Raw genomic sequence first — 56,543 nt, 5'->3', positions numbered from 1 at the left:
GACTCTATCAGATTCCGTTGGGCTGTTCTGCCCGGTGAAATCCGATGGCCTTTGGATTGGCCTTTTGCCTTTCGGCTGATCCGACTTTATCAGAATTCTCTGAGCCGGATTCCCCCTGTTGGGAGGGCCCCGGGCACATAAGTTACCGGGCTTCCCGCTGAGGTGGAGACGTAAACGTACTGGAGCGGGGCGCCCCGATGCAAATCGAGACGCCCCGCTCCTGACTGCACGTCAGATCGGTCAGACCTCGACCACGACGGGAAGGATCATCGGACGCCGGCGGTAGGTGTCGGAGACCCACTTGCCGACGACACGGCGCACCAACTGCTGGAGCTGGTGCGGCTCCGCGACGCCGTCAGAGGCCGATCGCGCGATGGCCTCGTCCACCTTCGGCAGGACGGCCGCGAAGGCCGAATCGTCGATGCCGGAGCCGCGGGCCTGGAAGTGCGGGCCGCCGACGACCTTGCCGGTGGTGGAATCGACCACCACGAACACCGAGATGATGCCTTCGTCGCCGAGGATGCGGCGGTCCTTGAGAGACGTCTCCGTGACATCGCCGACCGAGAGGCCGTCGACGTACACGTAACCCGCCTGGACCTTGCCGACGATTCTCGCCTTGCCGTCCACGAGGTCGACCACTACGCCGTCCTCCGCGATGACGATGTGGTCCTTCGGAACACCCGTCAGCGCGCCCAGCTCGGCGTTGGCGCGCAGGTGGCGCCATTCGCCGTGGACCGGCATCAGGTTCTTCGGCTTGCAGATGTTGTAGAAGTACAACAGCTCGCCGGCCGACGCGTGGCCCGAGACATGGACCTTCGCGTTCCCCTTGTGCACGACGTTCGCGCCCCACCTCGTCAGGCCGTTGATCACGCGGTAGACCGCGTTCTCGTTGCCCGGGATGAGGGAGGAGGCCAGGATCACGGTGTCGCCCTGGACGATCCGGATCTGGTGGTCCCGGTTGGCCATGCGGGAGAGCGCGGCCATCGGTTCGCCCTGGGAACCGGTGCAGACGAGCACGACCTGTTCGCCGGGGAGATCGTCCAGCGTCTTCACGTCGACGACCAGTCCGGCCGGCACCTTCAGGTAGCCCAGGTCCCGGGCGATGCCCATGTTGCGGACCATCGAACGGCCGACGAAAGCGACCCTGCGGCCGTGTTCGTGCGCCGCGTCCAGGATCTGCTGGATGCGGTGGACGTGGCTGGCGAAGCTCGCCACGATGACGCGCTTCTGCGCACTGCTGAAGACCTGCCGCAGGACATTGGCGATGTCCCGCTCCGGCGGGACGAAGCCCGGGACCTCCGCGTTCGTGGAGTCCGCGAGCAGCAGGTCGATGCCCTCCTCGCCGAGCCTGGCGAAGGTCGGCAGGTCGGTCAGCCTGCGGTCCAGCGGGAGCTGGTCCATCTTGAAGTCGCCCGTGTGCACCGCCATACCGGCGGGCGTGCGGATGGCGACCGCGAGAGCGTCGGGGATCGAGTGGTTCACCGCGACGAATTCGCAGTCGAACGGGCCGATCCGCTCGCGGTGCCCCTCGGTGACCTCAAGGGTGTACGGGCGGATGCGGTGCTCCTGGAGCTTCGCCTCGATTAGCGCGAGGGTCAGCTTGGAGCCGATCAGCGGGATGTCCGCCTTCAGCCGGAGCAGGAAGGGGACACCACCGATGTGGTCCTCGTGGCCGTGCGTGAGCACGATGCCGTCGATGTCGTCGAGGCGGTCCCGGATCGTGGTGAAGTCCGGCAGGATCAGGTCGATCCCGGGCTGCTCCTCTTCGGGGAAGAGGACACCGCAGTCGACGATGAGCAGACGGCCGTTGAATTCGAACACCGTCATATTGCGGCCGATTTCGCCGAGCCCGCCGAGCGGGGTGACGCGAAGGCCGTTCTTGGGAAGCTTCGGCGGCGCGCCGAGTTCGGGATGCGGATGACTCAAAAGACTCTCCTCACCACGCGCGCCACGTACCGCTCAGGCACGTGGCGCGCATGACATTCGTGCACTTGCAGTTGTCAGTTCTGACCGTCTGTGTTGACCGATTTCTCGGCGTGCTGCTGTCGTCGCGTATTCAGTTGTGAAGTCTGTGGCTAGAGCTGTACCCCGCCGGCGGCGAGATCGATCTTGAGCTGGGCCGTTTCCTGGGCCGACAGCTCCACCAGCGGAAGGCGCAGCGGACCGGCCGGCAGGTTCTGCAGGGTGAGCGCCGCCTTGGTGGTGATGACGCCCTGGGTCCTGAACATGCCGGTGAAGACCGGGAGCAGCTTCTGGTGGATCTCGGTGGCCTTCTGGACGTCACCGGCGAGGTGTGCGTCGAGGAGGGCCCGCAGCTCCGGGGTGACGACATGGCCGACGACCGAGACGAAGCCCACCGCGCCGACCGCGAGCAGCGGCAGATTGAGCATGTCGTCGCCCGAGTACCAGGCGAGGTCGCACTGTGCGATGGCCCAGCTGGCGCGTCCGAGGTCGCCCTTGGCGTCCTTGTTCGCGACGATGCGGGGGTGCTGGGCGAGACGGATGATCGTCTCGGTGTCGATCGGGACACCGCTGCGGCCCGGGATGTCGTACAGCATCACCGGGAGGCCGGTGGAGTCGGCGATCGCCGAGAAGTGCCGGAACAGGCCCTCTTGTGGCGGCTTGTTGTAGTACGGCGTGACCGCGAGCAGGCCGTGCGCGCCGGCGCGTTCGGCGTCGCGCGCCAGTTCCACGCTGTGGCGCGTGTCGTTGGTGCCGACCCCGGCCACGATGTGGGCACGGTCGCCCACGGCTTCCAGCACAGCCCGTACGAGCTGCTCTTTCTCCGCGTCACTGGTGGTCGGCGACTCGCCGGTGGTCCCGTTGAGGATCAGGCCGTCGTTGCCTGCGTCCACCAGGTGAGCGGCGAGCCGCTGAGCACCGTCGAGGTCGAGTGCGCCGTCAGCCGTGAAGGGCGTGACCATGGCGGTGAGGACCCGCCCGAAGGGGGTCTGCGGAGTGGAGATCGGAGCCATGGGTAACACGCTACTCGCTGCTCAGGTCAGGATGCCCCCTCGGGGACGGGACAAGAGGAGCCCGGCACTGCCTGCTCGGGGGTTCAAGCAGTGCCGGGTCCGTTTGATCAGCCTAGATGAACTTATCCAAAGGCCGCAATACGGACACTTCTCCTCGCTGCCCGTACATCTGTACTTGAGCAGGCAACGCGTCCGTTGCCACCTGGGGCAATCAGGGGGCGACACGGCCGTTGCTGTTGAAGGCCGCATGGGTGAGCGGCATCAGCTCCGCCCAGTGCGCTTCCATCTGCTCGGCGACCATCTCGATCTCCCGCTGCGGGAAGGACGGGGCCTTCGCCAGCTCGTGGCGCGTACGCAGGCCGAGGAAGTGCATCAGCGAGCGCGCGTTGCACGTGGCGTACATGGAGGAGAAGAGGCCGACGGGCAGGACGGAACGGGCCACCTCGCGGGCGACGCCGGCCGCCAGCATTTCCTGGTACGCCTCGTACGCCTGAAGGTAGGAACTCTCCATCGCCCGTCCGGTCAGCTCCTGCTGCTCCGGGGTGCCGTCGACGAACACGTACTTGCCGGGACGGCCCTCCTGGACGAGCTTGCGGTCCTCGCCCGGTACGTAGAACACCGGCTGAAGCTCGCGGTAGCGGCCCGATTCCTCGTTGTACGAGTTGTGCACGACGATGCCGTTGGCCAGGAAGTTGTGCCACGGGCCCTCGACGGAGAGGTCGTACGTCATCTCCTCGCCGTCGTCGGCGATCGAGACGATCTCGTCCGGCCCGGCGACGGCCGCGGTGCCTTCGCGCGCCGCGAGCGCCTGCCGCTCCGCGCTCCCGCGCACCTGGCACTCCTCGCACGCGGGGGCGAGATTGGCCTCGTCCAGCGCGCGCGTGAGGTCGTCGGCGACCGGGACCACATGGTCGAGCGCGAGCCGGTCACGCGGGAACTCGCCGCCGCACAGGTGGCAGGAGTCGGTGTCCTTGATCAGGCGCTCGCGGCGAGCGGACGTCCACACCCCGATACCGCGGCTCAGGCTCGGTGGAACGGTCACCTCCGGCGACGAAGGCGCGGGCGCGGCCGTCATGACCGCGTCCCCCACCGACAGCTCGCCGGCCTTGCGCCAGCCGTCCGGAGTCAGCACGGCGTGGTCGACCGTGGACCTGAGGGTCCTGCCGCCGGCCGTGGTGATCCTGATGAGCGGCTTCACACCGGACTCGATGACATCGACGACACGGGCGCGCCCGGCGGTCAGCGTGTCCTCGTCGTAGCAGCGGACGTGACTGGCGCGAACGCACTCCAGCTTCGGCAGGCGGGCGCCGGGACGCGGCTCCCGGAACTCCACGACCGCGGAATCCGCGGCTTCCCTGCTGTCGAACAGACCCAGATAGTGGTCCTGCCCGCCGTCGTGGACCTGGGCCCGCCACTTGCCGGCCTGGCCCTGCCAGCTGACACCGCCGGCCGAATGCGGCAGCCGGTCGTCCGCGTCGAGGTGCCAGAGCCGGTGGAGATCGGCGATGGTCCTGCCGCGTACCCGGCCCGCCTCGCTCTCCATCGTGATCTCCGTGTCCCCCGCGACGCACCAGCCCACCCGGTGGCGCATGAACTCGCGGAAGACGAAGATCGGGGCGCTGATGAAGAAGGTCATCGAGTTGTGCTCGAACGGGCTGCCGTGCCGGTCCCTCATCAGGTAGTTGATGAGCCCCCGGGAGCGCTCCGGGTCCTTCGAGAGCTCTTCCAGCGACTGCTCGCCCGCCGTGGAGACGCGCGCGGCCCACAGTACGTCGGAGTCGCCCGCGCTGTGTTTCACCAGCTCGACGGTGACATCACTGCGGAAGCTCGGCTTGGTCTCGGCGGGGGTGTCGCTCACCGACAGGGTCCTTCCATCTGCGTCGTTCTGGCGGCGCCCACTCTACGGGCAGGCTCCGACAGTCCCCCGGGAATGAGGGCACCGATCAGCCCCGTTGTTCGTCTCACGGGTGGCAACCGACCTGTACGCGGGGCCCGTCACGAGATCCCCGCCGTCCCGATTCCGCAAGGAGAGTCCTCCCATGTTCCGCCGGCGTGAGGCCGTCCCGTTCGCATTCGTCGCCGAGGCCGACCGCTTCCGCAGTAACGTCACACCACCGCCCAGGCAGCGCGCCGACCGGTCCCAGCTCATGGGCCGTACGTTGATCGGGCTCACGCTCGTGGCCGGTTTCGCCGGGTCGCTGCTGTTCGGGCTGCCGTCGCTGGAGACGGATCAGTCGCCCGCGCACACGCAGTCGTCCGAGGCCGCGCGGAGTCACTGACCCGACCGGACCCCCTCAAGTGGTCCGCACACGTGCGCGATCGGTAGCCTCACCGAGCACAGCAATCGAGCGTGCTTGTGAGTGAGGATCAGTCGTGCCCCTGCCCTTCCTGACGGCCGACCGGGTTGACGCGACCACCGATGATGTCGCGCTGCCGTTCGACGATCACGACCAATGGCGGCGTCCGTACCGCCCAGGACCCTGGCGCGTGGCGGGCGCCGCGCTTCTTCTGCTGCTCGCCTCGTTCATCCTGCTCGCCGCGATGATCATCGCGTTCGCCGCCACCGTGGCGGGCGCCGGCGTCTGCATGGCTCTGGCACTGGTGCTCGTCGCCGTCGCACTGCGGCTGCTCCGGGTCGGTGCCTGGGTCAGCCGCCACGGCGTACGGCGGGTGAGCCTGCACAAGACGTCCACCGTGGCGTGGGACCAGATCACCGCGGTCCGTACGGTCCAGCAGCCGGTGCGGTGGCTCGGGCTGCCGCGCACGGTGCAGGGTCAGGCCCTCGTCGCCGTGCGGCGGCGGGGAGAATCGGTTCCGCTGCTCACCGATCACAACGCGGACTTCCTGTCGCGTCGTGAGGCGTTCGACCGGGCGGCCGACACCGTCGAGGCCTGGGGCGACGAGTACCGCCGCCCCTGACAGCGCCGTAACAGCGACAGAGCCGGGTTTCTCCCCTGTGGGGAGGGACCCGGCTCTGTCGTGCGAGAAGGCGTACGGCGGCCCGCGAAGGCCGTTAGCGTGGCGTACCGGTACCGGGTCAGGCGCCCACCGGCCGGCCGTCGTGGCCGTCACGGCCGGCGTGGAGCGAGATCGCCCGCTGCATCGCCTTGCGGGCCCGCGGGGTGTCCCTGGCGTCCCGGTAGGCGACCGCGAGCCGGAACCAGCAGCGCCAGTCGTCGGGCGAGTCCTCCGTCTGGGCGCGGCGCTCCGCGAAGACGGCGTCCGCGGAGTCGCGGTCGATGCGGCCGCCCGCCGTACGGACCAACTCGTCGACGGGCAGGCCCCCTTCGGCGTCCAGCTCGGCCGCGAGCCGGTTGGCCCTGCTGACGAACTGGGTGTTCTTCCAGAGGAACCAGAAGCCGATGAGAGGCAGGATCAGCACCGCGACGCCGAAGGTGACGGTGAGCGGCGTGCCTGCCTTGATCAGCAGCACGCCCCGGCTGCCGACCAGGACGAAGTAGAGGACCAGGACGGCGGCCGTGACGATATAAGTGATCTTTGCGCGCATGGGTGTCAGTGTCAGCTCAGGTCGAGGAAGTGTTCCAGGCCGAAGGTGAGGCCGGGGGTGGAGACCACACGGCGGACGCCGAGCAGGATGCCGGGCATGAAACTGCTGTGGTGCAGGGAGTCGTGGCGGACCGTGAGGGTCTCGCCCTCGCCGCCGAGGATGACCTCCTGGTGGGCGAGCAGGCCCCGCAGGCGTACGGAGTGCACCCGTACGCCGTCGACGTCGGCGCCGCGCGCGCCGTCCAGCTCCGTGACCGTGGCGTCGGGCTGCGGGGCGCTGCCCGCCTCCGCGCGGGCGGCCGCGATCAGCTGGGCGGTGCGGGTGGCGGTGCCGGACGGCGCGTCCGCCTTGTCCGGGTGGTGCAGTTCGACGACCTCGACCGACTCGAAGTAGCGCGCGGCGGTCTCGGAGAACTTCATGGTGAGGACCGCGCCGATGGAGAAGTTCGGCGCGATCAGGACGCCGGTCTCCGGGGAGGCGGCCAGCGAGGTGTGCAGCTGCGCGAGCCGGTCCTCGGTCCAGCCCGTGGTGCCGACTACGGCGTGGATGCCGTGGCGTACGCAGAAGTCGAGGTTGCCCATCACCGAGGCGGGCGTGGTCAGTTCGACCGCGACCTGTGCGCCGGTCTCCACCAGCGTCTCCAGCTTGTCGCCCCGGCCGAGGGCCGCGACCAGCTCCAGGTCGTCCGCGGCCTCGACGGCCCGTACGGCCTCGGAGCCGATACGGCCCTTGGCACCGAGAACGGCCACGCGCAGCTTGCTCATTGCTCTGTTTCCTTCAGCGTCGGGTGCGATGGGGAAGGGACTCAGCGGGCGACAGCTTCGTCGAGGCGGTCCGCCTGCTTGTCCCTGAGCGGTCCGATGACCGCCAGCGAGGGACGCTGTCCCAGGACGTCGCGGGCGACCGCGCGTACCTCGTCGGGAGTGACCGCCGCTATCCGCGCCAGCATGTCGTCGGTGGACATCTGCTCGCCCCAGCACAGTTCACTCTTGCCGATGCGGTTCATCAGCGCGCCGGTGTCCTCCAGGCCGAGGACGGTGGAGCCGGAGAGCTGGCCGACGGCGCGGCCGACCTCGTCGTCGGTGAGGCCCTCGGAGGAGGCGCGGTCGAGTTCGTCGCGGCAGATCCTCAGGACGTCGTGGACCTGGTTCGGGCGGCATCCGGCGTAGACCCCGAAGAGTCCGCAGTCGGCGAAGCCCGAGGTGTACGAGTAGACGCTGTAGGCGAGGCCGCGCTTCTCCCGCACCTCCTGGAAGAGCCGGGAGCTCATTCCGCCGCCGAGTGCGGTGTTCAGGACGCCGAGGGCCCAGCGGCGGTCGTCGGTGCGGGCGAGGCCCGGCATGCCGAGGACGACGTGGGCCTGTTCGGTCTTGCGGTTCAGCAGGTCGACGCGGCCGGCCGTACGCAGGGCGCGGCTGCCTTCGCGGGGTGCGAGGGGCGTGGCGTCGGTGCGGGACAGCGCGCCGGCCTTGTCGAAGGCCTTGCGGACCTGGCGTACGACCGTGGCGTGGTCGACGTTGCCCGCGGCCGCGACGACGAGGTGCGTCGGGTCGTAGTGCTTCTTGTAGAAGCGGGTGATGCGCTCGCGGTCCAGGGCGTTGACGGTGTCGACGGTGCCGAGGACCGGGCGGCCGAGGGGGGTGTCGCCGAACATGGTCTGCGCGAACAGGTCGTGCACGACGTCGCCCGGATCGTCCTCGGTCATGGCGATCTCTTCGAGGATCACCCCGCGCTCGGCGTCGACGTCGGCCTGCTCGATGAGCGAACCGGTGAGCATGTCGCAGACCACGTCTATGGCCAGCGGCAGGTCGGTGTCGAGGACGCGCGCGTAGTAGCAGGTGTACTCCTTCGCCGTGAAGGCGTTCATCTCGCCGCCGACCGCGTCGATGGCGGAGGAGATGTCGAGGGCGCTGCGCTTCTTCGTGCCCTTGAAGAGGAGGTGTTCCAGATAGTGGGTGGCACCGTTGAGCGCGGGCGTCTCATCGCGGGAGCCTGCCTGGACCCAGATGCCGAAGGTCGCGGAACGCACCGACGGCAGGGTTTCCGTGACGACGCGCAGGCCGCCCGGCAGGGTGGTACGGCGGACCGTACCGATGCCGTTCTCGCCCTTGAGCAGTGTCTGTGTACGGGCAACGGCCCGCGCCTCCGAGGAGGTGCGGGCCGTTGTCCTGGAACGGGTGGTCACTTGGCCGCTTCGTCCTTCGCGTCCTCGGACTCCGCGCCCTCTTCGCCGTCGATCACGGGGATGAGGGAGAGCTTGCCGCGCTGGTCGATCTCGGCGATCTCGACCTGGACCTTCTGGCCCACACCGAGCACGTCCTCGACGTTCTCCACGCGCTTGCCGCCCGCGAGCTTGCGGATCTGCGAGATGTGCAGCAGTCCGTCCTTGCCCGGGGTCAGCGAGACGAACGCACCGAAGGTGGTGGTCTTGACGACCGTACCCAGGTAGCGCTCGCCGACCTCCGGCATCGTCGGGTTGGCGATGCCGTTGATCGTGGCGCGGGCCGCCTCGGCGGCCGATCCGACAGCGGCACCGATGTAGATGGTGCCGTCGTCCTCGATCGTGATGTCGGCGCCGGTGTCCTCCTGGATCTGGTTGATCATCTTGCCCTTGGGGCCGATGACCTCACCGATCTTGTCCACGGGGATCTTGACGGTGATGATCCGCGGGGCGTTCGGGGACATCTCGTCCGGGACGTCGATGGCCTCGTTCATCACATCGAGGATGTGGAGGCGTGCGTCGCGGGCCTGCTTCAGCGCGGCGGCCAGGACCGAGGCGGGGATGCCGTCGAGCTTGGTGTCGAGCTGGAGCGCGGTGACGAAGGTCTTCGTACCGGCGACCTTGAAGTCCATGTCACCGAAGGCGTCCTCCGCACCGAGGATGTCGGTGAGGGTGACGTAGTGGGTCTCGCCGTCGATCTCCTGGGAGATCAGGCCCATGGCGATACCGGCGACGGGGGCCTTGAGCGGCACACCGGCGTTCAGCAGCGACATCGTGGAGGCGCAGACCGAGCCCATGGACGTCGAGCCGTTGGAGCCCAGCGCCTCGGAGACCTGGCGGATGGCGTACGGGAACTCCTCGCGCGTCGGCAGCACCGGCACGAGCGCGCGCTCGGCCAGGGCGCCGTGGCCGATCTCGCGGCGCTTCGGCGAACCGACGCGGCCGGTCTCACCGGTGGAGTACGGCGGGAAGTTGTAGTTGTGCATGTAGCGCTTGCGGGTCACCGGGGAGAGGGTGTCCAGCTGCTGCTCCATGCGGAGCATGTTGAGGGTGGTGACGCCCAGGATCTGGGTCTCGCCACGCTCGAACAGCGCGGAGCCGTGCACGCGCGGGATGGCCTCGACCTCGGCGGCGAGCGTACGGATGTCCGTGATGCCGCGGCCGTCGATACGGACCTTGTCCTTGATGACGCGCTCGCGGACCAGGGACTTCGTCAGCGAGCGGTACGCGGCGGAGATCTCCTTCTCGCGTCCCTCGAACTGCGGGAGCAGCTTCTCGCCCGCGAGGACCTTGACGCGGTCCAGCTCGGCCTCGCGCTCCTGCTTGCCGGCGATGGTGAGCGCCTGGGCCAGCTCGCCCTTGACCGCGGCGGTCAGGGACTCCAGCACGTCGTCCTCGTAGTCGAGGAAGATCGGGAACTCGCCGGTCGGCTTGGCGGCCTTGGCGGCGAGGTCCGACTGGGCCTTGCAGAGCGCCTTGATGAACGGCTTCGCGGCCTCGAGGCCGGCGGCGACGATCTCCTCGGTGGGAGCCTCGGCGCCGTCCTGGACGAGCTGGATCGTCTTCTCGGTGGCCTCGGCCTCGACCATCATGATCGCGACGTCGCCGTCCTCCAGGACGCGACCGGCGACGACCATGTCGAAGACGGCGTCCTCGAGCTCGGTGTGCGTCGGGAAGGCGACCCACTGGCCCTTGATCAGGGCGACGCGGGTGCCGCCGATGGGGCCGGAGAAGGGCAGGCCCGCCAGGATCGTGGAGCAGGAGGCGGCGTTGATCGCGACCACGTCGTACAGGTGGTCGGGGTTGAGCGCCATGATCGTCTCGACGACCTGGATCTCGTTGCGCAGGCCCTTCTTGAAGGAGGGGCGCAGCGGGCGGTCGATCAGGCGGCAGGTGAGGATCGCGTCCTCGGAGGGCCGGCCCTCGCGACGGAAGAAGGAGCCGGGGATCTTGCCGGCCGCGTACTGGCGCTCCTCGACGTCCACCGTGAGGGGGAAGAAGTCGAGCTGGTCCTTGGGCTTCTTGGAAGCGGTGGTGGCCGACATCACCATGGTGTCGTCGTCCAGGTAGGCCACGGCGGAGCCGCCGGCCTGACGGGCCAGCCGGCCCGTCTCGAAGCGGATGGTGCGGGTGCCGAAGGTTCCGTTGTCGATAACGGCCTCGGCGTAGTGGGTCTCGTTCTCCACTAGCGTTCTCTCCTCGTCTTCGTCCCGTGCCCGTGTGGCAGGGGACGTGGGCGGAGAAGCGCTCCTTGGTGCGGGCCGGTCTTCGATCGAAGCACCCGGGGCGGCGGCATGGGCCGCGCCTTTCCGGGCGCCACTACCGAGGACCGGCGGCGGCGGAAGGCGCTCCTCCTCGTCAGTTCTGCTCTTCGGTTGGGCTCTTCAGTCGTGCTCTTCGGTACTGCTGTTCAGTTGTGGTCTTCGGTTGTCCCCGTGTGACCAGATTACTGAGCTTCGTCTCAGGATGACATTCCGGCCTGCGTGACGTCCGCGCGTACACCAAAGGGAGCGGTCCCCCCTGAAAGGTGGGACCGCTCCCCTCACGGCGTCTGCGTCTTTACTTGGCACCGCCGGCCGCACCGCGGCGGATGCCCAGGCGGTCGACCAGCGCACGGAAGCGCTGGATGTCCTTCTTGGCCAGGTACTGCAGCAGGCGGCGACGCTGACCGACCAGGATCAGCAGACCACGACGGGAGTGGTGGTCGTGCTTGTGGAGCTTGAGGTGCTCGGTCAGGTCCGAGATCCGGCGCGAAAGCATGGCGACCTGGACCTCGGGGGAGCCGGTGTCGCCCTCCTTCTGGCCGAACTCCGTCATGATCTGCTTCTTCGTAGCGCTGTCGAGCGGCACGCGTACTCCTCGTGGGTCTTCGTGGCCACCGAGTGCCCCAGGTCGAATACTCTGGGGAGCTTCTGTTACTCGGGAGGCGGGGGATCCGTCGTATCGCCGACCGCGGGGCCACAGGCTCCGGGATTCACGTACACAAACGGCCGTCACACAGCGTACCAGTCCGCTCAGGACCTCAGGACGTCAGTGCCCGGATCGAGTGGTACACGTCGAAGACCGCGAGGCACAGCGGGACGAGCGTGAGCAGCACACAGGTTTCCGCGATCTCCAGGAAGCGGCCCCAGAACGGGGTGAGGCCCTTGCGCGGCACGATAAGGCCGACGGCGGTGATCACCGCGGCGACGGCGGCGACCGCCGTGGTGAGCCAGACGGTACGGATGTCGAGCGCCCGGCCGTCGCCGCCCAGGGCCTCGCGCATCAGGCCGGCGGGCGGGTTGAGGCAGAGGCCGAGTACGAGCAGCACAAGGGCGCCGAGGCCCGCGGCCAGGGCGCAGCCGACCTGGGCCGTGTAGCGGAAGAGGTGGGCACGCATGAGCATGGCGATGCCGGTGGTGAGCGCGAGCAGCTGTCCCCATACGTCGTCGGAGAAGCCGAGCACTCCGGCGGCGCCCACGGCCAGCAGCGCGCAGCCCCCGACCAGGCCGACCAGCAGCTCGTGGCCGCGGCGGGCCTGGGCGGCGATCCGTTCGGCGTCGACCGGGCCCTGGGGGGCGGTTTCGGCGGGCGTCCCGTAGGTGCTGACGGCCGAGCGCGGGGGTTCGAAGCCGATCGGGAGGCGGGCGAAGCGGGTGGAGAGGCCGGGCAGGAAGGCGAGGGCTCCCACGGAGAGCGGGGCGCACACGGCGGCGGTCTCGGCGGGTTCGAGGTCGGTCATGATCGCGGCGAAGATCACCAGCATGCCGACGGTGGCGGCGAAGACGAACGCGACGAAGGGGCCGTCCCCACCCGGGGAGACGATCACCAGGATCACCGAGGCGATCAGCACGGCTGCGCAGGCGAGCAGGAACTGGAGCCGGCCGATGCCCTGCCCGTCCGCCGGCGCCAGCAGCCCGGAGCCGGCCACGGCGGCATTGGCGAGCGCGCCGGTGCCCAGCGCGACGGACGAGGCCCGGTCGTCGTACACCCGGGCGCGTACGCAGGCGAGCGCGAGCAGCAGGACGCCGGTGACGGCGGCCAGGATGCCGGGCAGGCCGTGCATGTCGTGGCGGGGGTCGGCGGTCCACAGGACGAACGCGACGAGCGTGAGCAGGACGGAGCCGCCGAAGAGACCGGCGCCGCGCATGAGGCCGTCGGTCCACAGGGTGCGGTCGCGGGCGACCGCGGAGGCGACGGCGTCGGACACGTCGTCGAAGACGGCGGGGGGCAGCGACTCGGCGAAGGGGCGCAGCGACAGCAGCTCGCCGTCGAGGATGCGCTGGGCGGCCAGCGAGAGCGAGCCGTCGAGTACGGTGCCGTCGCGGCGGACCAGGTGGTAGCCGACGGGGGCACCCTCCGCCGGGCTCTGTCCCGAGAGCCGGAGGATTTCCGGATAGAGGTCGGCGACCGGGATGTCCTCGGGCAGTGCCACGTCGACGCGGCTGTCCGGCGCGACGACCGTGACCCGGCAGAAGCCGGTCCCGCCGCCGGACGGAGCCGTGCCATGACCGGGGTGACCGGTCCTGGTGGCCGCCGCTGAGCCCGTCGCTGAGGCCGTCATACTCACCTGCTGCTCCCCCTTGGTGGTTCTCGGTCTCCGTGGTGACCGGGCTCGCGGACCGGGTGGTGCCGCGCGCGGGCGGTGTCGCGGAGACGGCGATGGTGCGCATGCCGCGATGGTGCGGGTCCCGCGAGGCCGAGGTGCCCGCGACGGTGCGCCAACGCCCCTTTTTCCCGGGCTGATTCACCACTTCGCATACGCGTCGGGTCACCCTACCGTCAGTTGGCGGGCCGTCACGCAAGTAGGATCCGTCCCCGCGGACGGAGACCGTCGCCACGGGGGCGCCGATGGAAAACCTTCTGTCCGGCGAGGGAGTTGCGGACCTGTGAGTCAGATCGTCGTCAAGCGCCCACCGCGGGCTCTTCCGTCCGAAGTGCCTGACGAGCAGGTGCAGTTGCAATCTCCGCCCGAGCTGCCGAGAGGACAGCAGGAGGGCGCGCTGATGCAGCTGCTGCCGATGCTCGGGATGGGCGGCTCCGTCGTCTTCTTCTTCATGACCCCGAATCCGGTCATGCGGATCATGGGCATGGTGATGATCGCGTCGACGGTCTCGATGGCCATCGCGATGCTGGTCCGCTACCGGCGGGGCACGCAGGGCCAGTTGGCGGACATGCGGCGCGATTATCTGAAGTACCTGACGCAGACCAGGCGTTCCGTACTGCGGACCGCGCATCTTCAGCGGGACGCCCAGTTCTACCTCCACCCGTCTCCCGAACAGCTGTGGGCGCTGGTGGCCGAGGGCAGCCGGGTGTGGGAACGCCGCTTCGGCGACCCCGACTTCGGGCAGGTGCGGATCGGGCTCGGCAGCCAGCAGCTCGCCACCCCGCTCATCGCGCCCGAGACCGCGCCGGTGGAGGAGCTGGAGCCGCTGACGGCGGGCGCGATGCAGCAGTTCCTGACGGCGCACAGCACACTGGACGGTCTGCCCATGGCCGTCTCGCTGCGCGCCTTCTACCACGTGACGGTCAGCGGTGAGGCGGAGTCGGTCCGCGCCGCGACCCGTGCGATCGTCGGCTCGCTCGCCGCGCTGCACTCCCCCGAGGACCTGGTCGTCGCCGTCGCCGCCGGGCGCGAGGAGGCTCCGTCGTGGGAGTGGGCGAAGTGGCTGCCGCACGTCCAGGCGCCGGGCGCCACCGACGGCGCGGGCAGCCGCCGGCTCATCACCACCGACGCGCGGGAGCTGGAGGAGATGCTCGCGGAGCGCCTCGAAGGGCGTCCCCGTTTCCAGCCGGGCGGGCAGCCGTTCCTGGAGCAGCCGCATGTCGTCGTCGTACTCGACGGTCAGTCGGTCCCTCCCCTGTCGCCGCTCGCGACGCCCGAGGGTCTGCAGGGCGTGACGGTCATCGAGGTCGTACCGGGCGAGGTCACCGGCGCGCGCGGCGGTCTGTCGGTCGTCGTACGTCCCGAGGCGCTGCGGCTGGAGTCGGGGGACGGTCTGGTCTACGACGGAACGCCCGACCGGCTGAGCGGTGAGGCCGCCGAGGCGCTGGCCCGTCAACTCGCCCCGCTCGGCGTGGCGTCGGGCGGGGACGACGACGAACCACTGCTCGCCAACCTGGACTTCACGGACCTGCTGAATCTGGGCGACGCCGCCTCGGTCGATGTCGGCCGCACCTGGCGGCCGCGTGCGCAGGCGGAGCGGCTGCGCGTCCCCATCGGCGTCGGCGAGGACGGCGCTCCGGTGATGCTCGACCTGAAGGAGGCCGCGCAGGAGGGCATGGGGCCGCACGGACTGTGTGTGGGTGCGACCGGTTCCGGCAAGTCCGAGCTGCTGCGCACGCTCGTCCTTGGCCTCGCCGTCACCCATTCGTCGGAGACGCTGAACTTCGTCCTCGCGGACTTCAAGGGTGGCGCCACCTTCGCCGGGATGTCGCAGATGCCGCATGTCGCCGCGGTGATCACCAACTTGGCGGACGATCTGACGCTGGTGGACCGCATGGGCGACTCCATCCGGGGTGAGCTGAACCGCCGCCAGGAGATGCTGCGCGACGCGGGGAACTACGCCAACATCAACGACTACGAGAAGGCGCGCGCCGCGGGCGCCCCGCTCCAGCCCATTCCCTCGCTCGTCCTGGTCATCGACGAGTTCAGCGAACTCCTCACCGCCATGCCGGACTTCATCGAGATGTTCGTGCAGATCGGCCGGATCGGGCGCTCGCTCGGTGTTCATCTGCTGCTGGCGTCACAGCGGTTGGAGGAAGGGCGGCTGCGCGGCCTGGAGACGTACCTGTCGTACCGCGTCGGTCTGCGGACGTTCTCCGCGGCCGAGTCGCGTGCGGCGCTGGGCGTACCCGACGCGTACCAACTGCCCAACGTCCCGGGCTCCGGGTATCTGAAGTTCGGTACCGACGAGATGGTGCGGTTCAAGGCTGCCTACGTCTCCGGGGTGTACCGCACGAGCCCTCAGAGGTCGGCGGTGCCGGGCGGTCCGCTGCCGGTGGACCGCAGGCCCGTTCCGTTCACGGCGGCGCACGTACCGGTTCACTACGTCGAGGCGAAGGAACAGCCGCGCGTGCCGGAGGGGCGTGCGCCGGAGGACGACGCGCTCGCCGACTCCGTCCTGGATGTGATCGTGCGGCGGCTGGAGGGCCGGGGCGCGGAGGCCCACCAGGTGTGGCTGCCGCCGCTGGACAACCCGCCGGCGCTGGACGAACTGCTTCCCGGGCTCGCGGGGGTGCCGGGCCGCGGGCTGACGCAGCCGGGCTTCGAGGGCGCGGGGCGGCTTGTCGTACCGCTGGGCGTGGTGGACAAGCCGTTCGAGCAGCGCCGTGACACCCTCTACCGGGACTTCTCCGGCGCGGCCGGTCACATGCAGATCGTCGGTGGTCCCCAGTCGGGCAAGTCGACCTTGCTGCGTACGCTCGTCGCGGCCTTCGCGCTGACGCACACGCCGCAGGAAGTGCAGTTCTACGGGCTCGACTTCGGTGGCGGCGGCCTGTCGTCCATCGCCGGCCTGCCGCACGTCGGCGGGGTGGCTTCCCGCCTCGATCCCGAGCGGGTGCGGCGTACGGTCGCCGAGGTGTACGGGATCATGTCGCGCCGCGAGGAGTATTTCCGTACCGCCGGGATCGACTCCATCGCCACCTTCCGCAGGATGCGGGCGCGCGGGGACATCTCGCCGGCGGAGCAGCCGTGGGGCGACGTGTTCCTGGTCATCGACGGCTGGGGCGGTTTCCGCGCGGACTACGAGGGCCTGGAACAGGCGGTCCTGGACGTCGCGGCGCGCGGCCTGGGCTACGGCATCCACGTCATCCTCACCGCCTCGCGTTCGATGGAGGTGCGCGCCATTCTCAAGGACCAGCTGATGAACCGGCTGGAGCTGCGGCTCGGCGACACCATGGACTCCGAGCTGGACCGCAAGTCGGCCGTCAATGTGCCCGCGGGGGTGCCGGGACGCGGACTGACGCCGGAGAAGCTGCACTTCATGGGCGCGGTGCCGAGGATCGACAGCATCAACTCCGACAGCGATCTGTCGGAGGCGACGGCCGCCATGACCCAGGAGGTCGCACGGCACTGGACGGCGCCCGCCGCCCCGCAGGTACGGCTGCTGCCGCGCGAACTGCCCGCCGGCAGCCTTCCCGCGGGCTACGCGCAGCCGGAGCGCGGGGTCGCCTTCGGCATTGACGAGAACAACCTGGAACCGGTCTACCTCGACTTCGAACACGAGCCGTTCTTCCTGGTGTTCGGCGAGGGCGAGTCCGGCAAGTCCAACCTGCTGCGGCTGCTCATCAAGCAGCTGACCGAGCGGTACGACGGCGATTCCTGCAAGATCTTCGTGATCGACAACCGGCGCGGCCTGCTGGACGCCACCCCGCCCACCCACCTGGCGGAGTACGTCCCCATGTCCAACAACATGGACCACCACGTGGACGCGCTGGCGGATCTGATGGAGCGCCGTACCCCGTCGGCCGATGTCACGGCGGAGCAGTTGCGGCAGCGCAGTTGGTGGCGCGGTCCCACGGTGTTCGTGGTCATCGACGACTACGACCTGGTGTCGACGTCGAGCGGCAACCCGCTGGCCAAGCTCACCGAGCAGCTGCCCTTCGCCCGCGACGTGGGTGTCCGCTTCATCATCGCCCGCAACACGGCGGGCGCGAGCAGGGCGGCGTACGAGCCGTTCATGCAGCGTATGCAGGAGCTGGGGGCGCAGGCCCTGCTGCTCTCCGGCGACCCGAGCGAGGGCGACATCCTGCCGGGCGCCCGGCCCCGGCCGATGCCGGCGGGCCGGGGGGTGTTCCTCACGCGGCGCCGCGGGAACCCCTTGGTGCAGACGGGACTGATGCCGGAGGAACACCACGCGTAAGAGTTGAGTCGGTGCGGAAATCGCCCATTCCATGCCCGCGCAGGGGAAAGATGCGGGCATGGGATGGGACGAGTGGGAACAGCTGAAGGCCGAGGCCGCCGAGAAGCGGTCGACGCGGATGGAGTTGAACCAGGCCCCGGATCCGGGCGGCTACGCGGGGGAGTACGAGGGCGACCTGAAGGTCAACCAGTCCGATCTGGCAGCCGTGGGCAACGCCGCGTTCGAACTGCACGGAAAACTCAGCCGGTTGGGCGGCCACGCCCACGCGTCCTCCGTGTCGGCGGGCAGCGGGCTCAGGAACGAGAGTTTCGCCATCGGCGGGGCTCTCGAGCATGTGGCCGAGCGGTGGGACGAGCAGGTGCAGTCGTTGCTGGACGCGTGCGGACACATCTCCAACCACCTCGACTACACGAAGAACGCACATACCGGTGACGAGGTTTTCATCGGCGGGACCTTCAGCAGCATCTCCCAGCTCGACCGCGGCTTTGACGAGAGTGCCGGCGACGGCGTCAACGACGGGGCGGCGAAATAGTGGACCTCGACTCGCTGCGTTTCGGGAATTTCAGCCGTCTCAGCGGCGCGATCACTGACTGGGAAGAGTTGGCCGAACACCTGCGGACTCTGCGGAGTGATGCCGAGCACAACCTCAAGGCCAAAGCGGACAAGGCCAGTTGGGCAGGCGTGAACGCAACGGTCACGCGCGGGTTCATCGACAGGACGGCAGGTGAGTTCGGCGATGCCCATACCCAGGCGACGACGATCTCGAAGATCCTCGGCGACACACGCGACGAACTCACCGGCTACCGCGATCAGCTCAACGAGGCCATCGCGCGCGGTCTGAAGAAGAATCTCACGGTGACGGACACCGGCAAGGGCTCCTTCACCGTCACCATGAACGTCCACCCCGACCGGGCCGCCCCGGGCACGACGGGGCCCGAACACAGTCAGCGGGATGTCGACGGCCTCCGCGACGAAGTGCAGGGCATTCTCAGCAGGGCCACGGAGAGTGACAGCAGCGCGGCTGAGGTCCTCAGGCTCATTGTGGACCAGGCGGACAAGGGATTCTCGGACGCCGATTACAAGGACCGGGACACGGCGGTCGAGAGTGTCAAGGCCGCCGAGGCGATGGCCAGGATCATGAAGAAGGATCCTCATGACCTCACCGACACGGAGCTGGACGAGTTCAGCAAGACGGTCGCCTTGTACGGCAAGGACCCGCTCTTCGCCGAGAAGCTGGCCACGTCGGTCGGTCCGAAGAAGACGCTGGAGTTCTACGCCGGTATCGCCGACCCGTATCAGGGCTACGGCTACGACGCGAAGCGCGGCGAGCTGGCCAAACAGATCCAGAAGAACCTGGGCATCGCCCTCGGCACCGCCACCCGCTCCGACAGCTCCGCGATGCAGGGGTGGGAGAAGCGGATGGTGGACCTCGGCCCGGACCTGCTCGGGACCGACGACGCCAACAACCCGCGCGGTTTCGCGGTCATGAGCAACCTCATGCGCTTCGGGGACTACGACGACCAGTTCCTCAACGAGTACGGCGACAAGCTCATCGCCTTCGACAAGGAACACAGCGTCGAGAACATGAGCCCGTGGATCAACAACTGGAACCAGGGTGACCTCAACTTCTGGGGCAAGAACGACCGCGGCCGCGACCCGATGAACGGATTCCTGGAGGCCCTGGGCCACAACCCGGGCGCCGCCACGGAGTTCTTCGCCCAGCCGGAGCACACGGGAGGCCGGGTCGACAAGGACTCCGAACTCAACGACCACCTCACGTACCTCACCAAGGACCGCGTCTGGCTGCCGGACGCGACACTGAACGGCGACCACAGGACCATCGCCGGACACGACGCGCTGGGCCACGCGATGGAGGCGGCGACCACGGGCTACGCGTACGACGCGACGGCAGCGCCCGACAAGGGTGCTCTGGGCGACCACCGCACCGCGGCGACGGCAGGGGTCATGGAGCAGGTGGTGTATCTCTACGGCGGCAAGGACGGCCCCAAGATGCTGCACGACCAGCCTCAACTGGCGGACAGCCTGGGCAAGATGGGGGCCGCGTACATCGACGACATCGATTACCACCTCTCGGGCCTCGGTGACCACGCGAAGGACGCGGGCGACTTCCCGGCCCGATACCCGGGGCGCGCGGACTTCGGGAACCAGGGCGCCATCGACTTCCTCAGCGTGCTGGGCCAGAACGAGACGTCACACGGCATCGTGACGGCCGGCCAGCACATGTACACACTGAGCCTGCTCGACGCGCATCCGCCGACCAGCGACGCCAATTACGACCACGGGGTCGATGCTCTGATGACAGAGGCCGAGGCCCGCGGAATCCTGGACCATTCGCATGTGCAGCAGGCTGAGAGCGACTTCAAAGCGGGATCCGAAGAGGCGAACAAGTCCAACGCGAGAGCTGCGGAATGGGGCAAGTTCGCGGCGGGGACGATTGTCGGCGTCGGAGTGGCCGCGATCCCGCTGCCGGGCACGACAGTCGCCGGTATCGCCATCGCGCCTATCGCGGCGGACGTGGCTGGTGAGGCTCTGAACAATTTCATCGGCCAAGAGACCGACCGAGCTTTGAACAAGGCCGAGAAGGATCACATTGAGGATACCCAATTGCAAAGTCGCGATCTCTACGACAAGGGTGTCGACGACCTGGGAAAGAGTTATCAACACTACTTCGACAAATACACGAAGGCTGGCGGAAAAGCCGACTTCGACAATGTCGCCCACAACCTCAAAACTGCGTACATTTCAACCGGTTCCGACGAGGACGACCTTCGCGGGAATCCGGCATACAAGGAATGATTCCGATGCATTACCGAATTCGAAGCAGCAGGCAGAAGGCTTTTATGGTCCTACGCTGGGCCGCCCTCGGCATGACGGTCGCGACTGGCGCCTCCGGATGCTCACAGAACACCGCGGAAGAATACGGGCCTAGAATCTCGGCAAGTAAAATCTGCGACCGGACCCTCGATGAAAACGGAATCTCGGCATTACGACGGCTCGGCGGCACCGATGATTTCAACGAATCAACAGGAATCACCGATACGGGAGAGTCGAAAAAATTCTCCATGCCCAGAGCAATGGCCCATCTTCACGACGACAATGCTCAGCTGAGCACGTGCACCGTTTACACAGCCGATAACAAAAGCGGGGCACCGCTGGTGCAACTTGATTTCTCGGCCTCTGAGAGCTACCCGAGCCGAAGTGTGGCCGAAGATGAGGACCCACGAGGGCTCCTCATCTTCTACCCAATCGGCGTGTACGCGAGCACCAAAGCGGACAACTCCACTTCCCTGTACTTCCGTTGCACAACAAAGGGCGCGAAGGGAAGCACCGCTTACATCAGAGCCGGCGTGTTCAGCGTCGGAAATCAGCTCAAAGGAAACTCCACGAGCAAGGACCGGATGACCATCCTCAACTCCGTTTCGCGGCGGCTCGCGGCGGAGGCCGGATGCGCGGACGAGGCGCGGCTCCCGGCCAAGGTTCCGGCACCCGAGGTGCCTGGGGCGCGGTAACGATGAAAGAGGCAGGGTGGGCGCCTCCCGCGCGTGCCCACCCTGCCTCGTGACGTTGTGACGTTGGTCCTGCGCCGCCTACTGGAAGTTCGCGGCGGCCCTCTTGTCCCCGCTCTGGTACGCGGGAGCCGCGCTCTCCACCGCTCGGGCGATCTGGTCGAGAGCCTGGTGGATCCCCGCGGCCTCCTTGTTCCACTTGGCCTGAGCGGTGTTGTACGCCTCGCGTGCGTCACCGGCCCAGACGTCGGACACGGAGGCGATCTTCGCCTGGATGTCGCTCAGGCTCGTTTCAAGAGCTTTTGCCTGGGCCCTGATGTCACGGGCCGCGCCCTCGAGCGATGAGTATGTAACGACCATCGTGCCGTCGTCATATGCCACGGAATATCCTCCTACTGTTCTCTGGGGTGGGGTGAAAGCCGACTGCGGAGTGCGGCCACGTGGTGTCAGTAACTGCTGAGGTTGGACGTCGCTGCCGACGCGCCGGAGTCACCACCACTGCTCACGTCGATGCCCTTCATGGCCGCCTCGATCTCGTCCTCGGTGTTGCCGGAAATGGTGCGGGCGGCCTGGATCGCATCCTGGTACTTGACCAGCAGATTGCCGATGTTGACCATGTGGTCGTTGATCTCGGTCTGCTTCTTGTTGAACGCGCCGGCGCCGATACCCTTCCAGTGACCCTCAAGGCCGTCGATCGTGCCTTGGAGAGAGCGCAACTGGGCTTTGACACTGTCGAAGTTGCGGCCCAGCTCGTCCTGCAACTTCGCCAGGGAATGGCCATTGACCTTCTGGACTGCCATGCGATGGTTTTCCTCTCGTGGGATTCCCGGTGAGTCCGAGCCTCACCGAAGTACGTACGCGCGGCGCGCGTTCAGAGGTTTCAGTAGCTGGTACGACGCCGACGGAATACGGCAAAAGCGCCACCGGCGAGAACCACGACGACAGCCACTCCACCGAGGATCCAACCGAGCCGACCTCCGCCACTCGACTCCTCAGCTGATGCTGCCGCCACGGGCTCGGCACCGGGCTTGCCCTGCGGGGCTGATGCCGAAGCCGGTGCGGAAGGAGTGGAACTGCCGCGGAGCGCGGGCGTCTTTTCGCCGGTGAGGGGGTTCATCTCCGGGTCCCCCGGCTTTCCCTCACCGTGGAGAATGTTGGCTCCGGGACGGATCAGACCGTGGCCGAGATAGGTGCTGCGATCGTCGTCTTTCCAATCCCGGCTGGCCGTGTCGAAGAGCACACGCAGCACCTGGTTCGCTGTCCAGTCGGGGTGCATGGACCATACGAGGGCGGCGGAGGCGGAGGCGATGGCTGTGGCTGCGCTGGTTCCGCCGTCGCCGTCGCAGTAGCTCTTGAAGTTCTCGTTGCACCAGAACGGAATATCGCTTCCCGGAGAAGCGATATCTACGTCCTTTCCGTGCTGGGAGTAATCGGACACTGTGCCCTTGCGATCGGCTGAGGCTACGCCGATCACTTGCGGGTAGCCGGCAGGGTACTTCTTCTTATTGTCTGATTCGGCGTTGTTTCCGACACCAGCGAAGAAAAGCTTTCCCTTACTTTCGGCGTACTCGACCGCTGCACGCTCATCACTGTAGGAATAGTCGCTGCCGAACGACATGCTGATGATCCGTGCGTCGCTATCCGCCGCCGCCCGGATGGCGTCCGCAGAGTCCTGCCCATTCACCATTTTATGGTTCTGATATTCCGTATCCGAGATCCGCATGGGGATGATCTTTACGCCGGGCGCGAGACCTTGAAGCCCGCCTCCTCTCCCCGTGCCAGCGATCAGTTCGGCCATGGTTGTCCCGTGACCGGTATAATCGTCCGTCTCATCACCTTTGGTCTCGGTGGCGTCAAGCCCCTTCAGGACCTGCCCCTTCAAAGACGGCGTAGACGGATTGACCCCGGTGTCGATGACAGCGACCGTGATGCCTTCGCCGGTGGTGACCTTCCACATCTCGTCCGCGCGCATCGCGTCCAGGTACCACTGCTTGGACTGCACATCCGCGGCAACGGCGGCCGGAGCCATCCCTGCGACGCCCACAGCCCAGACGCCGGCTGAGGCCACTGTGCCGAGCAGTGCTCGCCTTAAGGCCTGGGGCTTCCTGCGCTTGTGGGTCTGGCTCATTCGTGCCGTCATCCTGACTTCCGGACCTTCCCTGTACCTACTCGATCACCGGGGGAACAGCGCTACGCCGCCCGGCCGTCCATGTCTGTTCGTCTTCCGTGAGGTAGTCCGGCCGCGATGAGCCGGTCTCCTCGTGCTCGTCCTCTCCGGGCCGGTTTCGGCCCGCAGGACCGCGCACGAGACCGGCGCCACCTTGAGTGAAGCCTTTCGTGCCGGGCCGCGAGCCAGAAGCGCTGCCACGAGGCGTGCCGACAACTCCGTTGGAACCTGCGGCGCTCCGCCCTCCGGGCCGGGACGTGTCATTCGCCGGGCTCGCGCCGATGACGCCCTGCTGGCCGGGCCTCCCTGCCGAAGGACGCCCCACCCCGGAACCCTGGCCACCGACGACTGTTCCGCGCGGCATACGCGATCCGGAGGGACCCGAAGCGGCAGGTTGAGGGGTGCCGCCTACGATCCCGCTCGCACGGCCCGGACGCGGGCCAGTCGGGCCGCCCGTTCCCGCACGGCCTGCCGAAGGATTGCCCCCAGGAGAACCTGGCCGACCTGCCACGGGGTTCTGGCTGCTGCCTGCGCCCGGCCGCCCAGTCGGAGACGATCGCCCGTCTGCCCTGGGGACGTTCTGTCCCCCGGTCCGCGGCGTGCCGGAGGTACCCGCCGGTCGTGGTACCCCACTCGTCACGGGCTTCGTGAACCCGCCCGCCGACGGCGGGACGAACCCGCCGGAGGAACTTGCCGGGGCGTTGGAGGCAGGCAAAGAAGTGGCAGCGTAGTGCACGGCGGGAGACGGCGGTGCCGCGACACTGTTGATCTCCAAGGACGTGTCACGGTCCCGATTGGGCAAATCCGTTCTGACCGCTCTTTCCTCGGACCCGTGACTCGCGTTGCCGAGATTGCTGTAGCCCGATACTGGCTGCGGAGCAGTACCGCCGGAAAGATCGGCACCCGCACCAGCTACCCCTGCGGGCCCCTCCGTCCCAAGTCGCTCATCCGGCCGGGGCACACTCGCCTTCAACATCCTGCCGAACTCCGGCGGTTCCTCCCCCGCCAGCGTCTCCTCTGACACCGAGTAGAACGACGCCAGCCGGTTCATCTGGTTGATGGCCTCCTGGCGGTTCGCCTCCACCTTAACGGCCTCGTCGTACTCGGGCCCCGTGAACAGGAACTCATCGACCGGTTTCTTGACCGCCCGGCTGTCACGCGGAGGCATCGACTTGTGCACCGACGACAGCCCCGTGCCCGCGGCGACGATCTGTGTGCCCGCGGTCTCCGCGAACGTGCCCAGGTTTCTGGCGTGCTCGGCGAGTGCCCTTCCGAACGAACGGAACTCGGTGCCCGACTCGCCTTTCCATTCGACCTTGTCGACATAGTCCTGGAGTTCCTGCGCGGCGTCCCTGAGCGCGTCCCTGGCGTCCCAGAGCGCGTTGCCCGCGCTCTCCAGGTCCGCCGGATTCGCGTGTTCCACCAGGTCGATCATCGCGTTGAGATCGTGGCCCTCGAAGCTCGTCCTGCCGCCACTGCCCGTGCTGCCGCCCGCGCCGAGGGGGCTGTCGGTGCCCCTTCGCATCATCTGGGCGATGTCGATCTGGGTGTTCCGGATACTGACCCGCGCCTGGTCCTGCTCGTGCTGCGCCGCGTGGCTGAGTCTCGGTGTCTTCTTGTCGCTCATCAGTTACCACCCGGGTCGTACGTCGTGCCGGTCCGGTCGTCGTTGAATCCCTGCTTCGGCCGGGCGCCGTGCTCGCGGTCCCGCCGTGCCGCGTGCTCCTCATCGATACGGGTCTGGATCTCCGCGTACCGCCTCCGCATGTCTTCCTCGACGTTGTCGAAACCGACCTCAGCCGCGTGCACCCCGATACTCAGGGCCTCGATCTGGTCGCCGAGGGACTGGGAGAGCGAGACAAGTGCCTCGTGGACACGGTTGTACTGGCTGTAGAGCCCGTCCGCCTCGGCGAAATGCGCGCCGGTCCCGCTCAGAGACCCGCGTGAGATCTTCTGCGCGGCCACCCGCTTGCGGCTCGCCGGTCCGCCTTCGAGATCCGACAGCAACGCGTTGACGCGCGTCTGAAATCGCGTCAGCGCCCCTACGCCACGTTCGAGGTCACTTGCCATCGACCGCTTCGCCCCCCGTTACCGACAGCACCGAGCGCAAGGCCCGTGCCTCCCCGTTCACTTCTTTCGCCACCCGTCGCGATCGTGGTGCCGCGTGCGCCATCGCCCACATCACTGTTCGCACATCACCGATCACGTGACTGACACTTTAGCCACTGCCTCTGACAGTCCCAAGTACATTGGACGCCAACTGGCGTGCAAATCTGATGATTTGATCACACGTCAGGGAGAGACGGAGACGGTCGTTGCCCTCTTTCGGCGTCGCGCGTCGCGCAGCGCGACCGCGGTGCCCGCGATCGCCGCGACCAGGACCCCGCCGCCGACCATGACGTACGTCGCGAGGCGGGCGTCGCGTTCCTCCGGGGTCTCGCCCAGCGAGAGCCGGGCCGGGGTGGGGGCTTCGGCGTTGGTCATGCCTCCGCCCGCGACCGGTCGTTCGACGGGTTTGTCGTCCTCCGTCAGGGCGCGTACCGGGTCGACGACCCCCCAGCCGACCAGGCGGTCGTGGCCCGCGATCGACCGTTCCGCCGTCTGCTGGATCTGGGCGACGATCTCCTTCCCCGTCCAGTCCCCGTGCTTGCTCTTGAGGAGAGCGGCGACGCCCGCGACATAAGGAGCCGAGAAACTGGTGCCGTTGTCGGCGCAGTGACCGCCGCCGGGGACGGTGGAGATCATGTCGACGCCCGGGGCCGCGATGCCGACGAAGTCGCCGGACTGGGAGAACGCCGCGCGTTCGTTGTTGCGGTCGGACGACGCCACGGCCAGGACACCGTCGTACGAGGCCGGGTAGGTCCGCTTGACGTTGCCGCCCAGACCGTCGTTGCCCGCCGAGGCGACGACGACGACGTCGCTGTCCAGCGCCGCGTCCACGGCCTGTTTCAGCTTGGGGGTGGGCTTCACCGCGTTGGCCGTGTCCTGGGAGATGTTGATGACGTCCGCGCCGGCCCGCACGGCGTCGTCGATACCCGTGGCGAGGGTTTCCGCAGTGCCGTGTCCCTCGGCGTCGTTCTGCTGGATGGGAATGATCGTGGCGTCGGGTGCCAGGCCGACGAAGCCGGTGCCCTTCAGGGGGCGTGCCGCGATGATGCCCGCAACCTTCGTGCCGTGGCCGACCGTGTCGGTGGTGCCGTTGGCGTTACCGCGCTCGATCTTCTGGCCGAACTCGTCCTTGGCGTTCGGGGACAGCAGGTTCTCGCCGCTCCTGACGTCCACCGCCTTGGTGAGCTGCGGGTTCTTGACGTCGACCCCGGTGTCGATGACCGCGACGCGCACACCCTTACCGGTGGACTGCCGCCACAGCTCGTCGAGCAGGACGCGTTGCAGTGCCCACGGGCGGCCCTCGTACGTCTTGCCCGGGAACGTGCACTGCCCGCCCTGATCTCCGTCGTCGGAGAGCGCGGCGGGCGCCGGAAGGGCGATGAAGGTGAGCGCGGTGGCCGCCGCGGCCGTGAGAACGCGCCGGTACGTGTACGTCATGTCGTCCGCCACCTCTCTCAGGAGCCCTGCGGCTGGCGGGCCGCGGCCGTCGAGAGCCGCGGCCCGGTCGGCAGGAACGAGGACCAGGCGAGCGGTACGGGCGCCGGGGCCACGTCCTTGTAGCCGAGACTCTTCTGGGCCTGCTGCGCGTCCTGTTCCGCCGCCTGCTTCTCCTCGGCGGAGCCGGAGGAACCGATTCCGGAATCGTCCGTCGCGCTGTCCCCGTTGGACTGCATGGCATAGCGCAGACCGGTGTCAGTGACCAGGAAGACGAAGCCGGAGCCGGTCGTGGAGCCCTGGAACTGCCGGAAGAGCTGGCCGGACCCGGGCGTGACGTAGGCGCTGGACGAGCCGGTCGGCAGCGTCGCGGGGAAGTCGGTGCCGGCCCAGGTGCTCAGCGTGGTGGCGCCGTCGCCCTTGTCCACCCCGCGCAGGACGTTGCACACGGTGTTGCGGCTGCCCGGGGCGGTGCTGGCGGAGTTGACCTGCGCGGGTACCTCACGGGGCCAGTCCTTGTCGTTCCCGAACGCCTCACCGGGCTCGATGGAGGCGGGGCTGACGGGTGTCGCGCCGCCGGCCTGGCCGAGGCTGCTCAGGGCCCTGCTGCTGCGCAGCAGCTTCGCGGTGAAGTCCGAGACCGGTGCGACCCGCCCGGGCAGCACGATGTACTGCTGACGCCCGGTGCCGTCGGTGGCGGTGAGGACCATGCCCACCTTGTCCACCTCGTGCGGCAGACCGCCGGGGGCTCCCGAGGGGTCGCCGGGGTTACCGTCAATCTTCGGGAAGTCGATGGTGTCACCCTTGTGCAGGGTGTCCAGCCAGGCCGCCGAGACCCGTTGGGGCTTGCGGTTCCCGCCCACCAGCTGACGCAGCAGCAGTTCGTCCTTCTCGACGGGGTACGCCTTGCCGCCCGCGTCCACGACGTAGCGCCGGCGATCCGGTCCCGGCCCCTCGACGTACAGCAGCTCACCGCCGCGCAGCCGCTGCGCGCCCTCGGTCTTCTTCTGTTCGCGCTCGGCGAGGACGAAGGCCGCCCGCTGGATGGCCCTGCCGCCTTCGCCCGGCCGCTCGCAGACCGCCCAGCGCTTGGCGGCGCCGGCCTCCGCGGTGTCGGGCAGGCGGTCGGGGGCGTACGGGATGCCGAGGGTGGCGCCGTGCGGGATCGCGCCGTTGTCGATGACGGACTCGTCGACGTTGATGACGGTGCCCTTGTCCGCGTCGAGGAGGAGCCTGGCGGACGACATGTTCAGGACCGGGTGCAGCTGCGTCTTGCCCTTCGTCTTCAGCACCACGTACCGGGTGGTCGACTTGCTGGCGATGATGACGTGCTCCTGTACGGCGTCCCAGTCCTGCGGCGCCACCGGCTTGAACATCCCCCAGGCGCCGAAGGCGGCGAGGATGACCACGCCCACGACCGCGCCGGGCAGCACCGCGCGCAACGGGCGGGGCGCGCCTTCCTCGGAACCGGTCGGATTCGGCTGCGTGAACTGCGCGATCAGCCTTCGCTTCGCGAAGGTGTAGGCGTTGAGTTCGTCCCGTCGTGAAGCCATGTGTCCGCTGTCCCTCTCCCCCACGGAGCGGCCTGTTCTCGTGGTCACCGAGACGGCCTGCTGTCGTACCGGCCCCCTACTATGCATGCTGAGGCGTGCGCCTCAGTGCTCGGACAAGATGATCGCCCGGTCAACACCCGTGGCGAAAAGGGCAATTACTGCACGGGGGTGCGAGTCGGCGATGACTACGGCGATGCGCGAGCGCAATGGGCGGTCCACCGCACGGGTCTCCGACCCCACGCGGCGACGCGGAGGGAGCGTTCCGGCCGCTGTCCCGCCTGCGGGCCCTCCCGCGAAGACGACCCTGCGCGCGCTGTCGCGTGGCGGCAATCTCGGTCCCTTCCAGCTGCGGCAGTTGGTGCTCGTCGAGGTCGCGCTGGCGTTGACGCTGATCGGGGGCGCTCTCGGCGGGCTCTGGCTGGTGCCCGCTGTCGTTGTCGCCTGCGTGCTGGTGCTGATCGCCGTCGTACGGCGGCGCGGGCACGCCGTGCAGGACTGGCTGGCGACGGCTCTGGAGCTCCGCGCGCGCCGGCGGTCGGCCGAACCGTGCGCGGCGGGGACCGAGGTGTCGCTGGCCCCGGTCGCGGAGAGCGTGCCGGGGTTCGGTCCTTTCCCGTACGTCGACCGCGACCGGCGCGCGGTGGGGATGCTCGGCGACGGCAGCTTCCTGACCGCCGTGGTGCGGGTCGAGGCCACCAGCGACGCGCTGCGCCCGGTGTCCGGTGCGCGGTCGCTGCCGATGACACTGCTCGGTGACGCCCTGACGGTGGACGACATCGTCCTGGAATCCGCGCAGTTGGTGCAGCAGGTACGGGCGGCGCCCGCGCCGCACCTTCCCGAGCAGGCGATGGCCAGGCTCTCGTACGCGCCGCTGCAGGAGCGGACGGGGGCGCCCGCGCTGCGGATGACGTGGGTGGCGCTGAAGCTGGATCCCGAGCTGTGCCGGGAGGCCGTCGAGGCCCGTGGCGGCGGCGTCGAGGGAGCCCAGCGCTGTCTGGTGCGGGTGGCGGACCATGTGGCGAGCCGCGTTGCCGGGGCCGGGTTTCGCGCCGTGGTGCTCAACCAGGAGGAGCTGAACTCCGCCCTGGCGACGTCCGCCTGCGCCAGTCCGGCGCTGTCGGCACGGCCGGGCAGGACCGAGACCGCGCCCCGGCGGCGTACGGCGGAGACACCCCGTGTCTGGCGCTGCGACGACCGCTGGCACACCACGTACGCGGTGGGCCGCTGGCCCGAGTTGGGCCGGGGCGCCACACCGCTGCCCCAGCTGGTGGCACTGCTCACCTCCGCCCCGGCGTACGCGACCACGTTCAGCGTCACCCTGCGGGCCGGGGCGCACCGGGGGACGATGACCGTGAGCGGGCATGTACGGATCACCGGCGGCACCGACACCGGACTGGTGCGGGTCCGCAGGGCGTTGGAGCAGGCCGCGCGGTCCGCGAAAGTGAGTCTCGTACGGCTGGACAGGGAGCAGTTGCCCGGTGTTCTGGCGACGCTGCCGCTGGGAGGTGCGCGATGAGCACGGGGAGCGGGACGGTACGGGGCTCGCGCGGACTGCGCGGCCCGCGCCATGCCGGACACACGATGGCGGCGGATCATCTGGGCACGCTGTCACTGCCCGTCGGGGACGACGGCGTGATGATCGGTGACGACGCGGAGGGGCGCCCGCTGCTGCTGGGACTGCACCGATCGACGCCGTACGACGTGCTGTTGATCGGCGGTCTCTGGACGGCTCAGGTGCTGGCCCTGCGCGCGGCGGCCACGGGCGGGCGGGTCGCGGTCGAGACCGGCCGCCCGCAGGCGTGGACGCTCATGGCACAGGCCGCGGGCGCGGGCCTGGAGTGCGTGACCATCCATGACGTCGGCCGGGTCCCGCCGATGGGTGCGACGGTCGGCAGTCCGGTCGTGGTGATACGGGACTGTGGCATGCGCCCGCCACGCGGGCGCGTGGTCTCGTCACCGTGGCAGTCCGTGGTGACGCTGCTGCCCTATCTGAGCCCGGTGGCCCCCCGGTTGATGCGCAATTCGACGCTGGTGGGTGTGCAGCGCGTCTCGCCGCAGGAGGCGGAGCAGACCAGCCGGATACTGGGGCTGACCAAGGCCGAGAGCCAGGCCCTGCCCACGCTCGGGGACGGGGTGACGCTGTGGTGCGCGGGCCGTGAGCGCCACTGGGTGGTCACGAGCGGAACGGACGCGGAGACGGGACTGCTGGGCACGCCCCGCCGGATGGACTGACTCACCTTGTCCGCGAGGTGAGTTGGCCGGACAACCCCGTTCTCGCGAAAGCGCTGTCCTAAGATGTCCGAAGTGGCGAGTGACGTTGGTGTCGGCCGTACCGAAGGGGAGCTTGACCGATGGGGAGCGCACAGGAGAAGGACGAGTTGTACGCCCTCGACATCTCAGGCGTCGAGTGGCACAGCGCACCTGGCACCAGTGAGGACGAGGAGCGGGTCGAGATCGCCTATCTGCCCGAGGGAGCCGTGGCCATGCGGTCGTCCCTGGATCCGGACACTGTGCTGCGGTACACGGAAGCGGAGTGGCGGGCGTTCGTACTCGGCGCGCGTGACGGCGAGTTCGATCTGCACTGAGCGGCCTGCGACCGGCACGCGGGATCGCCGGGGGCCGGAATCGCACAGGGCCGGAGTTCCCGCGGCACCGGCCGCCGCCCAGCACGGCGGCACCGGCGCGGCGGACCGGTGCGCCGGAAGACACGGCTGAGGGGCACGCTCCGTCCGGAGCGTGCCCTCTTTCGCGCCCGCACACTGAGACCGGATTGTTGGGCGGCGTTTCCCGCCGGCCCCGGCCGGTCCGCAGGAGCCCGAGAAGTGCGGATTGTGTCAGGATCTCTTGGGGGGATGCGCCCATTTGCCCCTACCGTGAGAGCACGCCCCCGCGTGGTCGGTTCACTTGGCGGCGGGGCATGCCGTACCGGACCGGCCCCGCACGGCTGTTGACAGACGGTCTCCCCTGCCGGACGGACGCGGATGGCGATTAGGGTGGGGTACGGGCGCGGCAGAGAACCTGTGGACAGGTCGGTCGCGCCGTCAGGGGGAGAGCCGGGCGGCCCGGACGACAGGTCCCGTCGCCCCCACCCACAACGGCACAAGGGTGCTCGACCACAGGAGGCAAAGTGAACGGCGATCGGGACGAGATCCGCGGAGGCTGGAACCGGCCGCCCGTGGACGATCAGTCCGACGCGGAGCCCGAGTTGACGGGTGAGTTCACCATCGACTACACCCCGCCCGCCTGGTACACGCAGAACGCGTCGGGGGACACGTCCGCGAACACCTCGGGTGATACGCCGGACGACGACGGGACGCCTGATTCCTCCGCGTCCACGCCGTCGGCTCCCCCACCGCCCGCCGACTCACCCGTGGCCGTGCCGGGACTGCCTTTGGGTGGTTCCCCGTCCGGTTGGGCACCGGCGCAGCCGCCTGCCCAGGACCGGGTGCCTCCGGCCGCACCCGCGCCCGGACCCGTCCAGGCTTCGGTTCCGCCCTTCACTCCCGCGTCTCTTCCCCCACAGCCGGTGACCAGCGCGTCCGACTCCCCTGCGGGGCTGCCGCAGCCGTTCGGAGCCGGCAACGTGGAGAGCGGCGCGACCATGCGCATCTCACCGTCGGCGGTCAAGCGGGAGATCGAGGAGCGCGACGCCGCCAAGAAGGCGCAGGCGGCCGCGGAAGCGTCCGGCACCGCCGACGAATCCGGCGGTACGGACGAGGCCGGGGCGTCTGACGCACTGGCTACGGAGACCGCCGGGACCGGAAGTGTCCCCGAGAGCGGCGGGAACGGGCAGGCCGGCGAATCCGGCGGCGTCCGGGAAACGGCGGCCGACGCCGACAAGGACGCCGACAAGGACGCCGACAAGGACGAGGACGAAGCCGAGGAGGCAGCCGAGGACGAAGGCCCCGCCGCCATCGCGCCGGCGGTACCGAGCGCGGAGGCCGCCCCTGCCGACGAGCCCCGGGACACGCCACTCGCCCCGCCGGCCCCCACGACGGCTCCGGCGCCGGCCACGCCCTGGTCCGTCAAGCCCCCCGTGCAGGACTCCGGACTGCCCCCGCTGCCGCCGACGTTCCAGCCTGCGCCACCGCCGGCCGCGCCGCCGTCCGCGCCGCAGTGGCCCGTGTCGGCGCACACCGCCGAGGAGTCGGCACAGCCTCAGCCGTCGCCCCACCAGCCACCGTCACCGGCCCAGCCGCCGCACGCGCCGCAGCCGCAGCCGCCGAACGCCTACGCGTATCCCGCGCCCGCGCAGCCGCCCGCGCCGGTGCCCCCGCCGCCTGTCCAGCAGACTCCCGGCGCGTACCCGCCGCTGCAGGCCGGCTACGGATTCCCCCAGCAGGGACAGCCGGGTTACCCCGGACAGCAGGGCCCGGGCACCTCGCCGCCCGCCGCGCCGCCCGCCGCGCCGCCGTCGAACGCCCAGGTACCGCCCAGTGGTTACGGGTTCCCCCAACAGGGACCGCAGCAGACCGGATACGGGTTCCCCCAGCAGGGACCGCAGCCTCCGCAGCAGGCCGGTTACGGCTTCCCGCAGCCAGGGCAGTACGGCTACCCCGGTCAGCCGGGTACGCAGCAGCCCGGTACGCAGCAGCCGCAGCCGCCCGTCCAGCAGCAGCAGCCGCACCAGCAGCCCCAGGGCCTGCCCCAGCAGTCCATGCCGGGTGCGCCGCCCGTGGATCCGCGTACCGGCGCGGCCTGGCCCTCGCCCGTCTCGCACGACCAGCGCGAGCGTTCCGTACAGGGCGGCGCGCCTCTCGGCTACACGGCGGCCGTGGAGCTGTCGTCCGACCGCCTGCTGCGCAACAACAAGCAGAAGCCCAAGAGCAGCCGCAATCCGCACGGCGCGGCGAACCGCTTCAAGCTGGGCGGAAAGGCCGCGGAGGCCGAGCGGCAGCGCAAGCTCGACCTGATCCGTACACCGGTGCTCTCCTGCTACCGGATCGCGGTCATCAGCCTCAAGGGCGGGGTCGGAAAGACCACGACGACCACCGCTCTGGGCGCCACCCTGGCCACCGAGCGGCAGGACAAGATCCTGGCGATCGACGCGAACCCGGACGCCGGTACGCTCGGCCGCCGGGTGCGGCGCGAGACCGGCGCGACGATCCGCGACCTGGTCCAGGCGATCCCGCACCTGCACAGCTACATGGACATCCGCCGCTTCACCTCGCAGGCGCCCTCCGGTCTGGAGATCATCGCCAACGACGTGGACCCGGCCGTCTCCACGACGTTCAACGACGACGACTACCGGCGTGCGATCGATGTGCTGGGCAAGCAGTATCCGGTCATCCTGACGGACTCCGGTACGGGTCTGCTCTACAGCGCGATGCGCGGTGTTCTCGACCTCGCCGACCAGCTGATCATCATCTCGACACCGTCCGTGGACGGCGCGAGCAGCGCCTCGACCACGCTCGACTGGCTGTCCGCGCACGGGTACGCGGAGCTGGTGCAGCGTTCGCTGACGGTCATCTCCGGGGTGCGCGAGACCGGAAAGATGATCAAGGTCGAGGACATCGTGCAGCACTTCGAGACCCGCTGCCGCGGTGTGGTCGTGATCCCCTTCGACGAGCACCTGTCCGCCGGCGCCGAGGTGGATCTCGACATGATGCGCCCGAAGACGCGCGAGGCGTACTTCAACCTGTCCGCGCTGGTCGCCGAGGACTTCTCGCGTGCCCAGAACGCGCAGGGGCTGTGGACCGCGGACGGCAACCCGCCGCCGCACGTCGTGCCGCCGATGCCGGGAGCCCAGGGCCAGCAGGTACCGGGTCAGCCGGCGCAGGGCCAACCGTACTACCCGCCGCAGCAGCACCCGCAGCACCAGCCCCAACAGCCGCCTCAGCAACCGCAGCAGCCGTACTACCCCCAGCAACAGCCCCCGTATCCCTACCCGCAGCAGCCGGGGCCAGGACCGCAGCAGGGCTGGCAGCAGTCGGCTCCGCCCCCGGCGCAGCCCTCCGCGGCTCCGGCGGGACCGCCGCCAGGGCCGTACGCGCCGTACGGTCAGCAGGGTTATCCGCAGCAGGAAGGCGGACCTGACCCGAAGGGACCCGTCCCGCCGGTGGGGTGGCCGGGGCAGCAGCCCCCACAGGCGCCGCCGGCGCCTCAGCAGTAAGGCAACAGAGGTTGAGACCAATGAGGGTCCGCACCGCGTCCGCGGGGTGGGCCCTCATTGCATTACCGCAGACCACACGGGGTTTGAGTGACCGTTGACGTAGCCTGACATGCGCTGATAAACCTCGCTTCACCAGTTGGCGAACCAGAAAACAGCCGGATTTCTCCTTGCGAGTGATGACACGAGGTCACCGTCCCATGGTCCGAAGAATTCTTCCCCGTCCGACCGGACAGCCCGTCCGGCGGCGTTCCCGCTTCCGTCTGATCCTGGCCTCAGCCGCCGCTTCCGCAGCGCTGGTGGCCGGATCCGTCATACCCGCCGGCCCCTTGCTCCCGGCGCCTCAGCAGGCGCAGGCCGCCGACGACGGCGGCAAGAAGGTCCTCAACGTCGCGGTCAACCAGAGCATCGACTCGCTGAGCCCGTTCCTGGCGCAGACACTGACCGCCACCAGCGTCCTGCGGCTCACGAACGAGTACCTGACGAACTACGACGCCAAGGACGGACACACGGTCCCCGGCTTCGCGACGGCGTGGAAGCCGTCCGCGGACAAGCTGACGTGGACCTTCACCATCCGTGGTGACTCGAAGTGGTCCGACGGCGTGCAGGCCACGGCCGAGGACGCCGCGTGGACCTTCAACAAGATGATGACGGACCCGAACGCGGCCACCGCCAACGGCAGCTTCACCGCCAACTTCAAGAAGGTCACGGCGCCCGATCCGGCCACGCTCGTCATCGAGTTGAAGAAGCCGCAGGCGACGATGACGGCGCTGGACGTGCCGATCGTGCCGAAGCACATCTGGGAGAAGGTCGGCGACTTCTCCACCTTCAACAACGACAAGACGTTCCCGGTCGTCGGCAACGGCCCGTTCATCATCACGGACTTCAAGGTCGACCAGTACATCAAGCTCAAGCCGAACAAGTCCTTCTGGCGCGGCGCGCCCAAGTTCGACGAGCTGGACTTCACGTACTACAAGGACCAGGACGCGGCCGTCGCGGCGCTCCAGAAGGGTGAGGTCTCCTTCGTTCCCAACCTCACCCCGGCCCAGGCGGCGGCGCTGAAGAACGCCGGCAACATCAAGGTCAACGACGCCCCGGGGCGCCGCTTCTACGCGCTCGCCACCAACCCCGGTGCCAGGGCCAAGAACGGCGAGAAGATGGGCGACGGCAATCCGGCGCTCCTCGACCCCGCCGTCCGCAAGGCGCTCTTCGAGTCCGTCGATGTCGACACCATCATCGACAAGGTCTTCCAGGGCCACGCGGAGAAGGGCGAGGGCTACATCCCGCCCCGTTTCCCGTCGTACTTCTGGAAGCCCGCGGCCGGCCAGCGGATCGCGTACGACCCGGCGAAGGCGGCGCAGACCCTCGACCAGGCCGGATACAAGAAGAACAGCGGCGGCACGCGCCTCGGCAAGGACGGCAAGCCGCTGAACTTCCGCATCCTGTGCCACGCGAACGACCCGAACGACAAGGCCGTCTCCAAGTACCTCCAGGAATGGTGGTCCAAGCTCGGCATCGGGCTGAAGGTCGACTGCCTCGACAGCGTCTCCGACCCGTGGCTCGCGGGCGAGTACGACCTGGCCTTCGACGGCTGGTCGGTCAACCCCGACCCGGACTACGTCCTGTCGATCCACACGTGTGCCGCGCTTCCCGCGACGCCCAAGGTCAGCGGTGCCACCGACAACTTCATCTGCGACAAGCAGTTCGACGAGCTGTACGCGAAGCAGACGGCGGAGTACGACCCCGCCAAGCGCGCGGACCTCGTCAAGCAGATGGAGTCGCGGCTGTACGACACCGGGTACATGAACGTCATGGCGTACCCGAACGCCGTCGAGGCCTACCGTACGGACCAGATCAAGTCCATCACGACGATGCCGGAGGCCGCGGGCAACATCTGGGGCCAGGACGGCTACTGGAGCTGGTGGTCCGCGGTTCCGGCCGATGACACCGCCGCCGACTCCGGCAGTTCCTCCTCCTCGACCGGTGTGGTGATCGGGATCGGAGTGGTCGTCGTGGTGCTCGCCGCGGCCGGCGTCTTCGTCGCGATGCGCCGCCGTTCCACCGCGGAAGACCGTGAATAATCCATGAGTACCGCAAGCACCTCCGGTGCGGCGCGGGACGCCGTCGACGGCCCGGTGGACACCGGGCCGTCCGGCGCCGGATCCCGTACCTCGACCGGCACCAAAACCGCGTACCTGCTGTACGTGGCGGGCAAGCTGGGCGGCGCGGTCGTCTCGCTGCTCGCCGTGCTCGTCACCAGCTTCTTCCTCTTCCGTGTGATCTCGCGCGACCCGGTGAAGGCCATGACGCATGGCGCGCCGACGTCCGTGGAGCAAATGGCCACGCTGCGCAAGCAGTTCGGCCTCGACCTGCCGATGTGGCAGCAGTTCACCCACTACTGCTCGGCCGCGCTCACCGGCGACCTCGGTACGTCGTACCAATTCCACGCCCCGGTCGGTGAGTTGATTCTCGACAAGCTGCCTGCGACCCTGCTGCTCACCGGCGTCTCCGTGGTGATCTACTCGGTGCTCGGCCTCTGGCTCGGCACCCGCACGGCCTGGCGCAACGGCAGCCTGGGCGACCGGATCAACACCGGTCTGGCACTGACGCTGTGGTCCGTGCCCGCCTTCTGGCTGGGCCTGCTGCTGATCATCGTCTTCGCGGTGGGCATCGGCCCGATCCCCGGCATGTTCCCCACCGGCGGTATGTCGTCCGGCGATTCGAGCGGCTTCGGGTACGTCCTCGACGTGGCGCACCACATGGTGCTGCCGGTGATCACACTGGTCGCGGTCGGGTACGCGCAGACCCTGCTCGTCATGCGGTCCTCGCTGCTGGACGAGATGGGCAGCGACTACCTGACGACCGCCCGGGCCAAGGGGCTGCGGGACGCGGCCGTACGCCGCCACCACGCAGTGCCCAACGCACTGCTGCCGACCGTCACGATGGTCTTCATCAACCTGGGCTTCGTGGCGGCCGGTTCGATCCTCGTCGAGACCGTCTTCTCCTGGCCGGGCCTCGGCGGTCTCTTCTACCAGGCGCTGAGCGTGCCGGATCTGCCGCTGGTCCAGGGGCTGTTCGTGGTGTTCGCCGGCGCGATGATCGTGATGAACCTCCTCGCCGACCTGATCTATCCACTGCTCGATCCCCGGGTGGGCCGATGACCACAGCCGACACACCGCCGACCCAGCCGTCCGGGCCCACGTCGTCCGGACCCGCGCCCGACGCGTCCTCGACCGCCGCCGCGTCGGCCTCCTCGCTCGCCTGGGCCCGCAGACGCGGCTCACTGGCCCGCTTCTGGCGGCAGTACCGCGCTCAGCGGGCCGGTCTGCTCGGCCTCGCGGGACTGATTCTGATCGCTCTGATCGCGCTCTGCGCCCCGCTGCTCGTCGGCGGTGACGTACAGAGTGTGACCCACGCGCCGGGCACGGCCCTGGAAGCCCCCAGCGGCGAATTCCCGCTCGGCACCGACCAGTTCGGGCGCTCGCTGCTCGGGCTGCTGGTCTGGGGTTCGCGGATCTCGCTGACCGTGGGGCTGCTGGCCGCCGGTCTCTCCGTGGCGATAGGCACCCTGGTGGGTGTCGTCGCCGGGCACTACCGGGGCTGGTTCTCGACCGTCGTCATGCGGATCACCGACTGGTTCCTCGTGATGCCCACGCTGGTACTCGCGATCGTGCTGGCGACCGTACTGTCCCGCTCCATCTGGACGGTCATCCTCGCCATCGGCGTGGCCAGTTGGCCCACGACCGCACGGCTGGTGCGGGCGCAGACGATCGCAGTGGAGTCCCGTCCGTTCATCGAGCGGGCCCGCGCGCTCGGCGGCGGCGACCGGCACATCATGACCCGCCATGTGCTGCCCAACGTGCTTCCGCTGGTGCTGGCGCAGACGACGCTCGGCATCTCCACCGCGATCCTCACGGAAGCGACGCTCGCCTTCCTCGGCCTCGGCGATCCGACGATCATCTCCTGGGGCGGCATGCTCCAGGACGCGCGCGAGGCGGGCGCGGTCTCCTCGGGCCACTGGTGGTATCTGGCACCGCCCGGCCTCGCGATCGCGCTCGTGGCGCTCTCCTTCACCCTCTGCGGCCGTGCGATCGAGACCGTGCTCAACCCGAAGCTGGGGGCGACCCGTTGAACACAGCGAGCCTGCTGGAAATCAAGGACCTGCGGGTCACGTACGGCTCGGGGGCGTCCGCCGTTCCCGCCGTACGCGGTGTCGATCTGAGCGTCGGCACCGGGCAGAAGCTGGGCCTCGCGGGCGAGTCGGGGTGCGGCAAGTCCACCCTGGCGCTGGCGCTGCTCCGGCTGCTGCCGCCCTCCGCGAAGCTGTCTGGGCAGATGCTGCTCGACGGCGAGGACATCGTCACCATGAAGTGGGGCCGGCTGCGCGCCGTACGGTGGGCGGGCGCGTCGATCGTCTTCCAGGGCGCGATGCACTCGCTCAACGCGGTGCACAGGATCGGTGACCAGATAGCCGAGCCGGTGGTGCTGCACCAGCACGCCACCCCGGCCGCCGCCCGCACCCGCGCCCACGCCCTGCTGGAGCAGGTCGGCCTGCCCGCCGCTCGGGCGGACGCCTATCCGCACGAACTCTCCGGCGGCCAGCGCCAGCGCGTGATGATAGCCATGGCGCTCGCCTGCGACCCGCTGCTGATCGTCGCGGACGAGCCGACCACCGCGCTCGACGTGATGATCCAGGCGCAGATCCTGCGGCTGATCGAGCGGTTGGTCGCCGACCAGAACATCAGCCTGCTGATGATCAGCCACGACCTCGCGGTCCTCTCGGACACCTGTGACCGGCTCGCCGTGATGTACGCGGGCCGGATCGTCGAGGAGGGCCCGGCGAAGGCGGTGTACGACGCGGCGGAGCACCCGTACGGCCGTGCCCTGTCCGCCGCGTTCCCGCGCATCGGCGATCCCGCCTCGCGGCGCGCGCCGCGTGGTCTGCCCGGCGATCCGCCGGATCCTTCCGCGCTGCCCTCCGGCTGTACGTTCCATCCGCGCTGCGGCGTCGCGATTCCGGCCTGCGCGGTCGAGGACCAGGTGCTGCGGGACGCGGGTCCCGGACGCACGGCGGCGTGCGTGCACGCCGGTATGCCGGCCTCGGCGGAGCCACGTTCATGACGGCGACCGTGTCCACCCCTCAGGAGCCACCCATGAACAGCACTCCCCTCCTCTCGGCCGCCGGCCTCGGCGTCACCTTCCCCGGCCGTCGCGGCGGACCCGCCGCCCGCGCCGTCGACGGTGTGGACCTCGACATCGGGGCGGGCGAGATCGTCGCGCTCGTCGGTGAGTCCGGCTGCGGCAAGACCACGCTGGCGCGGTCCCTGCTCGGTCTGGTCCCGCCCACGGCGGGGACGATCAGCTTCGCGGGAAAGCCGCTCACCTACGGCTCCCGCGACCTCAAGGCGTACCGCAAACGCGCCCAGTTGGTGCTCCAGGATCCGAGCGGGTCGCTCAATCCCCGGCACACCGTGTACGACGCGGTGGCCGAGGGGCTGCGGATCCACGAGTACGCGGGCGACGAACGGGCCGCCGTGGCAGGGGCGTTGTCCCGCGCGGGGCTGCGGCCGCCGGAGCGGTTCATGCTCCGCTACCCGCACGAGCTGTCCGGCGGCCAGCGCCAGCGCGTGGTGATCGCGGGCGCACTCGTCCTGGAGCCCGAACTGATCGTCGCAGACGAGCCGGTGGCGTCCCTGGACGCGTCCGTACGGGGCGAGATCCTGGCGCTGCTGCTGTCGCTGCGCGACGAACTCGGCCTCTCCGCGCTGGTGGTGACGCACGACCTGGGGCTCGCCTGGAACATCGCGGACCGGGTGGCGGTGATGTACCTGGGCCGGATCGTGGAGGCCGGTCCGGTGGAGCAGGTCTTGACCTCTCCCCAGCACCCTTACACCCAGGCGCTGTTGTCCGTACTGCCGGAGTCCGCTGACACACCGGTCGTACTCACGGGCGAGCCGCCGGACCCCTCGCGCATCCCGGGCGGCTGCCGCTTCCACGCCCGGTGCCAGGTACTGGCCTCGGGCGAGGCGGCGCGTGCCGGGGTGGACGAGCGATGCCGTACGACCGCACTGCCGGTGCTCACGGCCGGTCCCGAGGCGCGGGTGGCGTGCCACTACGCCACCCGCGAGCACACCGAAGCCTGAACCGGGCCTGAACCCGAGCCCGAAGCGGCCTGACCGGGCGTCACTACCCGGTCAGGCCGGCGCGGCACGGTCAGGACAACGCGACGCCCGGTCCGCGCGCGACGGGTTTCAGGCCGCCCGGTATGAGGTCACCTTCGCCATCGGGCAGCCGGACGGGACCGACGCTCGCCACAGCGTCGTCCGCCCCACCGCGCAGAGCAGGTGACGGGCAGAGCGGTACCGTTACGGCGCGTCGTACCGCTCCGTCAGCGCCCGTGCGCGCTTCACGTCGTCGCCGATGGCCTCGAGCAGCGCGTCGATCGTCTCGAACTTCGCCATGCCCCGGACGTAGGACAGGAAGTCCACGCTCACGTGCAGCCCGTACAGGTCCAGTCCGATCCGGTCGATGGCGTACGCCTCGACCGTCCGCTCCGTCCCCTCGAACTGCGGGTTCGTGCCGACCGAGATCGCTGCCGGCATCCGCTCGCCCGCCGCCGTGAGCCAGCCCGCGTACACGCCGTCCGCAGGGATCGCCGTGTGCGGCAGGGTCTCCACGTTGGCCGTCGGATAGCCGAGTTCGCGGCCGCGCTGCGCACCGCGGACCACAACGCCCTCGACGCGGTGCGGACGGCCGAGGATCTCCGCCGCGCCCCCGACATCGCCCTCCGCGACCAGCCGGCGCGTGAGCGTGGACGAGAAGGGCTCGCCGCCGCCCGCCTCACCGGTCACATACAGGTCGACGACCTCGACCTCGTAGTCGTACGTGGCCCCCAGGTCAGACAGGACGGAGACGTCGCCGGCCGCCTTGTGGCCGAAACGGAAGTTCGGACCCTCGATGACGGCCCGCGCGTGCAACTTGTCGACCAGCACCTTCACGATGAAGTCGGCGGGCGACAGCTTCGAGAACTCGACGGTGAACGGCAGGATCAGCAGCGCGTCCACCCCGAGGCCGGCCATCAGTTCGGCACGCCGGTGATGGGGCGCGAGCAGGGGCGGGTGGCTGCCGGGACGCACGACCTCGCTGGGGTGCGGGTCGAAGGTCACCACCACGGCGGGGACGCCCAGGTCGCGCGCCCGCTCCACCGCGCGGCCGATGATGAGCTGGTGCCCGCGGTGCACGCCGTCGTAGGAGCCGATGGTGACGACGCTGCGCCCCCAGTCCTGGGGGATGTCCTCCAAGCCACGCCAGCGCTGCACTGTGACCGCTCCTCGCCCGAAACTATGTACGTCATTGCCGGTTACGCAGGTCTAAGACTGCCATGTCCGGGGACCGTGCCCCGCATCGGCACTGGGAAGGGTCCTGTGGAGCGGCCGGCGGGCCGCTCCACAGGAACAGCCGCTCAGCCGAAGACGGCGAGGCTCTTCGCCTTGCCGTGCTGCTCCTCGACGAGCGCCAGGAAGCGCCCCTCGGGACCGAACACGGCGACCGGCGTGGTGCCGTACGACGGCATGTCCAGGCGTACGCCGTTGAGCAGGAGCTTCGCCCGCTTCTCGTCGACGTCCCAGCGGGCGAAGGCCGCACCGGCCGCGTCGGCGATCGGCATGACCGTCAGCTCCTCCTGGAGCTGGTCGAGCGTCTTCGCGGCGTCCAGCGCGTACGGGCCGACCCGGGTCCTGCGCAGCGCGGTGAGGTGGCCGCCGAGGCCGAGGCCCGCGCCGAGGTCACGGGCGAGGGCGCGGACGTACGTACCGGACGAGCAGACGACGGAGACGACGAGGTCGCGGACGGGCGTCCCGTCCTCGGCCACCGCCTCGCGGACGTCGTACACCCGGAACGAGGAGACGGTCACCGGGCGGGCCGGGATCTCGAACTCCTCGCCCCCGCGCACCCGCGCGTACGACCGCTTGCCGTCGATCTTGATGGCGCTGACCTTCGACGGAACCTGCATGATCTTGCCGGACAGGGCCGCGACTCCGGCGTCGATCGCCTCGCGGGTGACCGCGGACGCGTCGGACGAGGAGATGATCTCGCCCTCGGCGTCGTCCGTGACGGTGTCCTGGCCCAGTCTGATGGTGCCGAGGTATTCCTTCTCGGTCAGCGCGAGGTGGCCGAGCAGTTTGGTGGCCCGTTCCACGCCGAGGACGAGCACGCCCGTCGCCATGGGGTCGAGCGTTCCGGCGTGGCCGACACGGCGGGTCCTGGCGATCCCGCGCATCTTGGCCACGACGTCGTGCGAGGTGAACCCCGCCGGCTTGTCCACGATGACCAGGCCGTCGGGCGTCTTGTTCTGCTGTGTCATTCTGCGGCGGCGCCGTCCGTGTCGTCGGTGTCGGTGGCGTCAGTGCCATCGGCGGCGTCGTCGTCCTCGTCCGGCTTGCGGTACGGGTCGGCACCGGCCGCGTACGTCTTGCCGGTCGACACCTGCCGTACCTCCGCGTCCTTGGCACGCGCCTTGTCGAGGAGATCCTCTATGGTGCGGGCGTTGTCCGGCAGGGCGTCGGGGACGAACGTCAGGGTCGGGGTGAAGCGGACGCCGGTCTGACGGCCCACCTCGGAGCGCAGTACGCCCTTGGCGCTCTCCAGGGCGGCGGCGGACGCCGCCCGCTCCTCGTCGTCGCCGTAGACCGTGTAGAAGACCGTGGCCTCCCGCAGGTCGCCGGTGACCCGGGCGTCCGTGATGGTCACGAAGCCGAGCCGCGGATCCTTGATACGCCGGTCCAGGGTCTCCGCGACCACGACCTGGATGCGATCGGCCAGCTTGCGGGCCCGCGCGTTGTCGGTCACCGGTCCGTCACTCTTCCTTCTGGGTTCTTGTCGTGCGTTTCAGTCATCGTCGCCGTGCAGCCGTCGGCGTACCGACAGCAGCTCCACCTCCGGATGGCCGGCGACCATGCGTTCGCACCGGTCGAGCACGTCCGTGAGATGGCTCCAGTCTCCCGACACCACCGCCAGGCCGATCTCGGCCCTGCGGTGAAGGTCCTGGTCACCGGTCTCCGCCACGCTCACCGCGAATTTCCGCTGGAGCTCGGCGACGATCGGCCGGACGACGGAGCGTTTCTCCTTGAGCGACCGTACGTCGCCGAGGAGCAGATCGAAGGACAGCGTCCCCACATACATGTACATCCGGATGTCCCGCCGGTGCGGGTTCAGAGCCTGCCAGCAGTTGGCAGACTCTGAACCGTAACGCAGCGGCCGGGGCCGGTCGACGGAAATACGTCCCGTCGACCGGCCCCGGTCGTGATGCCGTGCGTCAGCCTCGCGGCTTCTCGCGCATCTCGTACGTCGCGATGACGTCGTCGATCTTGATGTCGTTGAAGTTTCCGAGGTTGATACCGCCCTCGAAGCCTTCGCGGATCTCGGTGACGTCGTCCTTGAAGCGGCGCAGACCCTGGATGTTGAGGTCTTCCGCGATGACCTTGCCATCGCGGACGAGCCGGGCCTTGGTGTTGCGCTTGACCTCGCCGGAACGGATGAGAACACCCGCGATGTTGCCCAGCTTGGACGAGCGAAAGACCTCGCGGATCTCCGCCGTACCCAGCTCGACCTCTTCGTACTCCGGCTTGAGCATGCCCTTGAGGGCCGCTTCGATCTCTTCGATCGCCTGGTAGATGACCGAGTAGTACCGGACGTCCACCCCTTCGCGCTCGGCCATCTGCGCGGCACGCCCTGCGGCGCGCACGTTGAAGCCGATCACGATGGCGTCGGAGCCCATCGCCAGGTCGATGTCCGACTCGGTGACCGCACCCACACCGCGGTGCAGGACCCGGATGTCGACCTCGTCGCCGACGTCGAGCTGGAGCAGCGAGGACTCGAGAGCCTCCACCGAACCGGACGCGTCGCCCTTGATGATGAGGTTGAGTTCCTGCACCAGACCGGCCTTGAGGGCCTCGTCCAGGTTCTCCAGGGAGAACCGGACACCCCTGCGGGCGAAGGCCGCGTTCCGCTCGCGAGCGGCACGCTTCTCGGCGATCTGCCGGGCGGTGCGGTCCTCGTCGACGACCAGGAAGTTGTCGCCGGCGCCGGGGACGTTGGTGAGCCCCAGGACCAGGACGGGCGTCGAAGGCGTCGCCACCTCGACGTTGTTGCCGTTGTCGTCGAGCATCGCCCTGACACGGCCGTACGCGTCACCGGCGACCATCGTGTCGCCGACGCGCAGCGTGCCGCGCTGGACGAGCACGGTGGCGACGGCGCCGCGACCGCGGTCGAGGTGTGCCTCGATGGCGATACCCTGCGCGTCCTGCTCCGGGTTGGCCCGCAGGTCGAGCGAGGCGTCCGCCGTGAGGATCACGGCTTCCAGCAGGCTGTCGATGTTCAGACCCTGCTTGGCGGAGATGTCGACGAACATGGTGTCGCCGCCGTACTCCTCTGCCACCAGACCGAATTCGGTGAGCTGACCGCGCACCTTGGTCGGGTCGGCGCCCTCGACGTCGATCTTGTTGACCGCGACCACGATCGGCACGTCGGCCGCCTTGGCGTGGTTCAGCGCCTCGATCGTCTGAGGCATCACACCGTCGTTGGCCGCGACCACCAGGATCGCGATGTCGGTGGACTTGGCACCACGGGCACGCATGGCGGTGAACGCCTCGTGACCGGGGGTGTCGATGAAGGTGATACGGCGGTCGTCGCCGTTGACCTCGGTCGCCACCTGGTACGCGCCGATGTGCTGCGTGATACCGCCGGCTTCGCCCGCGACCACGTTCGTCTTGCGGATCGCGTCGAGGAGCCGGGTCTTACCGTGGTCGACGTGACCCATGACGGTGACGACCGGCGGACGGGACACGAGCGCTTCCTCGCCGCCCTCGTCCTCGCCGAACTCGATGTCGAAGGACTCGAGAAGCTCGCGGTCCTCCTCCTCCGGGCTGACGATCTCGACGACGTAGTTCATCTCGCCGGCGAGCAGGTGCAGCGTCTCGTCGGAGACGGACTGCGTGGCAGTGACCATCTCGCCGAGGTTCATCATCACGGCGACGAGCGACGCCGGGTTGGCGTTGATCTTCTCCGCGAAGTCGGTGAGCGACGCACCGCGCGACAGCCGGACACTCTGGCCCTGGCCGCGCGGCAGCATCACGCCGCCTACCGACGGGGCCTGCATGGCCTCGTACTCCTGGCGCCTCTGCCTCTTCGACTTGCGGCCACGACGGGCGGGCCCGCCGGGACGGCCGAAGGCGCCCTGTGTGCCACCGCGGCCACCGGGACCACCCGGACGTCCGCCGAAGCCGGGACGGCCACCGCCGCCACCACCGAAGCCGCCGCCACCGGGACGACCCGGGGCACCGCCGCCGCCACCGGGACGACCGGCGAAACCGCCACCGCCGCCACCCGGGCGACCGGCGAAGCCGCCGCCACCGGGACGACCGCCGCCACCGGGACCGGCGGGACGACCACCGGGACCGCCAGGACCACGGCCACCGCCGGGGCCACCACCGGGACGCGGGCCGGCAGCGGGACGCTGCGGCATCATGCCCGGGTTCGGACGGTTACCACCGGGGCCGCCGCCGGGACCCGCGGAACGCGGAGCCTGCGGACGCGGCATGCCGCCGGGAGAGGGACGCGAGGATCCACCGGGACCGGCCTGCGGACGCGGCGCGCCCTGACCGGCGCCCTGCGGGCGCGGACCACCGGGAGCGCCGGCGCCGCCGGGGCGCGGAGCGCCGCCGCCGGGACGCGGCGACTGCGGCCGCGCCATGCCGGTGGAGCCACCGGAGGTGAAGGGGTTGTTGCCGGGACGCGGTCCCGCGGGACGCGCGCCGGGACGCGCGGCCTGACCCTGACCGGGACGGGCGCCGCCGGGACGGCCGCCCTGACGCTGGTCACGGTCGCCACCCTGGCGCTGCTCGCGGTCGCCGCCCTGACGCTGGTCGCCCTGGCCGCCCTGGGGGCGGTTCGAGGGACGCGGGCCGGGGGTCGCACCGGGCCGGGGACCGGCGGCCGGAGCCGACGGAGGCGCGGTGAACTCCGGGACGGCCGGAGCCGCGGGAGCCGGCTTCGGCGTGGCCGCCGCGGGCTTGGGAGCCGGGGCGGGCGCGGCCGGAGCCGGACGCGGGCCGGGAGTCGGCGCCGCGGAGGGAGAGGGGGTGTTGCTCCTGGGCGCCTCGGCGGCGGCCGGCCTGGGGGCCGGTGCACCGGGCTTGGGGGCGCCGGGACGCGCCGTCGGGGCCGATGCGGCCGGGGACGGTGCGGAGGGACGCGCGGGGGTCGCCTTGCGCGGTGCCCCGGGCTTCGCGGCGGACTTGCCGCCGTTGCCGGAGGGTCCCTGCAAAGCATCTGTCAGCTTGCGTACAACCGGCGCCTCGATCGTCGAGGACGCCGAACGGACGAATTCACCGAGTTCTTGGAGCTTGGCCATGACGACCTTGCTCTCGACGCCGAACTCCTTGGCGAGTTCGTATACCCGGACCTTAGCCACTTCGCTCCTTTTAGGTCCGGGTTACCGCCGGACCGTCGCTACTTCATGGGCGTACTCATCGCGTACTCATCGAGTGCTCATCGCAATCTCGACCTACTTCCAACTCGCGAGGTACCTGAACCGCACGGGGTCCCGTGCCGTACTTCTTCTTACCGTGGCGCATGTGCTGCCCGCTCGGCATATCGTCGCAGTGCCGCGGTGTCGAGCGGTCCCTTGACCCGGAAGGCCCGGGGAAACGCCCGGCGGCGGACCGCCAGATCGAGACAGACCAAGGCGGGGTGCATGTACGCACCCCGGCCGGGCAGCGTACCGCGTTGATCGGGAACACATTGTTCGTCGCTCACCACGATGCGCAGCAGATCGCGCTTGGCCGCTCGTTCCCGGCACCCTACGCACGTTCGCTCAGGGCAGGCTCGGGCACTTGTCCGGCCAGACATCTTCAGTCTACCTCCCCGCGCGGACGTCACCCCTCCGGGGCGAGGTCGGAGCGCTCGGCGTCGTTCCCGTCGGACGGCTCCGTGTCCGGACGGATGTCGATGCGCCATCCCGTGAGCCGGGCCGCGAGGCGGGCGTTCTGCCCTTCCTTGCCGATGGCCAGCGACAGCTGGTAGTCGGGCACGGTCACCCGCGCGGAGCGCATGCCGAAGTCCACGACCTCGACCTTGCTGACCCGGGCCGGCGACAGCGCGTTGGCCACCATCTCGGCCGGGTCGTCGGACCAGTCGACAATGTCGATCTTCTCGCCGAGCAGCTCGGCCATGACATTGCGTACGCGCTGGCCCATCGGGCCGATGCAGGCGCCCTTGGCGTTGAGGCCCGAGCGCGTCGAGCGCACGGCGATCTTGCTGCGGGCGCCGGCCTCGCGGGCGATCGCCGCGATCTCGACGGATCCGTCCGCGATCTCGGGGACCTCCAGCGCGAACAGCTTCTTGACCAGGTTCGGGTGGGTGCGCGAGAGCGTCACCGAGGGGCCGCGTACACCCCTGGCCACCCGGACGACGTACGTGCGCAGCCGCAGACCGTGCGTGTAGTTCTCGCCCGGCACCTGCTCCTGCACCGGAAGGATGGCTTCCATCTTGTCGTCCAGCTTGACCAGGACGTTCTTCGGGTCCTTGCCCTGCTGCACCATACCGGCGACGACATCGCCCTCGCGGCGCGCGTACTCGCCGAAGGTGACGTCGTTCTCGGCGTCGCGCAGCCGCTGCTGGATGACCTGGCGCGCGGTGGTGGCGGCGATGCGGCCGAAGTCCGACGGGGTGTCGTCGAACTCCTTGGCCTCCTGCCCCTCCTCCAGATCGGCGGGGTCCTCCTTGGCCCACACGGTGACATGACCGTTGTCGCGGCTGAGCACGGCGCGGGCGTGCCGGTGGCTGCCGTCCGTGCGGTGATACGCGATGAGGAGCGCCGATTCGATCGCCTCGACCAGCAGATCGAAGGGGATCTCCTTCTCTTTCGCCAAGCCCTTCAGGAGCTTCACATCGATGTCCACGCCTACGCCTCCTCTTCCTTCTTGTCCTTGCGGTTGAACTCGAGTTCCACGCGCGCCTTGGCGATCTGCGTGAATTCGACGCGGCGGGCGGTGGGCTTGCGCCCCTTCACGCCCGGCACCTCGAGGTCGAGTCCCTCTTCGTCCACGGTGAGAACGCGGGCCACGAATTCGTCGCCCTCGTGCAGCTGGAACTTGGCGAGACGGCCGGTGGCACGCACGTAATGGCGGTGCTCGCTCAGCGGGCGCTCCGCCCCCGGCGAGGTCACTTCGAGCTGGTACTCGCCCTCGCCCATCGCGTCCGTCTCGTCCAGCTTCTCCGAGATCGCACGGCTCACCTCGGCGCATTCGTCGAGATCCACGCCGTCGTCGGAGTCCACCACGATCCTCAGCACACGGCGCCTGCCTGCCCGGGACACTTCGATCTCTTCCAGATCCAGGTCCTCAGCGGTGACGAGCGGCTCCAGCAGTCCGCGCAGCCTCTCGCTCTCGGTGGTGCTCATCCGGGTGACTCCTCGGCCGCGTGTGCTGTTGTGGGATGTCGTGTGTCAGATGGCTAGGGTATCCGGTCGCAAGGGGTGTTGCCGTCCACGTTCGAGTGAACCGCAGGTACGCTCGCCTGCGGTGATCACCGCGAAACCCAAGGGAGAGACGCGTGGCGCGCACGGGTACGACACGAAGGCGTGCCCTCATGGCCGCGGGGGCGGCGACGGTCGCTCTGTTGACGTCCTGCTCCCCGGAGCCCGGCGGAGATCCCTCGGAAGAGGCACGGAAAGCCGCCGCGGAGGCCGCCGCGCGTGCCGAGACCGCGCTGCGGTCCCGCGCCGCGCGCACCAGCCGCGGACTGCTCGCGCGGTACGACGCGGTGCTGGAACGCCATCCCGCGGAGCACACGCGCCTGGCTCCGCTGCGTTCGGCCGTCGCCCGGCACGTCGAGGCGCTGACCACCGCCCGGCCCTCGCCCGCTCCCACGTCCTCGCCGGAGGCCGCCGCCGCGCAGGCGCCGGACGTCCCGGCCGTTCCCGCCGACCCCGCTGAGGCGGTCAGGGCCCTGGTCGCGGCGGAACGCCGCACGGGCGACGCCCACACCGCCGCGCTCATGACCGCGCCCCCGGAACTCGCCAGGCTGCTGGCCTCACTGGCGGCCGCGAGCGCCGCCCATGTCTGGCTGCTGACGGAAGGACCCCGCTCGTGAGCAACGCGCTGGACGCCGCGCAGGCGGCACTGACCGCCGAGCACGCGGCGGTCTACGGGTACGGAGTCGTCGGCGGCCGGGTCGGCCGCGAGCGCAGGGCGGAGGCCACCGCCGCGTACACCGCGCACCGTTCGCGGCGCGATGTCCTCGCCCGCGCCGTGCGGGACCTCGGCGGCAGCCCGGCCGTCGCGTCCGCCGCGTACCGCCTGCCCTTCCCGGTGACCGACCCGGCGGCGGCCGTACGGCTCGCCGCGCGGCTGGAGGACCGGATCGCGGACGCCTACTCGGACCTCGTACGTGCCACGGAGGGCGCCCAGCGCCGGGACGCGGCGGGCGCGCTGCGCGAGGCCGCGGTCCGCGCGGTGCGCTGGCGCGGCGGCGCCGTGGCCTTTCCCGGGCTCGCCGAGCGGGAGTGAGCCGCCCGGCGCCGCGCTGCGCCGGAACAGGACCGCGGGCGGGGTTCGCAGGCCGGCCGCCGGCGAACCCCGCCCGTCCTCAGGCCTCCGGGATCAGGCGGTGAGCCGCGCGATCGCCTCGTCGACGGTCAGCTCCTCGCGCTCACCGGTGCGCCGGTCCTTCAGTTCGACCACGCCGTCGGCCGAACGCCGTCCCGCCACCAGGATGTGCGGCACCCCGATCAGCTCGGCGTCCGTGAACTTCACGCCCGGGGAGACGCCGGGGCGCTCGTCCACCAGCACCCGCAGTCCGGCGGCTGCCAGCTTCTCCGAGACCGACAGGGCCAGCTCCGTCTGGAGCGCCTTGCCCGCGGCGACGACGTGGACGTCGGCGGGCGCGATCTCGCGCGGCCAGCACAGGCCCTGCTCGTCGGCGCTCTGCTCGGCCAGGGCCGCCACGGCGCGCGAGACGCCGATGCCGTACGAGCCCATCGTCACGCGTACCGGCTTGCCCTGCTGGCCCAGGACGTCCAGCTGGAAGGTGTCGGCGTACTTGCGGCCCAGCTGGAAGATGTGGCCGATCTCGATCGCCCGGTCGAGCTTGAGGCCCGCGCCGCACGCCGGGCACGGGTCGCCCTCCTCGACGACGACCACGTCGAGGTAGTCGTCCACCTCGAAGTCCCGTCCCGCGACGACGTTCCTGGCGTGGGTGTCGGGCTTGTTGGCGCCGGTCACCCAGGCCGTGCCCGCCGCGACCCGGGGGTCGGCGATGTAGCGGATCTTGAGGCCCTGCGGACCGACGTAACCGCGTACGAGGTCGGGCCGGTCCTCGAAGTCCTCGGCCGTCACCAGCTCCACGACCGCGGGCGCCAGGTGTTCGCCCAGCTTGCCGAGGTCCACCTCGCGGTCACCGGGCACGCCGACCGCGGTGATCTCGCCGTCGACCTTCACGAGCAGGTTCTTCAGGGTCGCGGACGCGGGCACACCGAGGTGCGCGGCCAGCGTCTCGATGGTGGGCGTGTCGGGGGTGTCCACCTCCTCGACGGGAGGGTGCGCGACGGCTTCGCCGGCGGAGGCGGACCGGGGGAAGGTCACCGCCTCCGTGTTCGCCGCGTAGTCACAGGCCGGGCAGTCCACGAAGGTGTCCTCGCCCGCCGCGGCCGGCGCCAGGAACTCCTCGGAGGCCGAGCCGCCCATGGCACCCGAGACCGCCGACACGATACGGAAGTCGAGGCCGAGGCGCGCGAAGATCTTCTGGTACGCCTCGCGGTGCAGCGCGTACGAGGTGGCCAGGCCCTCGTCCGTCGTGTCGAAGGAGTACGAGTCCTTCATCTGGAACTCGCGGCCGCGCAGCACGCCCGAGCGCGGACGCGCCTCGTCGCGGTACTTCGTCTGGATCTGGTAGAGCATGACCGGCAGGTCCTTGTAGGACGTGCACTGGTCCTTGACGACCTGGGTGAAGATCTCCTCGTGCGTCGGGCCGAGGAGGTAGTCGGCGCCCTTGCGGTCCTTGAGGCGGAACAGCAGGTCGCCGTACTCCTCCCAGCGTCCGCTCTGCTCGTACGGCTCCTTCGGGAGCAGCGCGGGAAGCAGTACTTCCTGCGCGCCGATCGCGTCCATCTCCTCGCGTACGACGCGCGAGACGTTGTCGAAGACCTTCTTGCCGAGCGGCAGCCAGCTCCAGATGCCCGCCGACGTACGGCGGACGTAACCGGCGCGGACGAGCAGCTTGTGGCTGAGCGTCTCGGCGTCCGCCGGGTCGTCGCGCAATGTCTTGACCATCAAACGGGACATGCGCTGGACCTGGGGCATGGGAGTTCTCCTGCGTTCTGTCGGGTGATGGCAGGAGGTTAACCGGGGCATACCGGCAGGCGGAAATCAGTTAGGACTTGTCCGGCCGTCGCAGCGGCAGCGGGGCACCCATCACGGCGTACGGGCGGGGCGCGCTGGGGAAGAGGACCTGGCGGGCCAGGTCCTCGTATCCGAGTGCCCGGTAGAGCCGGCGGGCCGGGTTCTCGATGTCGATGGCGGAGAGGATGGACCGGGGCTGCGTCGCGCGGTCCGTGATGGACGTGATCAGGGCGCGGCCGATGCCGCGCGCCTGGAACTCGGGGTGGACGTGGAGTTCCGTGATGACGAAGGAGTGGTCGAGCCAGCCGTCGGAGCCGGTCCGGCCGAGGTAGGGCTCGACCACCGTGGACCACCAGTGGGCGCGGTCGTTCGGCAGCCCGTAGACGAATCCGACGAGCCGTCCGTCGTCGGTGGTCGCGCCGAGGGCGCGGCAGCCGGGGTACATGAGGTGCCGGAGCACGATGTGGCGGCGTACGCCGATCTCTTCGTCGCTGAGCCCGAACGCGAGGGCCTGTACGGCGAGGGCGTCGTCCACGCGTTCGGTGAGGTCGACCGGCCCTACCTGTACGTCCGGGGTCCGGGGGTCGTCCCCGGGAATGCGCAGCATGGTCCGAACCCTACGTTCAGAACAGCACGCTCATGAAGGCCCCCACCTCACGGAAACCGACTCGGCGGTACGCGGCGCGCGCCGGGGTGTTGTAGTCGTTCACGTACAGGCTGGCCACGGGCGCGACGTCGGCGAGCGCGTGGCGGACGACGGCCGCCATGCCGGTCTCGGAAAGTCCCCGGCCGCGGTACTCGGGATCGACCCAGACGCCCTGGATCTGGCAGGCGCGCGGAGTGGCCGCGCCGATCTCCGCCTTGAAGACGACCCTGCCGTCCTCGATCCGGGCGAACGCGCGGCCCGCACCGACCAGTTCGGCGACCCGGGCCTGGTAGAGGAGTCCGCCGTCGCCGGCGAGCGGCGAGACGCCGACCTCCTCGGTGAACATCGCCACGCAGGCGGGCATGATCAGTTCCAGCTCGTCCTTGCGGATGCGGCGTACGAGGGGGTCGGGCTCGACGGCGGTGGAGGCCTGTTCCGTGACCATGAGCGGCTGGTTGGCGCGGACTTCGCGGGCGGGGCCCCAGTTGGGCTCGAGCAGCTGCCAGAGCTGGGCTGTGGGGTCGGCGGGGCCCACTATCGAGGAGCACCTGCGGCCGGTCCGCCTGGCGCGCTCGGCGAAGCCGCGTACGGCTTCGGGGGTGGCGCAGATGGGGACGAGGTTGGCGCCGGCGTAGCAGAGCGAGCGCAGCCGGCCTTCCTCGTACCAGCCCCACATCTCGCCGCCGAGGCGCCAGGGGTCGAGCCCGGCGATCTGGACGCGCGAGGTCACAAAGGCGTTGGCGACGGGCTCGCTCTCCAGGATGGCGAGCGCGGCGCCGAGTTCACTGGGTTCGAGGACCCGGGTGGTGGTCTGCGTCAACACGAGGGGGCCTCACCGGACGGTCTGCTTGTCTCCGCACTGTACCTGGCGGCTCCGCGGGGTGCCGCCGACAGGGGCGGCCCCGGGACCGGAGGCACGCCGGGGTGTCCGGGTCCGCGAAACGGTTCCGTGCCCCGAGTGCGCGGGGCAGCGGCGGAACCCCGGTACGCAGAACGCCGGCCGTCCAGGTGCGGACGGCCGGCGAGCTGGTGTCGCGGCCCGGCGAAGGCCGCCGGGAGGGTCAGCTGACGGAGACCTCGGGCTCGCCGGAGGCGATGCCGTCGCGCTCCATCTGCTCGGCGATCTTCATCGCCTCGTCGATCAGGGTCTCCACGATCTTCGACTCCGGCACGGTCTTGATGATCTCGCCCTTGACGAAGATCTGGCCCTTGCCGTTGCCCGACGCGACCCCGAGGTCCGCCTCACGCGCCTCGCCGGGCCCGTTCACCACACAGCCCATGACGGCGACGCGCAGCGGGACCTCCATGCCCTCCAGGCCCGCCGTCACCTCGTCGGCCAGCTTGTACACGTCGACCTGGGCGCGCCCGCAGGACGGGCACGAGACGATTTCGAGGCGGCGCTGCTTCAGGTTCAGCGACTCCAGGATCTGGAGGCCGACCTTGACCTCCTCGGCCGGCGGGGCCGACAGGGAGACGCGGATGGTGTCGCCGATGCCCTCGGCCAGCAGGGCGCCGAAGGCGACCGCGGACTTGATCGTGCCCTGGAACGCGGGGCCCGCCTCGGTCACACCGAGGTGCAGCGGGTAGTCGCACTGCTGGGCGAGCTGGCGGTAGGCGTTGACCATCACGACCGGGTCGTTGTGCTTCACCGAGATCTTGATGTCGCGGAAGCCGTGCTCCTCGAAGAGGGACGCCTCCCACAGCGCGGACTCGACGAGCGCCTCGGGCGTCGCCTTGCCGTACTTCTTCAGCAGTCGCGCGTCGAGCGAGCCCGCGTTCACGCCGATGCGGATCGGGGTGTGGGTCTCGTTCGCGGCCCGCGCGATCTCCTTGACCTTGTCGTCGAACTGCTTGATGTTCCCGGGGTTCACGCGGACCGCCGCGCAGCCCGCGTCGATCGCCGCGAAGACGTATTTCGGCTGGAAATGGATGTCCGCGATCACCGGGATCTGGGACTTCCTCGCGATTGTCGCCAGCGCGTCCGCATCGTCCTGAGTGGGGCACGCGACGCGGACGATCTGACAGCCCGAGGCGGTCAGCTCGGCGATCTGCTGGAGCGTCGCCCCGATGTCGGACGTGCGGGTCGTGGTCATCGACTGCACCGACACCGGCGCGTCTCCCCCGACCGCTACCGTACCGACCTGAATCTGGCGGCTGACCCTGCGGTCGGCGAGCTTGGTCGGTACGGACGGCATTCCGAGAGCAATGGCAGTCATCTGCTGTGCAACCCCAAGGTGTGGATCGAGAGGTCCCGAGATCAGCGGGCTCCGGTCCGAGATTACGCCACCGCGCGGCGCGGGAGCACACCGCCGCGAAATATGCGCCCAAAGTCAAGCGGCCGGACACCACAGGTGTCCGGCCGCTGAGAAGTCGCCAAAATCAGGTGATCTTCACGGGGTTGACCACATCCGCGATCAGAACGAGCACGGTGAAACAGATGAAGACCCCCGCGACCACATAGGCGACCGGCATGAGTTTCGCCACGTCGAACGGGCCCGGGTCGGGCCGCTTGAAGACACGCGCGAGGTTGCGGCGCAGGGCCTCCCACAGCGCTCCCGCCATGTGTCCGCCGTCGAGCGGCAGCAGCGGCAGCATGTTGAAGAGGAACAGCGAGAGGTTGAAGCCCGCCAGCAGGAACAGCATCATCGCGATCTGGTTCTGCGCCGGTACGTCGAGGTTCATCACCTCGCCCCCGATGCGCGCCGCGCCGACGACACCGACCGGCGAGTCCTGCTTGCGCTCGCCGCCGTCGAAGGCCGCGTTCCAGAGGTCGGGGATCTTGCCGGGGAGCGCGACGATCGAATGGACGCCGTCCCCGATCATGCCGCCCATCCGGTCCACGGAGTCCGGGAAGGAGAGCGGGACGATCTCGGTGGAGGCCGCGAAGCCGAGGTAGCCGGCCGGGACGAACTTGCCAGGGACGACCTCGCCGTCGGAGTCCTTCTTGGCGACGAGGTTCTTCGCCAGCTCGGCGTGCAGCACCTGCTCCGTGCCGTCGCGCCGGACGGTGAGAGTGGCGGGGCCGGTGGTCTCGCGGATGAGGCCGGAGAGCGTCGCCCAGTCGTCGACGCGCTTGCCGTCGAAGGCGACGATCTTGTCACCCTTCTTGAGCCCGGCCGCCTGGGCGGGTGAGACGGGGTCGCCCTGCCGGCAGGTCTGCCGCTGCTCGCTCTGCGAGATGACGCACTTCTGGACGCCGGCGACATCGGTCGTCTGGGTCTGGAAGCCGAAGGACATCGCCACGCTGAGGAAGATCACCACGGCGAGGACGAGGTTCATGAAGGGGCCCGCGAACATCACGATGAGCCGCTTCCACGGCTTGCGCGTGTAGAACAGGCGCGTCTCGTCGCCCGGTTCGAGCTCTTCGAAGGCCGCCGAGCGCGCGTCCTCGATCATGCCGCGCCAGGGCGAGGTGGAGCGGGCCTCGATGCGGCCGTCGGGACCGGGCGGGAACATCCCGATCATGCGGATGTAGCCGCCGAGCGGGATCGCCTTGACCCCGTACTCGGTCTCCCCGCGCTTGCGCGAGAAGAGCGTCGGTCCGAAACCGACCATGTACTGGGGCACCTTGATGCCGAAGAACTTGGCCGTCGAGAGGTGGCCCAATTCGTGGAAGGCGATGGAGAAGAGCAGTCCGAAGGCAAAAACGACTATGCCGAGGACCGTCAACAGAACCGTCATGCGCGAGCCTCCGCGGGCCGTTCTTCGCTGAATGTGTCTGCCATTTCACGGGCCCGGGCGCGGGCCCAGGTCTCCGCTTCGAGGACGTCCGCCACGGTGAGCGAGGCTCCCGGGGCGGGGTGCCCGTGCTCCGCGACGACCTCCGTGACGGTGTCCATGATGCCGTTGAACGGCAGCCGTCCCGCCAGGAACGCGTCCACGCACTCCTCGTTGGCGGCATTGAACACCGCCGGGGCCGTACCGCCGAGCGCTCCGACGTGCCTGGCGAGTCCCACGGACGGGAAGGCCTCGGTGTCGAGCGGGAAGAACTCCCACGTCGACGCCTTGGTCCAGTCGAACGCGGCGGCGGCGTCCGGTACGCGCTGCGGCCA

General features: G+C 69.5%; 47 protein-coding genes and 1 pseudogene (1 of these 48 cut by a window edge). 17 read left to right on the top strand and 31 right to left on the bottom strand.

From position 1 onward, the window contains the following. Positions 1–240: 240 nt before the first annotated feature. The 4 genes and pseudogenes from ACIP6N_RS23410 to ACIP6N_RS23395 form a co-directional block, all read right to left on the bottom strand. Positions 241–1,926 (bottom strand): ribonuclease J, encoded by a 1,686-nt coding sequence (locus ACIP6N_RS23410; RefSeq protein ID WP_401818356.1) that lies wholly within the window; start codon positions 1,924–1,926, stop codon positions 241–243. Between the two features lie 149 nt (positions 1,927–2,075). Next, positions 2,076–2,975 carry a 4-hydroxy-tetrahydrodipicolinate synthase gene (dapA, locus tag ACIP6N_RS23405; protein ID WP_401818354.1) on the bottom strand — a complete coding sequence of 300 codons (900 nt, stop codon included), beginning with the start codon at positions 2,973–2,975 and terminating at the stop codon, positions 2,076–2,078. Between the two features lie 211 nt (positions 2,976–3,186). Then, positions 3,187–4,518 carry an FAD-dependent thymidylate synthase gene (gene thyX, locus ACIP6N_RS23400; protein WP_401818382.1) on the bottom strand — a complete coding sequence of 444 codons (1,332 nt, stop codon included), beginning with the start codon at positions 4,516–4,518 and terminating at the stop codon, positions 3,187–3,189. Positions 4,519–4,545: 27 nt separating this feature from the next. After that, a pseudogene (locus ACIP6N_RS23395) lies at positions 4,546–4,833 on the bottom strand (FAD-dependent thymidylate synthase); the annotation flags it as partial. Between the two features lie 181 nt (positions 4,834–5,014). Here ACIP6N_RS23395 and ACIP6N_RS23390 point away from each other — a divergent pair. Continuing rightward, the gene (locus ACIP6N_RS23390; protein ID WP_401818352.1) at positions 5,015–5,254 is read left to right on the top strand and encodes a hypothetical protein; all 240 of its coding nucleotides are present in this window, start codon (positions 5,015–5,017) and stop codon (positions 5,252–5,254) included. Positions 5,255–5,348: 94 nt separating this feature from the next. Continuing rightward, positions 5,349–5,894, top strand: coding sequence for a hypothetical protein (locus tag ACIP6N_RS23385; protein ID WP_401818351.1), 546 nt, complete (start codon positions 5,349–5,351; stop codon positions 5,892–5,894). 118 nt (positions 5,895–6,012) lie between these two features. On the opposite strand, the gene ACIP6N_RS23380 is transcribed toward ACIP6N_RS23385, so the two are convergent. The 6 genes from ACIP6N_RS23380 to eccD form a co-directional block, all read right to left on the bottom strand. Further along, positions 6,013–6,483 carry a hypothetical protein gene (locus ACIP6N_RS23380; protein WP_401818349.1) on the bottom strand — a complete coding sequence of 157 codons (471 nt, stop codon included), beginning with the start codon at positions 6,481–6,483 and terminating at the stop codon, positions 6,013–6,015. 11 nt (positions 6,484–6,494) lie between these two features. Beyond that, on the bottom strand, positions 6,495–7,247 hold the full coding sequence (gene dapB / locus ACIP6N_RS23375) for a 4-hydroxy-tetrahydrodipicolinate reductase (protein WP_401818347.1): 753 nt from the start codon (positions 7,245–7,247) through the stop codon (positions 6,495–6,497). 41 nt (positions 7,248–7,288) lie between these two features. Beyond that, positions 7,289–8,668, bottom strand: a complete 1,380-nt coding sequence (locus ACIP6N_RS23370; protein WP_401818345.1) for a M16 family metallopeptidase — start codon at positions 8,666–8,668, stop codon at positions 7,289–7,291. Further along, complete coding sequence (locus tag ACIP6N_RS23365; protein ID WP_401818343.1) at positions 8,665–10,890, bottom strand: polyribonucleotide nucleotidyltransferase; 2,226 nt, start codon at positions 10,888–10,890, stop codon at positions 8,665–8,667. The genes ACIP6N_RS23370 and ACIP6N_RS23365 overlap by 4 nt, the downstream gene beginning before the upstream one ends. 373 nt (positions 10,891–11,263) lie before the next feature. Next, positions 11,264–11,554 carry a 30S ribosomal protein S15 gene (gene rpsO, locus ACIP6N_RS23360; protein WP_401818342.1) on the bottom strand — a complete coding sequence of 97 codons (291 nt, stop codon included), beginning with the start codon at positions 11,552–11,554 and terminating at the stop codon, positions 11,264–11,266. A 172-nt stretch (positions 11,555–11,726) separates the two neighbouring features. Then, the gene (eccD, locus tag ACIP6N_RS23355; protein WP_401818341.1) at positions 11,727–13,247 is read right to left on the bottom strand and encodes a type VII secretion integral membrane protein EccD; all 1,521 of its coding nucleotides are present in this window, start codon (positions 13,245–13,247) and stop codon (positions 11,727–11,729) included. Between the two features lie 325 nt (positions 13,248–13,572). On the opposite strand from eccD, the gene eccCa reads away from it, so the two are divergent. Genes eccCa through ACIP6N_RS23335 form a run of 4 tightly spaced genes read left to right on the top strand, consistent with a single transcriptional unit; the run spans position 13,573 to position 21,080 of the window. Beyond that, the gene (gene eccCa, locus ACIP6N_RS23350; protein ID WP_401818340.1) at positions 13,573–17,550 is read left to right on the top strand and encodes a type VII secretion protein EccCa; all 3,978 of its coding nucleotides are present in this window, start codon (positions 13,573–13,575) and stop codon (positions 17,548–17,550) included. A 58-nt stretch (positions 17,551–17,608) separates the two neighbouring features. After that, the gene (locus ACIP6N_RS23345) at positions 17,609–18,082 is read left to right on the top strand and encodes a hypothetical protein (RefSeq protein WP_401818339.1); all 474 of its coding nucleotides are present in this window, start codon (positions 17,609–17,611) and stop codon (positions 18,080–18,082) included. Further along, positions 18,082–20,367, top strand: a complete 2,286-nt coding sequence (locus ACIP6N_RS23340; protein WP_401818337.1) for a DUF6571 family protein — start codon at positions 18,082–18,084, stop codon at positions 20,365–20,367. Before ACIP6N_RS23345 ends, ACIP6N_RS23340 begins: the two co-directional genes overlap by 1 nt. Before the next feature lie 5 nt (positions 20,368–20,372). After that, a complete protein-coding gene (locus ACIP6N_RS23335; RefSeq protein WP_401818336.1) occupies positions 20,373–21,080 on the top strand; it encodes a hypothetical protein in 708 nt (235 codons plus the stop codon). Between the two features lie 78 nt (positions 21,081–21,158). On the opposite strand, the gene ACIP6N_RS23330 is transcribed toward ACIP6N_RS23335, so the two are convergent. From ACIP6N_RS23330 to eccB, 7 genes are all read right to left on the bottom strand, one after another. Then, a complete protein-coding gene (locus tag ACIP6N_RS23330; protein ID WP_401818334.1) occupies positions 21,159–21,458 on the bottom strand; it encodes a WXG100 family type VII secretion target in 300 nt (99 codons plus the stop codon). A gap of 65 nt (positions 21,459–21,523) precedes the next feature. After that, entirely contained in the window at positions 21,524–21,877 is a 354-nt protein-coding gene (locus tag ACIP6N_RS23325; RefSeq protein WP_401818332.1) for a WXG100 family type VII secretion target, read from the bottom strand. An 80-nt stretch (positions 21,878–21,957) separates the two neighbouring features. Further along, positions 21,958–23,217, bottom strand: a complete 1,260-nt coding sequence (locus ACIP6N_RS23320; protein ID WP_401818330.1) for a S8 family serine peptidase — start codon at positions 23,215–23,217, stop codon at positions 21,958–21,960. A 25-nt stretch (positions 23,218–23,242) separates the two neighbouring features. Beyond that, positions 23,243–24,871 carry a hypothetical protein gene (locus ACIP6N_RS23315; protein ID WP_401818328.1) on the bottom strand — a complete coding sequence of 543 codons (1,629 nt, stop codon included), beginning with the start codon at positions 24,869–24,871 and terminating at the stop codon, positions 23,243–23,245. Next, positions 24,871–25,314, bottom strand: coding sequence for a hypothetical protein (locus tag ACIP6N_RS23310; RefSeq protein WP_401818326.1), 444 nt, complete (start codon positions 25,312–25,314; stop codon positions 24,871–24,873). Before ACIP6N_RS23310 ends, ACIP6N_RS23315 begins: the two co-directional genes overlap by 1 nt. 222 nt (positions 25,315–25,536) lie before the next feature. After that, entirely contained in the window at positions 25,537–26,790 is a 1,254-nt protein-coding gene (mycP, locus tag ACIP6N_RS23305; protein ID WP_401818324.1) for a type VII secretion-associated serine protease mycosin, read from the bottom strand. 17 nt (positions 26,791–26,807) lie between these two features. Next, positions 26,808–28,340 (bottom strand): type VII secretion protein EccB, encoded by a 1,533-nt coding sequence (gene eccB, locus ACIP6N_RS23300; protein WP_401818321.1) that lies wholly within the window; start codon positions 28,338–28,340, stop codon positions 26,808–26,810. Positions 28,341–28,521: 181 nt separating this feature from the next. Here eccB and eccE point away from each other — a divergent pair, with 181 nt between their 5' ends. The 9 genes from eccE (at position 28,522) to ACIP6N_RS23255 (ending at position 40,592) form a co-directional block, all read left to right on the top strand. Continuing rightward, entirely contained in the window at positions 28,522–29,856 is a 1,335-nt protein-coding gene (gene eccE, locus ACIP6N_RS23295; RefSeq protein ID WP_401818319.1) for a type VII secretion protein EccE, read from the top strand. Further along, on the top strand, positions 29,853–30,572 hold the full coding sequence (locus ACIP6N_RS23290) for a hypothetical protein (RefSeq protein WP_401818316.1): 720 nt from the start codon (positions 29,853–29,855) through the stop codon (positions 30,570–30,572). The genes eccE and ACIP6N_RS23290 overlap by 4 nt, the downstream gene beginning before the upstream one ends. A gap of 119 nt (positions 30,573–30,691) precedes the next feature. Beyond that, complete coding sequence (locus ACIP6N_RS23285) at positions 30,692–30,925, top strand: DUF397 domain-containing protein (RefSeq protein WP_401818314.1); 234 nt, start codon at positions 30,692–30,694, stop codon at positions 30,923–30,925. A 542-nt stretch (positions 30,926–31,467) separates the two neighbouring features. After that, positions 31,468–34,452 carry an SCO5717 family growth-regulating ATPase gene (locus ACIP6N_RS23280; protein WP_401818311.1) on the top strand — a complete coding sequence of 995 codons (2,985 nt, stop codon included), beginning with the start codon at positions 31,468–31,470 and terminating at the stop codon, positions 34,450–34,452. A 197-nt stretch (positions 34,453–34,649) separates the two neighbouring features. Beyond that, on the top strand, positions 34,650–36,530 hold the full coding sequence (locus ACIP6N_RS23275) for an ABC transporter substrate-binding protein (RefSeq protein WP_401818309.1): 1,881 nt from the start codon (positions 34,650–34,652) through the stop codon (positions 36,528–36,530). A 3-nt stretch (positions 36,531–36,533) separates the two neighbouring features. Continuing rightward, positions 36,534–37,610, top strand: a complete 1,077-nt coding sequence (locus tag ACIP6N_RS23270; protein WP_401818308.1) for an ABC transporter permease — start codon at positions 36,534–36,536, stop codon at positions 37,608–37,610. Further along, positions 37,607–38,581 (top strand): ABC transporter permease, encoded by a 975-nt coding sequence (locus ACIP6N_RS23265; protein ID WP_401818306.1) that lies wholly within the window; start codon positions 37,607–37,609, stop codon positions 38,579–38,581. The genes ACIP6N_RS23270 and ACIP6N_RS23265 overlap by 4 nt, the downstream gene beginning before the upstream one ends. After that, a complete protein-coding gene (locus ACIP6N_RS23260) occupies positions 38,578–39,570 on the top strand; it encodes an ABC transporter ATP-binding protein (protein ID WP_401818305.1) in 993 nt (330 codons plus the stop codon). Before ACIP6N_RS23265 ends, ACIP6N_RS23260 begins: the two co-directional genes overlap by 4 nt. 32 nt (positions 39,571–39,602) lie before the next feature. Then, positions 39,603–40,592, top strand: a complete 990-nt coding sequence (locus tag ACIP6N_RS23255) for an ABC transporter ATP-binding protein (RefSeq protein WP_401818303.1) — start codon at positions 39,603–39,605, stop codon at positions 40,590–40,592. 222 nt (positions 40,593–40,814) lie between these two features. Here the strand turns inward: ACIP6N_RS23255 and ACIP6N_RS23250 are convergent, their stop codons facing one another. The 8 genes from ACIP6N_RS23250 to rimP all read right to left on the bottom strand — a co-directional run bounded on the left by ACIP6N_RS23250 (position 40,815) and on the right by rimP (position 48,907). Then, on the bottom strand, positions 40,815–41,768 hold the full coding sequence (locus ACIP6N_RS23250) for a bifunctional riboflavin kinase/FAD synthetase (RefSeq protein ID WP_401818301.1): 954 nt from the start codon (positions 41,766–41,768) through the stop codon (positions 40,815–40,817). Positions 41,769–41,911: 143 nt separating this feature from the next. Beyond that, positions 41,912–42,811: a tRNA pseudouridine(55) synthase TruB gene (gene truB, locus ACIP6N_RS23245; protein WP_401818299.1), complete on the bottom strand. Its 900-nt coding sequence runs from the start codon at positions 42,809–42,811 to the stop codon at positions 41,912–41,914. Then, entirely contained in the window at positions 42,808–43,296 is a 489-nt protein-coding gene (rbfA, locus tag ACIP6N_RS23240; protein ID WP_401818297.1) for a 30S ribosome-binding factor RbfA, read from the bottom strand. The genes truB and rbfA overlap by 4 nt, the downstream gene beginning before the upstream one ends. Positions 43,297–43,335: 39 nt before the next feature. Further along, entirely contained in the window at positions 43,336–43,629 is a 294-nt protein-coding gene (locus tag ACIP6N_RS23235) for a DUF503 domain-containing protein (RefSeq protein ID WP_401818381.1), read from the bottom strand. Between the two features lie 133 nt (positions 43,630–43,762). Next, positions 43,763–46,918 (bottom strand): translation initiation factor IF-2, encoded by a 3,156-nt coding sequence (gene infB / locus ACIP6N_RS23230; protein ID WP_401818296.1) that lies wholly within the window; start codon positions 46,916–46,918, stop codon positions 43,763–43,765. Positions 46,919–47,067: 149 nt separating this feature from the next. Continuing rightward, positions 47,068–47,355, bottom strand: a complete 288-nt coding sequence (locus ACIP6N_RS23225; RefSeq protein WP_401818293.1) for a YlxR family protein — start codon at positions 47,353–47,355, stop codon at positions 47,068–47,070. A 26-nt stretch (positions 47,356–47,381) separates the two neighbouring features. After that, a complete protein-coding gene (gene nusA / locus ACIP6N_RS23220) occupies positions 47,382–48,407 on the bottom strand; it encodes a transcription termination factor NusA (RefSeq protein WP_401818291.1) in 1,026 nt (341 codons plus the stop codon). A 2-nt stretch (positions 48,408–48,409) separates the two neighbouring features. After that, a complete protein-coding gene (gene rimP / locus ACIP6N_RS23215; RefSeq protein ID WP_401818290.1) occupies positions 48,410–48,907 on the bottom strand; it encodes a ribosome maturation factor RimP in 498 nt (165 codons plus the stop codon). A gap of 188 nt (positions 48,908–49,095) precedes the next feature. Here rimP and ACIP6N_RS23210 point away from each other — a divergent pair, with 188 nt between their 5' ends. Both ACIP6N_RS23210 and ACIP6N_RS23205 read left to right on the top strand, forming a co-directional pair. Further along, entirely contained in the window at positions 49,096–49,599 is a 504-nt protein-coding gene (locus ACIP6N_RS23210; protein WP_401818288.1) for a hypothetical protein, read from the top strand. Continuing rightward, positions 49,596–50,015 carry a ferritin-like domain-containing protein gene (locus tag ACIP6N_RS23205; protein ID WP_401818287.1) on the top strand — a complete coding sequence of 140 codons (420 nt, stop codon included), beginning with the start codon at positions 49,596–49,598 and terminating at the stop codon, positions 50,013–50,015. The genes ACIP6N_RS23210 and ACIP6N_RS23205 overlap by 4 nt, the downstream gene beginning before the upstream one ends. Positions 50,016–50,108: 93 nt before the next feature. On the opposite strand, the gene ACIP6N_RS23200 is transcribed toward ACIP6N_RS23205, so the two are convergent. The 6 genes from ACIP6N_RS23200 to dxr form a co-directional block, all read right to left on the bottom strand. Continuing rightward, complete coding sequence (locus ACIP6N_RS23200) at positions 50,109–51,806, bottom strand: proline--tRNA ligase (RefSeq protein ID WP_401818284.1); 1,698 nt, start codon at positions 51,804–51,806, stop codon at positions 50,109–50,111. A 70-nt stretch (positions 51,807–51,876) separates the two neighbouring features. Next, a complete protein-coding gene (locus ACIP6N_RS23195; RefSeq protein WP_401818282.1) occupies positions 51,877–52,452 on the bottom strand; it encodes a GNAT family N-acetyltransferase in 576 nt (191 codons plus the stop codon). 16 nt (positions 52,453–52,468) lie between these two features. Then, entirely contained in the window at positions 52,469–53,314 is an 846-nt protein-coding gene (locus tag ACIP6N_RS23190; RefSeq protein ID WP_401818280.1) for a GNAT family N-acetyltransferase, read from the bottom strand. A 238-nt stretch (positions 53,315–53,552) separates the two neighbouring features. After that, positions 53,553–54,707 carry a flavodoxin-dependent (E)-4-hydroxy-3-methylbut-2-enyl-diphosphate synthase gene (gene ispG, locus ACIP6N_RS23185; RefSeq protein ID WP_401818278.1) on the bottom strand — a complete coding sequence of 385 codons (1,155 nt, stop codon included), beginning with the start codon at positions 54,705–54,707 and terminating at the stop codon, positions 53,553–53,555. A 163-nt stretch (positions 54,708–54,870) separates the two neighbouring features. Next, the gene (locus ACIP6N_RS23180; RefSeq protein ID WP_401818275.1) at positions 54,871–56,172 is read right to left on the bottom strand and encodes a M50 family metallopeptidase; all 1,302 of its coding nucleotides are present in this window, start codon (positions 56,170–56,172) and stop codon (positions 54,871–54,873) included. Further along, positions 56,169–56,543 carry the final stretch of a 1-deoxy-D-xylulose-5-phosphate reductoisomerase gene (gene dxr / locus ACIP6N_RS23175; protein ID WP_401818273.1) on the bottom strand. Its footprint extends 891 nt past the window's final position, so 375 of the gene's 1,266 nt are visible here — the last part of the coding sequence; its start codon lies beyond the right edge, outside the window — the gene reads right to left on this strand; it ends in the stop codon at positions 56,169–56,171. Before dxr ends, ACIP6N_RS23180 begins: the two co-directional genes overlap by 4 nt.

This window comes from Streptomyces sp. NPDC088725 (genome assembly GCF_044751305.1).
Lineage (GTDB): Bacteria > Actinomycetota > Actinomycetes > Streptomycetales > Streptomycetaceae > Streptomyces.
This window is presented reverse-complemented; position numbering and strand designations above follow the sequence as displayed.

What these genes read in the sequence shown, in the direction of transcription:
- dapA (WP_401818354.1), bottom strand. Translation starts at nt 2,975, where the DNA reads ATGGCTCCGATCTCCACTCCGCAGACCCCCTTCGGGCGGGTCCTCACC.
- thyX (WP_401818382.1), bottom strand. Translation starts at nt 4,518, where the DNA reads ATGGAGAGCGAGGCGGGCCGGGTACGCGGCAGGACCATCGCCGATCTC.
- ACIP6N_RS23390 (WP_401818352.1), top strand. Translation starts at nt 5,015, where the DNA reads ATGTTCCGCCGGCGTGAGGCCGTCCCGTTCGCATTCGTCGCCGAGGCC.
- ACIP6N_RS23380 (WP_401818349.1), bottom strand. Translation starts at nt 6,483, where the DNA reads ATGCGCGCAAAGATCACTTATATCGTCACGGCCGCCGTCCTGGTCCTC.
- dapB (WP_401818347.1), bottom strand. Translation starts at nt 7,247, where the DNA reads ATGAGCAAGCTGCGCGTGGCCGTTCTCGGTGCCAAGGGCCGTATCGGC.
- eccD (WP_401818341.1), bottom strand. Translation starts at nt 13,247, where the DNA reads ATGACGGCCTCAGCGACGGGCTCAGCGGCGGCCACCAGGACCGGTCAC.
- ACIP6N_RS23345 (WP_401818339.1), top strand. Translation starts at nt 17,609, where the DNA reads ATGGGATGGGACGAGTGGGAACAGCTGAAGGCCGAGGCCGCCGAGAAG.
- ACIP6N_RS23335 (WP_401818336.1), top strand. Translation starts at nt 20,373, where the DNA reads ATGCATTACCGAATTCGAAGCAGCAGGCAGAAGGCTTTTATGGTCCTA.
- ACIP6N_RS23325 (WP_401818332.1), bottom strand. Translation starts at nt 21,877, where the DNA reads ATGGCAGTCCAGAAGGTCAATGGCCATTCCCTGGCGAAGTTGCAGGAC.
- ACIP6N_RS23320 (WP_401818330.1), bottom strand. Translation starts at nt 23,217, where the DNA reads ATGACGGCACGAATGAGCCAGACCCACAAGCGCAGGAAGCCCCAGGCC.
- ACIP6N_RS23315 (WP_401818328.1), bottom strand. Translation starts at nt 24,871, where the DNA reads ATGAGCGACAAGAAGACACCGAGACTCAGCCACGCGGCGCAGCACGAG.
- ACIP6N_RS23310 (WP_401818326.1), bottom strand. Translation starts at nt 25,314, where the DNA reads ATGGCAAGTGACCTCGAACGTGGCGTAGGGGCGCTGACGCGATTTCAG.
- mycP (WP_401818324.1), bottom strand. Translation starts at nt 26,790, where the DNA reads ATGACGTACACGTACCGGCGCGTTCTCACGGCCGCGGCGGCCACCGCG.
- eccB (WP_401818321.1), bottom strand. Translation starts at nt 28,340, where the DNA reads ATGGCTTCACGACGGGACGAACTCAACGCCTACACCTTCGCGAAGCGA.
- eccE (WP_401818319.1), top strand. Translation starts at nt 28,522, where the DNA reads ATGACTACGGCGATGCGCGAGCGCAATGGGCGGTCCACCGCACGGGTC.
- ACIP6N_RS23290 (WP_401818316.1), top strand. Translation starts at nt 29,853, where the DNA reads ATGAGCACGGGGAGCGGGACGGTACGGGGCTCGCGCGGACTGCGCGGC.
- ACIP6N_RS23285 (WP_401818314.1), top strand. Translation starts at nt 30,692, where the DNA reads ATGGGGAGCGCACAGGAGAAGGACGAGTTGTACGCCCTCGACATCTCA.
- ACIP6N_RS23275 (WP_401818309.1), top strand. Translation starts at nt 34,650, where the DNA reads ATGGTCCGAAGAATTCTTCCCCGTCCGACCGGACAGCCCGTCCGGCGG.
- ACIP6N_RS23270 (WP_401818308.1), top strand. Translation starts at nt 36,534, where the DNA reads ATGAGTACCGCAAGCACCTCCGGTGCGGCGCGGGACGCCGTCGACGGC.
- ACIP6N_RS23265 (WP_401818306.1), top strand. Translation starts at nt 37,607, where the DNA reads ATGACCACAGCCGACACACCGCCGACCCAGCCGTCCGGGCCCACGTCG.
- ACIP6N_RS23255 (WP_401818303.1), top strand. Translation starts at nt 39,603, where the DNA reads ATGAACAGCACTCCCCTCCTCTCGGCCGCCGGCCTCGGCGTCACCTTC.
- truB (WP_401818299.1), bottom strand. Translation starts at nt 42,811, where the DNA reads ATGACACAGCAGAACAAGACGCCCGACGGCCTGGTCATCGTGGACAAG.
- ACIP6N_RS23235 (WP_401818381.1), bottom strand. Translation starts at nt 43,629, where the DNA reads ATGTATGTGGGGACGCTGTCCTTCGATCTGCTCCTCGGCGACGTACGG.
- ACIP6N_RS23225 (WP_401818293.1), bottom strand. Translation starts at nt 47,355, where the DNA reads ATGTCTGGCCGGACAAGTGCCCGAGCCTGCCCTGAGCGAACGTGCGTA.
- rimP (WP_401818290.1), bottom strand. Translation starts at nt 48,907, where the DNA reads ATGAGCACCACCGAGAGCGAGAGGCTGCGCGGACTGCTGGAGCCGCTC.
- ACIP6N_RS23210 (WP_401818288.1), top strand. Translation starts at nt 49,096, where the DNA reads ATGGCCGCGGGGGCGGCGACGGTCGCTCTGTTGACGTCCTGCTCCCCG.
- ACIP6N_RS23200 (WP_401818284.1), bottom strand. Translation starts at nt 51,806, where the DNA reads ATGCCCCAGGTCCAGCGCATGTCCCGTTTGATGGTCAAGACATTGCGC.
- ACIP6N_RS23195 (WP_401818282.1), bottom strand. Translation starts at nt 52,452, where the DNA reads ATGCTGCGCATTCCCGGGGACGACCCCCGGACCCCGGACGTACAGGTA.
- ispG (WP_401818278.1), bottom strand. Translation starts at nt 54,707, where the DNA reads ATGACTGCCATTGCTCTCGGAATGCCGTCCGTACCGACCAAGCTCGCC.
- ACIP6N_RS23180 (WP_401818275.1), bottom strand. Translation starts at nt 56,172, where the DNA reads ATGACGGTTCTGTTGACGGTCCTCGGCATAGTCGTTTTTGCCTTCGGA.